The 57352-nt window shown below is 71.9% G+C and carries 50 protein-coding genes and 1 pseudogene (2 of these 51 running past the window's edge); 20 read left to right on the plus strand and 31 right to left on the minus strand.

Translation table 11 applies throughout. The annotated features are described in order from the left end of the window. Both OOK38_RS01730 and OOK38_RS01735 read right to left on the minus strand, forming a co-directional pair. Positions 1-64 carry the 5' end (the start) of an alkaline phosphatase family protein gene (locus OOK38_RS01730; protein ID WP_266763857.1) on the minus strand. 2012 nt of this gene lie to the left of the window's left edge, so only the first 64 of its 2076 coding nucleotides appear in the window; it begins with the start codon at positions 62-64; its stop codon lies off the left edge, out of view. Between the two features lie 142 nt (positions 65-206). After that, positions 207-686: a hypothetical protein gene (locus tag OOK38_RS01735; RefSeq protein ID WP_266763856.1), complete on the minus strand. Its 480-nt coding sequence runs from the start codon at positions 684-686 to the stop codon at positions 207-209. Positions 687-770: 84 nt separating this feature from the next. Between OOK38_RS01735 and OOK38_RS01740 the strand changes: the two genes are divergently transcribed. Both OOK38_RS01740 and OOK38_RS01745 read left to right on the plus strand, forming a co-directional pair. Further along, positions 771-1544 carry an MBL fold metallo-hydrolase gene (locus tag OOK38_RS01740; protein WP_266763855.1) on the plus strand — a complete coding sequence of 258 codons (774 nt, stop codon included), beginning with the start codon at positions 771-773 and terminating at the stop codon, positions 1542-1544. A gap of 65 nt (positions 1545-1609) precedes the next feature. Further along, positions 1610-2233 carry a DedA family protein gene (locus OOK38_RS01745; RefSeq protein ID WP_266765928.1) on the plus strand — a complete coding sequence of 208 codons (624 nt, stop codon included), beginning with the start codon at positions 1610-1612 and terminating at the stop codon, positions 2231-2233. 186 nt (positions 2234-2419) lie between these two features. Here OOK38_RS01745 and OOK38_RS01750 read toward each other — a convergent pair whose 3' ends face one another. From OOK38_RS01750 to OOK38_RS01765, 4 genes are all read right to left on the minus strand, one after another. After that, positions 2420-3493 carry an MBL fold metallo-hydrolase gene (locus OOK38_RS01750; RefSeq protein WP_266763854.1) on the minus strand — a complete coding sequence of 358 codons (1074 nt, stop codon included), beginning with the start codon at positions 3491-3493 and terminating at the stop codon, positions 2420-2422. After that, positions 3490-4737: an aminotransferase class I/II-fold pyridoxal phosphate-dependent enzyme gene (locus OOK38_RS01755; RefSeq protein ID WP_266763853.1), complete on the minus strand. Its 1248-nt coding sequence runs from the start codon at positions 4735-4737 to the stop codon at positions 3490-3492. The genes OOK38_RS01750 and OOK38_RS01755 overlap by 4 nt, the downstream gene beginning before the upstream one ends. A gap of 300 nt (positions 4738-5037) precedes the next feature. Further along, entirely contained in the window at positions 5038-6081 is a 1044-nt protein-coding gene (locus tag OOK38_RS01760) for a hypothetical protein (RefSeq protein WP_266763852.1), read from the minus strand. Between the two features lie 382 nt (positions 6082-6463). After that, positions 6464-7180, minus strand: a complete 717-nt coding sequence (locus tag OOK38_RS01765; protein WP_266763851.1) for an ANTAR domain-containing response regulator — start codon at positions 7178-7180, stop codon at positions 6464-6466. A 159-nt stretch (positions 7181-7339) separates the two neighbouring features. Between OOK38_RS01765 and OOK38_RS01770 the strand changes: the two genes are divergently transcribed. Beyond that, positions 7340-8503, plus strand: a complete 1164-nt coding sequence (locus OOK38_RS01770) for a PAS domain-containing protein (RefSeq protein WP_266763850.1) — start codon at positions 7340-7342, stop codon at positions 8501-8503. Positions 8504-8551: 48 nt separating this feature from the next. Here OOK38_RS01770 and OOK38_RS01775 read toward each other — a convergent pair whose 3' ends face one another. After that, positions 8552-9346, minus strand: a complete 795-nt coding sequence (locus tag OOK38_RS01775; protein ID WP_266763849.1) for an RNA polymerase sigma factor SigF — start codon at positions 9344-9346, stop codon at positions 8552-8554. Between the two features lie 330 nt (positions 9347-9676). Here OOK38_RS01775 and OOK38_RS01780 point away from each other — a divergent pair. Next, a pseudogene (locus OOK38_RS01780) lies at positions 9677-10066 on the plus strand (DUF2795 domain-containing protein). Between the two features lie 227 nt (positions 10067-10293). Here OOK38_RS01780 and OOK38_RS01785 read toward each other — a convergent pair. The 3 genes from OOK38_RS01785 to OOK38_RS01795 form a co-directional block, all read right to left on the minus strand. Continuing rightward, positions 10294-10887 (minus strand): TIGR03086 family metal-binding protein, encoded by a 594-nt coding sequence (locus OOK38_RS01785; RefSeq protein WP_266763848.1) that lies wholly within the window; start codon positions 10885-10887, stop codon positions 10294-10296. Further along, a complete protein-coding gene (locus tag OOK38_RS01790) occupies positions 10884-11126 on the minus strand; it encodes a DUF6158 family protein (protein ID WP_266763847.1) in 243 nt (80 codons plus the stop codon). The genes OOK38_RS01785 and OOK38_RS01790 overlap by 4 nt, the downstream gene beginning before the upstream one ends. A gap of 766 nt (positions 11127-11892) precedes the next feature. Further along, the gene (locus OOK38_RS01795) at positions 11893-13512 is read right to left on the minus strand and encodes an ABC-F family ATP-binding cassette domain-containing protein (RefSeq protein WP_266763846.1); all 1620 of its coding nucleotides are present in this window, start codon (positions 13510-13512) and stop codon (positions 11893-11895) included. A 104-nt stretch (positions 13513-13616) separates the two neighbouring features. On the opposite strand from OOK38_RS01795, the gene OOK38_RS01800 reads away from it, so the two are divergent. Continuing rightward, positions 13617-15116, plus strand: coding sequence for a bifunctional phosphatase PAP2/diacylglycerol kinase family protein (locus OOK38_RS01800; RefSeq protein ID WP_266763845.1), 1500 nt, complete (start codon positions 13617-13619; stop codon positions 15114-15116). Between the two features lie 224 nt (positions 15117-15340). Next, on the plus strand, positions 15341-16162 hold the full coding sequence (locus OOK38_RS01805) for a class I SAM-dependent methyltransferase (protein ID WP_266763844.1): 822 nt from the start codon (positions 15341-15343) through the stop codon (positions 16160-16162). Positions 16163-16306: 144 nt separating this feature from the next. Here the strand turns inward: OOK38_RS01805 and OOK38_RS01810 are convergent, their stop codons facing one another. Then, positions 16307-17032 (minus strand): GvpL/GvpF family gas vesicle protein, encoded by a 726-nt coding sequence (locus OOK38_RS01810; RefSeq protein WP_266763843.1) that lies wholly within the window; start codon positions 17030-17032, stop codon positions 16307-16309. On the opposite strand from OOK38_RS01810, the gene OOK38_RS01815 reads away from it, so the two are divergent. Further along, positions 17031-17267, plus strand: coding sequence for a hypothetical protein (locus tag OOK38_RS01815; protein ID WP_266763842.1), 237 nt, complete (start codon positions 17031-17033; stop codon positions 17265-17267). The genes OOK38_RS01810 and OOK38_RS01815 overlap by 2 nt on opposite strands. Before the next feature lie 84 nt (positions 17268-17351). On the opposite strand, the gene OOK38_RS01820 is transcribed toward OOK38_RS01815, so the two are convergent. From OOK38_RS01820 to OOK38_RS01830, 3 genes are all read right to left on the minus strand, one after another. Beyond that, a complete protein-coding gene (locus tag OOK38_RS01820) occupies positions 17352-19199 on the minus strand; it encodes a transketolase (protein ID WP_266763841.1) in 1848 nt (615 codons plus the stop codon). After that, positions 19196-20689, minus strand: a complete 1494-nt coding sequence (locus OOK38_RS01825) for an NAD(P)/FAD-dependent oxidoreductase (protein WP_266763840.1) — start codon at positions 20687-20689, stop codon at positions 19196-19198. Before OOK38_RS01825 ends, OOK38_RS01820 begins: the two co-directional genes overlap by 4 nt. Before the next feature lie 198 nt (positions 20690-20887). Then, positions 20888-21388 (minus strand): phage holin family protein, encoded by a 501-nt coding sequence (locus OOK38_RS01830; protein WP_266763839.1) that lies wholly within the window; start codon positions 21386-21388, stop codon positions 20888-20890. Positions 21389-21527: 139 nt separating this feature from the next. Between OOK38_RS01830 and OOK38_RS01835 the strand changes: the two genes are divergently transcribed. Then, positions 21528-21875 (plus strand): VOC family protein, encoded by a 348-nt coding sequence (locus OOK38_RS01835; protein ID WP_266763838.1) that lies wholly within the window; start codon positions 21528-21530, stop codon positions 21873-21875. An 86-nt stretch (positions 21876-21961) separates the two neighbouring features. Here OOK38_RS01835 and OOK38_RS01840 read toward each other — a convergent pair whose 3' ends face one another. The 12 genes from OOK38_RS01840 to OOK38_RS01895 all read right to left on the minus strand — a co-directional run bounded on the left by OOK38_RS01840 (position 21962) and on the right by OOK38_RS01895 (position 37853). Next, on the minus strand, positions 21962-23938 hold the full coding sequence (locus tag OOK38_RS01840) for a DUF5107 domain-containing protein (protein ID WP_266848054.1): 1977 nt from the start codon (positions 23936-23938) through the stop codon (positions 21962-21964). 51 nt (positions 23939-23989) lie between these two features. Then, positions 23990-24886: an arginase family protein gene (locus tag OOK38_RS01845; RefSeq protein WP_266848056.1), complete on the minus strand. Its 897-nt coding sequence runs from the start codon at positions 24884-24886 to the stop codon at positions 23990-23992. A gap of 102 nt (positions 24887-24988) precedes the next feature. Next, complete coding sequence (locus tag OOK38_RS01850) at positions 24989-25537, minus strand: GNAT family N-acetyltransferase (protein WP_266763835.1); 549 nt, start codon at positions 25535-25537, stop codon at positions 24989-24991. 23 nt (positions 25538-25560) lie between these two features. Next, complete coding sequence (locus OOK38_RS01855) at positions 25561-25812, minus strand: DUF1049 domain-containing protein (protein WP_266848058.1); 252 nt, start codon at positions 25810-25812, stop codon at positions 25561-25563. Positions 25813-26034: 222 nt separating this feature from the next. Next, complete coding sequence (locus tag OOK38_RS01860) at positions 26035-26961, minus strand: LD-carboxypeptidase (RefSeq protein ID WP_266765927.1); 927 nt, start codon at positions 26959-26961, stop codon at positions 26035-26037. 121 nt (positions 26962-27082) lie between these two features. Next, positions 27083-29056, minus strand: a complete 1974-nt coding sequence (locus OOK38_RS01865; RefSeq protein WP_266763833.1) for an LpqB family beta-propeller domain-containing protein — start codon at positions 29054-29056, stop codon at positions 27083-27085. A gap of 10 nt (positions 29057-29066) precedes the next feature. Further along, complete coding sequence (locus OOK38_RS01870; protein WP_266763832.1) at positions 29067-30371, minus strand: M20/M25/M40 family metallo-hydrolase; 1305 nt, start codon at positions 30369-30371, stop codon at positions 29067-29069. Next, positions 30364-31197, minus strand: coding sequence for a M55 family metallopeptidase (locus OOK38_RS01875; RefSeq protein ID WP_266763831.1), 834 nt, complete (start codon positions 31195-31197; stop codon positions 30364-30366). Before OOK38_RS01875 ends, OOK38_RS01870 begins: the two co-directional genes overlap by 8 nt. A 75-nt stretch (positions 31198-31272) precedes the next feature. Next, entirely contained in the window at positions 31273-31998 is a 726-nt protein-coding gene (locus OOK38_RS01880; RefSeq protein ID WP_266763830.1) for a class I SAM-dependent methyltransferase, read from the minus strand. A 172-nt stretch (positions 31999-32170) separates the two neighbouring features. Continuing rightward, complete coding sequence (locus tag OOK38_RS01885; RefSeq protein WP_266763829.1) at positions 32171-34618, minus strand: SpoIIE family protein phosphatase; 2448 nt, start codon at positions 34616-34618, stop codon at positions 32171-32173. A 193-nt stretch (positions 34619-34811) separates the two neighbouring features. Further along, positions 34812-37202: an MFS transporter gene (locus OOK38_RS01890; protein WP_266763828.1), complete on the minus strand. Its 2391-nt coding sequence runs from the start codon at positions 37200-37202 to the stop codon at positions 34812-34814. Between the two features lie 207 nt (positions 37203-37409). After that, complete coding sequence (locus OOK38_RS01895) at positions 37410-37853, minus strand: SRPBCC family protein (RefSeq protein WP_266763827.1); 444 nt, start codon at positions 37851-37853, stop codon at positions 37410-37412. A 183-nt stretch (positions 37854-38036) separates the two neighbouring features. Between OOK38_RS01895 and OOK38_RS01900 the strand changes: the two genes are divergently transcribed. The 3 genes from OOK38_RS01900 (at position 38037) to OOK38_RS01910 (ending at position 41543) form a co-directional block, all read left to right on the plus strand. Continuing rightward, on the plus strand, positions 38037-39086 hold the full coding sequence (locus OOK38_RS01900; protein WP_266763826.1) for an Rv2578c family radical SAM protein: 1050 nt from the start codon (positions 38037-38039) through the stop codon (positions 39084-39086). A gap of 209 nt (positions 39087-39295) precedes the next feature. Then, on the plus strand, positions 39296-40879 hold the full coding sequence (locus OOK38_RS01905) for an alpha/beta hydrolase (protein ID WP_266763825.1): 1584 nt from the start codon (positions 39296-39298) through the stop codon (positions 40877-40879). 127 nt (positions 40880-41006) lie between these two features. Further along, the gene (locus OOK38_RS01910; protein ID WP_266763824.1) at positions 41007-41543 is read left to right on the plus strand and encodes a GNAT family N-acetyltransferase; all 537 of its coding nucleotides are present in this window, start codon (positions 41007-41009) and stop codon (positions 41541-41543) included. A gap of 208 nt (positions 41544-41751) precedes the next feature. Here the strand turns inward: OOK38_RS01910 and OOK38_RS01915 are convergent, their stop codons facing one another. Continuing rightward, positions 41752-42333 carry an adenylosuccinate lyase gene (locus OOK38_RS01915; RefSeq protein ID WP_266763823.1) on the minus strand — a complete coding sequence of 194 codons (582 nt, stop codon included), beginning with the start codon at positions 42331-42333 and terminating at the stop codon, positions 41752-41754. Positions 42334-42702: 369 nt separating this feature from the next. Here OOK38_RS01915 and OOK38_RS01920 point away from each other — a divergent pair, with 369 nt between their 5' ends. From OOK38_RS01920 to pssA, 9 genes are all read left to right on the plus strand, one after another. Beyond that, positions 42703-44508: a 3-hydroxyacyl-CoA dehydrogenase family protein gene (locus OOK38_RS01920; RefSeq protein ID WP_266763822.1), complete on the plus strand. Its 1806-nt coding sequence runs from the start codon at positions 42703-42705 to the stop codon at positions 44506-44508. A gap of 136 nt (positions 44509-44644) precedes the next feature. Then, the gene (locus tag OOK38_RS01925) at positions 44645-45457 is read left to right on the plus strand and encodes a TetR family transcriptional regulator (protein WP_266763821.1); all 813 of its coding nucleotides are present in this window, start codon (positions 44645-44647) and stop codon (positions 45455-45457) included. Positions 45458-45909: 452 nt separating this feature from the next. Then, complete coding sequence (gene ccrA, locus OOK38_RS01930) at positions 45910-47247, plus strand: crotonyl-CoA carboxylase/reductase (RefSeq protein WP_266763820.1); 1338 nt, start codon at positions 45910-45912, stop codon at positions 47245-47247. A gap of 9 nt (positions 47248-47256) precedes the next feature. Beyond that, positions 47257-49305 carry a protein meaA gene (locus OOK38_RS01935; RefSeq protein ID WP_266763819.1) on the plus strand — a complete coding sequence of 683 codons (2049 nt, stop codon included), beginning with the start codon at positions 47257-47259 and terminating at the stop codon, positions 49303-49305. Continuing rightward, on the plus strand, positions 49302-50267 hold the full coding sequence (locus tag OOK38_RS01940) for a CoA ester lyase (protein ID WP_266763818.1): 966 nt from the start codon (positions 49302-49304) through the stop codon (positions 50265-50267). Before OOK38_RS01935 ends, OOK38_RS01940 begins: the two co-directional genes overlap by 4 nt. Positions 50268-50272: 5 nt before the next feature. Continuing rightward, positions 50273-50800: a MaoC family dehydratase gene (locus tag OOK38_RS01945; protein ID WP_261705053.1), complete on the plus strand. Its 528-nt coding sequence runs from the start codon at positions 50273-50275 to the stop codon at positions 50798-50800. Positions 50801-50802: 2 nt separating this feature from the next. Further along, complete coding sequence (locus OOK38_RS01950; protein WP_266763817.1) at positions 50803-52008, plus strand: acyl-CoA dehydrogenase family protein; 1206 nt, start codon at positions 50803-50805, stop codon at positions 52006-52008. A 170-nt stretch (positions 52009-52178) separates the two neighbouring features. Next, entirely contained in the window at positions 52179-52826 is a 648-nt protein-coding gene (locus OOK38_RS01955) for a phosphatidylserine decarboxylase (RefSeq protein ID WP_266763816.1), read from the plus strand. A 22-nt stretch (positions 52827-52848) separates the two neighbouring features. Beyond that, complete coding sequence (gene pssA, locus OOK38_RS01960) at positions 52849-53667, plus strand: CDP-diacylglycerol--serine O-phosphatidyltransferase (RefSeq protein WP_266765926.1); 819 nt, start codon at positions 52849-52851, stop codon at positions 53665-53667. Between the two features lie 67 nt (positions 53668-53734). Here pssA and OOK38_RS01965 read toward each other — a convergent pair whose 3' ends face one another. The 4 genes in view from OOK38_RS01965 to OOK38_RS01980 are tightly spaced (at most 55 nt apart) and all read right to left on the minus strand, a layout consistent with a single transcriptional unit that may run on beyond the window. Further along, positions 53735-54997, minus strand: a complete 1263-nt coding sequence (locus tag OOK38_RS01965; RefSeq protein WP_266763815.1) for an ABC transporter substrate-binding protein — start codon at positions 54995-54997, stop codon at positions 53735-53737. After that, complete coding sequence (locus OOK38_RS01970) at positions 54994-56064, minus strand: branched-chain amino acid ABC transporter permease (RefSeq protein ID WP_266765925.1); 1071 nt, start codon at positions 56062-56064, stop codon at positions 54994-54996. The genes OOK38_RS01965 and OOK38_RS01970 overlap by 4 nt, the downstream gene beginning before the upstream one ends. A 55-nt stretch (positions 56065-56119) precedes the next feature. After that, positions 56120-57010, minus strand: a complete 891-nt coding sequence (locus tag OOK38_RS01975; protein WP_266763814.1) for a branched-chain amino acid ABC transporter permease — start codon at positions 57008-57010, stop codon at positions 56120-56122. Continuing rightward, positions 57007-57352, minus strand: the 3' end of a protein-coding gene (locus OOK38_RS01980) for an ABC transporter ATP-binding protein (protein WP_266765924.1). 440 nt of this gene lie beyond the right edge of the window; 346 of the gene's 786 nt are visible here — the last part of the coding sequence; its start codon lies off the right edge, out of view — the gene reads right to left on this strand; the stop codon is at positions 57007-57009. The genes OOK38_RS01975 and OOK38_RS01980 overlap by 4 nt, the downstream gene beginning before the upstream one ends.

Genomic DNA, 57352 nt, shown 5'->3' on the forward strand with positions numbered 1-57352 from the left:
CGGCCCACACCGTGATGCTCCGGCCCACCGCGCTGGCGACCCGTCGCCAACGTCCTCCGTCCACGCCCAGCCCACCTCACGTCCCGGCCCGCCCGGTCCGCGCGGCCTGCTCCCACCCTGTCACAACGGCCGGACAGGCCAGGATGTCCCCGGAAGTCCCATGGAAGTCCGCCGGGAGCCCCTCATGGAGTCCCCGGGGCGAGAGGTCAGCGGCCGTCGTATCCGGCCGTCGGCATCGACAGCCGGCGGTGGACCCGGGCCTTCATCTGGGCGTCGTACGACGGTTCGGCACTGCCCACCGTCTCGACGCGCACGCCGCGGCGCACGCACTCGGCGGTGAACTCCTCGACCGAGGCGAGGGCGCGCTCCAGCACCCGGCGGCTGGGCGCGACGAACAGATCCACGAGGCCGGCCTCGACGTCCGCCCACAGGCTGCGGTGGTCCGGGCGCAGACCGCGTACGAGGAGTTCCCGGGTGACGACATAGCCGCGCTCGGCGGCCCAGCGGGCACACATCGCGTGCTGGCTGCGGGAGTCGACGAGGAAGGGGTCCTCGTCGAGTTCCTCCAGGGGGGTCAGGCTCGCGATCGCCGTGACGCGGAGCGACGGGGGGCGCGACGCCTGGCCGCTCCGCTCGTACGAGCGCTTGAGGGCGTGCGTGCCGGAGGCAGCGCGTGCGTCTCCCATGGCGTCCCCCTCACCTCCGGGTTTCGCCGCCGACCCTACTCCTGCCCGTAGGCTCGGGGGGAGTCGCGCGAAGGAGGCAAAGAGGTGCCGGTGGAGATCACCTGGTGGGGGCACGCCACCTGCACGCTGGAGGACTCCGGGACACGCGTGCTCACCGATCCGCTCTTCGCGCGCCGGCTCGCGCATCTGCGGCGCAGGCGCGGGGCGCCGCCCCCTCCCCCGGCGGCGGTCGCCGACGTGGCGCTCGTCTCCCATCTGCACGCCGACCATCTGCACCTGCCGTCGCTGGCGAAGCTGGCTCCGGGCACCCGGCTGCTCGTGCCGCGGGGCGCCGCGCGTTCGGTTCCCGGGCTGCGGCGGCTGGACCACCTGCGGCTCACCGAGGTCGCGCCCGGCGATCGCACCCAGGTCGGTGACCTGGTCGTCCGCACGGTGTCGGCACGCCACGACGGACGGCGGCTGCCGGTCGGACCGCACCGTTCCCCCGCCGTGGGGTACGTGGTGGAGGGCGAGGCGCGGACGTACTTCGCCGGGGACACGGGGCTGTTCGCGTCGATGGCCGAGGAAGTCGGTGCGGTCGACGTGGCCCTGCTGCCGGTGGGCGGCTGGGGGCCGTATCTCGGGGAGGGGCATCTCGACGCGGGACGTGCCGCAGAGGCGCTGGCCGCGTTGCTGCCGCGCAGCGCTGTGCCGGTGCACTACGGCACGTTCTGGCCCATCGGGATGGATGCCGTGCGCCCCCATGAATTCCATGCGCCGGGTGCGGAGTTCGTGCGCCTGGCGGCCGAGCGTGCGCCCCGGGTGACGGTGCACCTGCTGGAGCACGGCGAGAGCGTGCGTCCGGAGGCCGCTCGGTGATGGCCTGGCCCGCCGCGGGAGCCGTGGCTCCCTCTCTCCTGCCGGTCAAGGGCACCGCCCCGGCGCTGTTCCTGTCCGCCACGGCCACGACCGTGCCGCCGGAGTCCACCCAGCAGGCGATCGGGTATCCGTCCCTGTTCCTGCTGGTGCTGATCGGCGCGCTGGTACCGGTGGTGCCGACGGGCGCGCTGGTGAGTTCGGCGGCGGTGGTTGCCTTCCACCAGGCGGCGCCCCTCGCGCTGCTGATGGTGTTCCTGGTGTCCTCGGTGGCGGCTTTCATCGGCGACATGTCGCTCTACTGGCTCGGCCGGCGCGGCATGGGCTCGAAGAACGGATCGCGCTGGCTGGAGGCGATCCGGGTGCGTGCCCCCGAGGACCGGCTCGCCCGGGCTCAGGAGAAGCTCGCCGACCACGGCATCGCCGTCCTCGTCCTGTCCCGTCTCGTGCCGGCGGGCCGCATCCCGGTCATGCTGGCCTGTCTGATGGCGAAGATGCCGCTGCGCACCTTCGCCCGCGGGGATGCTCCGGCGTGTCTCGCCTGGGCGGCCACCTACCAGATCATCGGCATCCTCGGCGGCTCCCTCTTCAGTGAGCCGTGGGAGGGCGTGGTGGCGGCGGTGGCGCTGACCCTCGCGATCAGCGCGGCGCCGAGTGTGTGGCGCAGGATCCGCCGGACGACACCCTCGTAGGGACGCGGTCGCCTCACCCCGGGCTCAGGGGCGCGACGACTCCCCTCAGGGACGCGACGACCGCTCCGCGAGGGGACGGAGGGGACGGGATGCCCACGCCGCGAAGGGACGGGGCGCCCGCTCCGCGAGGGACGGGATGCCCGTGCCACAAGGGGACGGGATGCCCACGCCCGCGAGGAGACATGGTCACTCCAGTACCCGCGAACCCCCCACCGCCAGATCCCACAGGTCCTCCCGTGCCAGTCCCGCCCGCTCCCAGGCGGCCCGCACCCGCCGCAGGGGCTCGAGGACCGGTTCCGCCGAGAGCACGAAGGTGCCCCAGTGCATCGGCGCCATCCGCCGCGCGTTCAGGTCGACGGTCGCCCGCACCGCCTCTTCCGGGTCGCAGTGCACATCGCTCAGCCACCACCGGGGGTCGTACGCGCCGATCGGCAGGAGGGCGAGGTCGATCCCCGGGTGGCGCTGCCCGATGCGGGAGAACCAGTGGCCGTATCCGGTGTCGCCCGCGAAGTACACGCGCTGCCCCTCGGGCGCCGTGAGGACCCAGCCGCCCCACAGGGTGCGGCAGGTGTCGGTGAGGCTGCGCTTGGACCAGTGGTGGGCGGGGACGAAGTCGAAGCGGACGCCGCCCAGTTCGGCCGCCTCCCACCAGTCCAGCTCGGTGACCCGGGTGAACCGGCGCCGCCTGAACCAGCGTCCGAGTCCGGCGGGCACGAACACCGGTGTGTCGCGCGGGAGTCGGCGCAGGGTCGGTGCGTCCAGATGGTCGTAGTGGTTGTGGCTGATGACGACCGCGTCGACACGCGGCAGCGTGCTCCAGGCCACGCCGACCGGGGTGATCCGGGCCGGGGTGCCGATGATCCTGCGGGACCAGACCGGGTCGGTGAGGACGGTGAGCCCGCCGATCCGGATCACCCAACTCGCGTGCCCCGCCCAGGAGACGGCGACGGTGCGGACGTCCACGCGGGGCAGCGGTCCCGGCTCGAAGGGCAGCAACGGGATGTCGGCGAGCCCCTCGGCGCCGGGCCGCAGGGCGCCCTCGCGGGCGAACCGCGCGAAGGCCCGCAGCCCCGGCAGGGGCGCCGTCAGCCGGTCCACGAAGGACCGGGGCCAGCTACGCCGCTCGCCGAGCGGGCGGGGCTCGGCGAGGGGAGGAGGAGGAAGGACGGCGGGGTGCCCCGGCGCCGGGGCGAGCGGGGGCACGGGATCGTCGGTGTCCTGTGCCGTGGCGCTCGTGGTCGACTCGGACTGCTGCGTCATCGAGGAGACTCCCATCGCTGAGCGTCGTCGCGGAGATCGTCGAAGACCGACCCCAACCGGGTCAACGCGCTGTGTACATGCGGCAGTTCCAGTGGCGCCGGGGAGGCGAGGGATTCCTCCCGCTCCTCGTCCGTGGAACCGAGCAGCGGCCCGGTGCCGAGGCGGACGCGGAGCGCGGCGAGGTCGTCGCCGAAGCGGTGTCCGCCCGGCGCGGGCATGCCGAGCCGGGCGGAGAGGAAGTCCTCCAGGTCCTGGGCGTCGCCGACGCCGTGCGCGACGAGGGCGGTGCGGAGCGGGCCGAGGTCGACGTACAGGTGTCTCCCGATCTGCGGGGGCCGCGCGACGGCACCGGAGCCGGTCACCGCGCGGTGGGCGGCTTCGGCCACGCGCGCGTGCAGGCGTACGGCGGCGGTGAGCCGGCCGGTGATCCCGGCGGGCTCGCCGAGCGCGTACGCGGCAGCCGCGGCGACCGGTTCGGCGACGCGCGCGCCGAGCACGGTGAGCACATCGAGGACGCGGGAGCGCAGCAGGGCACCGGACTCGTTGCCGGGGAAGCGGGCGACGGCGGCCGGCCAGCCCTGCGGCAGGAAGGGGCCCGCGAGGTCCGTGATCACGGTGACGTCGTCGGGGAGCATCTCGGCGGGGCTGAGCAGCACCGTGTCGTGCGGCCGGTGCAGGGTGTCGCGCCAGGTCTCGTCGCTGACGATGTGCAGACCCTCGCCCGCGGCGGCCTCCACGGTCTCGTGCACGACCTCGGGCGGTGCGACGGTGGCGGTGGGGTCGTCGGCCACGGACAGCAGGAGCAGACGCGGGTCGCCGCCCTCCGCCCGGACTCTGCGGACGGTCTCCAGAAGGGCGTACGGATCGGGGACGCCGCCGCACTCCGCGGGCGTCGCCACATGGAACACGGATCTGCCCAGCAGGCGTGCCTGAGGCGCCCACCACGCGGCGCACGGTCGGGGCACGAGGACGTCGCCGCCGAGCGCTCCGGTCAGGGCCAGCAGCAGCGCGGGGGCTCCTGGGGCGGCCACCACCCGGTCGGCCGCGGCGGACAGTCCGCGCCGGGTCCAGTAGCCGCGGGCTGCGTCGAGGAGCGGGGGGCCGCCGCCGAAGATCTCGGCGTCGGAGCGGTCCGCCGCGGCGGCCAGTACGGAGCGGAGTTCCGCCAGGACGGGCAGGCCCTGGTCGGGCAGCGGCGGCCCGTACCGGACCGGTCCGTGGCCTTCCGGGGCCGTCCGCCGCATACCTGCCTCCGCACCGTGCGTACTGCCGTGCCCTGTTCCGGAGCCTGCCTGTCCGTACGGTTCCGGGTACTTCCGTCCCCTTGTACAGCCCACCTCGCGCGGCTGGCCCTCCCGCGCCGTCGACCTCTCAGTGACCAGAGGCATACCGTCCCACGAGTGCTCTCGTGAGCGCTCCGGGAATTGCTCCGGGAATTGCTCCGGGGATTGCTCCGGGGATTGCTCCGGGGATTGCTCCGGGGATCGTGCCCGTCACGTCGTCATCCGTCGCACTCCCGATCGTCACGGTGTCGCCCCGCCGCTCTACCCGTGCCGCTGGCGGAGCCGGAGGACGGCCGCGCCCACGGCCCCGGCGATCAGCACACCGCCGGCGACCAGAGCCGGCACGGAATCGGTGAAGACGCCGCCCTCACCGGCTTCCACACCGCGCTGGACGGTGGGGGGACGCTCGCCGGTACCGGCGTCCGTGCCGGCGTCGGTGCCGGTCCCGCTGTCGGTGCCGTGCGTCGCCGTGGCGCCCCGGGCCACGGAGTAAGAGGCGGTCCACTGTTTCCCGTGACCGCCCGGCGGCGCGGGACAGACACCTTCCACGTCCCATCGCGACGCGCCCCCGGCATCCGGGGTGAGCTTGTCCGGGCCCACCGTGCCGGGACCGACCGTCTCCGGGCCCACAGCGTCGGGACCCACCGTGTCAGGGCCCACAGCGTCGGGGCCCACCGTGTCAGGGCCCACAGCGCCGGGGCCCACGTCGTCCGGGCCCACCGTCTCGGACCCCACGGCATCGGGGGCCATCGGATCGGGGACTCCGGGGTCGGGGACCACCGGATCGGGAACGGCCGGGTCTCCGGCCGGGGGAGCCTGTGCGGCGGCGTCGGGCGCGAGCGTGTCCGGGCTTCCGGGGGCCGGGCTCGCCGCTCCCCCGCGCACGGTGCCGGGATTCTTGGCGTCGGAGGAAGCCGCCGTGCCGGGGCCCATGTCATCGGAACCGCGCCCCGCGTCGGACCCCGTCCCGGCGGAGTCGCCGGCCGTGTCGGGAGCTTCGCCCGACCCGGCCGACGGGATGCGGGCCGTGCCGCGATAGGCGGCGCCCGCGGCGCTCGCGTCGGCGCCCTCGACGCGATGCAGTTGGACCTTGCCGTTCTCGAAGCCCTGGGAACTGGCGTCGATGAAGTCGGGCAGGGTTCCCCCGATCGCGTCACAGGTGACCGTGATGGTGAGCGTGCCGCCGGGTTCGACGGAGCCCGGGCTGACCTCCGCGGCCGGATCCGCCGACGCTGCCGACGCGGCGGCGCCCAGGGCTGCGCCGGCCAGGGCGGTGGCGTACAGGACACGGGCGGTACGGCGCATCAGCGGGGCTCCTTCGGCGGGCTGCGGTCCGAGAGCCACGGCCGTCGCGTCCCTCGGGCCCATCAGAGCCCGCCGGGCCGCCGGGCGCGAACGGCCGGGCACCATTCGCGGGAAACAGGGGCCCGAGCGGGTGACATCGCTGCGGGGCGGCGGCCGCTCCCGGGGGCGGCATCCGGCGCCTCCCCCGGTACGAAGCCCGCCGCCGAGTCCGTACGACACCCACCGCTCACCAGGTACGACGACTACCGTCGCCGGGCCCGTACGACAGCTGCCGCCGCCGCTCCGCTGGATGCGGCGCGCCGCCTCTTCCCCTCCCTCGCCCCGCTCCCCTCCCTCGCCCCGCTCCCCTCATTCGCCCGCTCCTCTCATTCGGCCGCTCCTCTCATTCGGCCGGCGGGACCAACTCCCTCTCCAGTCCGTGCCCCCGCTTGTCCACGACGGCCGCGGCGACGTCGGACAGCTTGCGGTTGGTGCCCTGGGAGATCCGGCGCAGGACCGCGAAGGCCCGGTCCGCGTCGCACCCCAGGGCGTGCATCACCATGCCGCACGCCTGGTCGATGACGGGCCGGGAGCGCAGCGCGGCGCCCAGCTGGTCGAGTTCGGTGAGCGCGGCGCGATAGGAGCGGTCGCGGACCATGCAGGTCGCCGCATGGTCGCCGAGCACGCGGGCGGCTCCGTGCGAGGCCCCTTCGAGGGCGCCGGGCCGGAAGCTGTAGAGGCTGAGCGTGACCGTCAGCCCGGCGCGGCGAAAGGGAATGGTCACGCTGGAGCGCACGCCCGCGTCGAGGGCCATGGCCCGGTACCCGGGCCAGCGCTCCTCGGACAGCAGGTCCGCCGAGTCGACGGGTTCACCGCGTTCCAGAGCGGCCGGGATCGGCCCGTCGCCGGAGCGCAGTTGCACCGAGACGAGTCCGGCGAGGTCGGGGTGGGTCACCGCGGCGGGCCGTTCGGTGCCGCCCTGGGACACCAGACTGCTCGCGCCGCAGCAGTCGGTGACGCAGCGCGTGGCCTGTTCGGCGAGTTCCGAGAGCCTTCTCCCGGGGAGGGCCGACTCGGGTGACTCCGTTCCCAGATGGCCGAGTTGATCGGTTTCCGGCATGACTCACTCCTCCTCCCTCCCCCGCCTTCCCGCCCATCTGCGCCGAAAACGAGCGCTCTCGCCCGGACCGGACCGGAGTACCCCACCTGCCCCGGAACACGTCCTGCGGGTCGCACCCCCGCCACCCCCGGCGGGCCTCGGCCGGGTTACGTTCATCGCATGGCGCTGACGGACGAATTCGGTGAAGAACTCGCGGATTTCGTGCGCCGCGTCTCGGAGTTGAAGGCGGCGCGTTCCGTGCCCGCCCGGGAACTGCCGACGGTCCTCGAGGCGGCGATCTTCGAACTCGACCATGTCGCCGAGCAGTTGTGGCCCGCGTTCCAGCGGATGTCCGACGCCGGTCCCTCCGGGATCGACTCCGTGGACCGGCAGGAGCAGCAGCTCCTGAAGGCACTCTTCCAACGGGTTCCGGTGCCGGTCGTGCTGGTGGACCGCGAGACCGTGGTGCGCCGGATGAACTTCGCGGCGACCTCGTTCACCGGTCTCCGGGCCGGTTACGCCACCGGCCGGCCGCTGACCGGGTTCCTGGCGCACGCCGACCGGGCCGCGTTCCGCTCGCAGGCGGCGGCGGTGGCGCGCGGCGAGGGCGACCGCGGGCTCACCGTGCGTCTCCAGCAGGAGCCGTCGGTGCCCGTGCGGGCGACGCTCACCGCGCTGCGGCCCAGCGGGGAGCCGCGGACCGCCGTACTGGTGGTGCTCCAGCCGGTGGACGAGGGAAGCCCGTCGGATTCCCCGGGGCACTCGGGAGACTCGGGGCCAGGTACACCGGGGCGGGCGGTGCCGAGTCTCTCCGCGACCACCCGGCACGCGGAGCTGATGGACTTGGTGGACGCCATGACCACGGCGCTGCTCGGCCGTCCGGACGGGGACCGTTCAGCGGTGCTGGACCGGGCGGCAGGGGTGCTGCACGGGCGGTTCGCGGACTGGGTGGTGGCCGACGCCGGGGCCGGACCCGGGCGGCTGTCCCGGACGGCCGTGCTCGGCCCGCCCGGGTGCGGCGAGGAGGTGGCGGCCGTGGCCGCGCAGGATCCCGCCGCGTGCCCCCTCGTCGCCGAGGCGGTACGCGGCGGGTCGCCGGCCCTGCGGGTACGTCCGGACGACCCGGACGCCTTCGGACACGACGCCTCGGGCGCCCCGGTCCTCGTCCGCGCCGACGTGACGTCCTTGCTGTGTGTGCCACTGCTGTCCGGCGCGTCCGGTTCCGTACGCGGGGTGGTGACGCTGTTCAGGAGCGGCGGCCGGCTCGCCTTCTCGATGGCCGAGGCGCAGGCGATGGACCTGATGTCCCGTCACATCGCCCTGAGGCTCTCATGGTCGGACTGATCCGGCGGGCGTCCGGGTGACCACCCGGTCGGGCCGATCGGCCGCCCCTCAGGCCGCGTCGCGCATGATCTGGTCGCGCAGCCGGGTGCAGCAGCGGCTGATGAGGCGGGAGACGTGCATCTGGGAGATGCCCAGCTCGTCGGCGATCCGGCTCTGGGTCATGTCACTGAAGAACCGCATGTAGAGAATGGCGCGTTCCCGCTCGGGCAGTGCCTGAAGCCGGGGTTTGACGGCCTCGCGGTCGATGACGGTGTCGAGGGCCGGATCGGGCGAACCGAGAGCGTCGCTGAGGGAGTATCCGTCGTCGCTGCCCGGCAGTTCGGCGTCCAGGGAGAGCGCGGTGAAGCTCTCCAGGGCCTCGAGGCCCGCGAGGACGTCCTCCTCGCTCATCCGGGCGTGCTCGGCGATCTCGGCGACGGTGGGCCGGCGGCCCGGAATGGTCTGCGACAGGTCCTGGTTCGCGAACCGGACCCGGTTGCGCAGGTCCTGGACCCGGCGCGGCACGTGCAGGGTCCACATGTGGTCACGGAAGTGGCGCTTGATCTCGCCGGTGATCGTCGGCACCGCGTAGCTCTCGAAGGCGTTGCCGAGCTCGGGGTCGTAGCGGTCGACGGCCTTGACCAGACCGAGCGCCGCGACCTGACGAAGATCCTCAGGGCTCTCGCCGCGGTTGCGGAACCGCCCCGCGAGCCGTTCGGCCATCGGCAGCCAGGACTCGACGATCTCCTCACGGAGTGCGTCGCGCTGCTGGCCCGGGGGGAGCTTGGCGAGCCTGCGGAATGCCTCCACGGTGTCGGGGGCGTCGTCGTGCGGATGGTGCGTCGCGCTCGCTTGAGTTCGCATGGTGCGTCGCAACTCCCTTGATGGTGCCTGGTGATGGACAGTCATCGTGGGAGCGCACCCGAGCGCCGGACGGGTACACCCGTGGCGCGGAAAGCCGCTCCCACGGACGTGCCTCCTGTCCGAAGCACTGCAACTGCGTCTGCCCCGCGCCATGCGGGACAAACACCGCCCGATTCTTCCTGAACCCGGGGCGCCCCTCCTCCCGGGGCAGGGATCGGTCCCTCCCGGGCCGGTCTCTCCGCGACCCGGCTCCACCCGACCGACGAGCGGACGTGTCGGGCCGGGGCCGTCGGGTACGCGATCACCACCTCGAACCTCTGGAGGGATTTCATGCAGCGAGGCAGTGACCGGTTGAGCGTTCACCGGGACGAGGAGATGAAGCACGAACTGCGCGATTTCCTCAGGTCAGGGCACCCCACCCGGACCGAGGAGTGGCACGACCCGGAGCCGGCCGCCGACGACGATCCGGTGATCGCGGGAGGCCCGGTGGTGCCGAACGGAGCCTAGAGCTCCCTGGCGACGCTGCGCCTGGAGCTGGCGCGGTTCCTGGGCCGTACCTCGTTCCCCGCGGGACCCCGTGAGCTGATCGGTGTCCTGCGCGAGAAGAACGCCCCCGACGGCCTGACCGCGTCCCTGGAGCGGCTGCCGAGCACGGCGCGCTACGGCACGGCGCACGAACTGGCGGAGGCGGTCGTGGGAGCGGGGACTCCCAATCCCTAGAAACACCGGGGACGCTGGGACACCGGGGACACCGGAGGCGTACGCGCGCGGTGAGACCCGGAGACGCCGGTGACGTCACCGGCAGAGGGCCGTCACCGAGGACGACGGCCCTCTCACGGTAGGGACGGCCCGCCCACGGAAGGTGCGCGGTCGGCCGCGTGCCCCGCGTCCGCGGACGGCCTGCTGGAGTGGGCTCGACGCGCCGAGTGCGCGGCGCGTGCGTGCCCTCAGGGGCGCCGTCCGACCAGGCAGAGCAGTTTCGTCTGGACGTCGGCGCCGGGCGGCGGCTCCTCCGGGGCCGCGAAGAGCCCGCTCTTCTCCAGCTCCGCCGCGTGCGGGGTGACCTCGCGGACCGCGAAGGTCAGCAGGTCGCCGGGGAGTTGTTCGTCGGCGCCGATGGCACGCGACAGGTCCCAGGTGTGGACGGTGAGGTCGGTGACCAGCTGCGCGCAGTAGTCGGCCGCCTGCATGTCGCCGAACGAGAGATGGACCGTACGGTCGAGCGCGCCCGGCTCCGCGAACACGGCGCGGGAGGCGTCCGCCACGGTGTCCCAGGCGGCGACCGGGTCGGGGCCGAGCAGGTCGCCCGCCAAGGCGCCGCCGACCGAGTCGACGGTGCCGCCGTCCCGGACCAGCGCGGGCACCCACGCCTGCTCGGAGACGAGATGGCCGACCAGGTCGCGCACGCTCCAGGCGGTGCACGGCGTGGGGGCGTCCCACTGGTCGTCGCGGACGGCGTGGACGCGGCGGCCGAAGAGGTCCAGGGCCTCCGCCTGCCGGCTCAGGATCGGATTCGGCTCGGCCGGATACGGGTCGGTCATGCCGGCGGCACCCCCGCGGGTCCGCGGTCCCGGGCCCCCTCGCGGGTACGGCCCGCCGAGACGGGCCGACGCGGGTGACGGCGCAGATACTCGCCCTCCAGCTGGGCCATGCGCACGTTGTGGGTGTGCAGCGCGTCGTTCGAACCGTGCAGCAGCGTGTCGTGGCGGGTGCGGTGGATGGCCTCCAGCTCTTTCATCAGCTGCTGGTCGTCCAGCCGGTCCGGGTCGACTCCGATCATGGTGCTACCCCGCTCGTCGTGGCCGTCGGTGCGGTCCGGGCACCCGCCCGGGCAAGCCCTGCCCCGAGCGGCGTCCGTGAGAGCCATGGATTGAGACCTACTCCCACCACTCTACGAACATCCGGGGTGCCAGGCCTCCCCGGGACGCCCAGGGTGCCTGGGGTGCCGGGGGAAGCCCGGGGTGCCCAGGGAGGCCCGGGGTGCCCGGCGGAAGGCGGAGGTGCTCGGGATGCCGGCGAAGCCCGGGCTTGCGGGCCCGGCTTCGACGGAGCGGGCGGGTCCGGCCTCACCAGGACGCGCCCGGCCTCCGGCACCGCACAGCGACCTCCGGCCGAGACCGGTGACACGAGGTGCTCGGCGAAGCCCGGGCTTGCGGGCCCGGCTTCGACGGAACGGGCGGGTCCGGCCTCACCAGGACGCGCCCGGCCTCCGGCACCGCACAGCGACCTCCCGCCGAGACCGGTGACACGAGGTGCCGGGGAGACCCGGGCTTGCGGGCCCGGCTTCGACGGAGCGGGCGGGTCCGGCCTCACCAGGACGCGCCCGGCCTCCGGCACCGCACAGCGACCCGGCCGAGGCCCGTGGCCCCAGGTGCCCTGGGAAGCCCGGGGTGCCGGGGAAGCCCGGGACGAGCGGACTGCCGGGAGGCAGGGGACCGGCGGGCCCGGTTCGACGGAGTGGGCGGGTTCGGCCTCACCAGGGCGGGACCGGCTTCCTGCACCGCGCAGCGGCCCCCGGGCCCAGGCCGCGAGTCCGGCGCCGCGGTCTACCTGGCCCGCTCCACGCGGCGCTCGTCCCAGACCGGCTCCTGCGTCTCCCGGACGCGGCCGTCCGAGCCGAAGACCAGGTAGCGGTCGAAGGAGCGGGCGAACCAGCGGTCGTGGGTGACCGACAGGACCGTCCCTTCGTACGCCTCGAGGCCTTCCTGAAGAGCCTCGGCGGACTCCAGGTCGAGGTTGTCGGTCGGCTCGTCAAGCAGCAGGGCCGTCGAGCCCTCCAGCTCCAGGAGCAGGATCTGGAAACGCGCCTGCTGGCCGCCCGACAGCCTCTCGAAGCGCTGCTCGGCCTGGGCGGTCAGCTCGTAGCGGCGCAGCCTGGACATGGCGGCTCCGCGGTCCTGCGAGTGCTCGGTCCACAGGATGTCGAGGAGCGTGCGGCCCTCCAGCTCCGGGTGGGCGTGCGTCTGCGCGAAGTGCCCGGCCACCACGCGGGCGCCGAGCTTCCACTCGCCGGTGTGCGCGACGTCGCCGCCCGCGAGCAGCCGCAGGAAGTGCGACTTTCCCGAGCCGTTCGAGCCGAGGACGGCGACGCGCTCGCCGTAGAAGATCTCCAGGTCGAACGGTTTCATCAAGCCGGTGAGCTCAAGCCCCTTGCAGGTCACCGCCCTCACCCCGGTCCGTCCGCCGTGCAGCCGCATCCTGATGTCCTGCTCGCGCGGCGGCTCCGGAGGCGGTCCGGCCTCCTCGAACTTGCGCAGCCGGGTCTGCGCCGCCGCGTAACGGGACGCCATCTCATGGCTGACGGCGGCCGCCTGACGGAGGTTCAGCACCAGCTTCTTGAGCTGCGCGTGCTTCTCGTCCCAGCGCCTGCGCAGCTCCTCGAAGCGCGCGAACCGCTCTCGCCTGGCCTCGTGATAGGTCGCGAAACCGGCGCCGTGCACCCAGGCGTCCGCGCCGGCCGGGCCGGGCTCGACACTGACGATCTTCTGGGCGGCACGGGCGAGGAGTTCGCGGTCGTGGGAGACGAACAGGACGGTCTTGCGGGTCTCCTTGAGCCGCTCCTCCAGCCAGCGCTTGCCGGGCACGTCGAGATAGTTGTCCGGCTCGTCGAGCAGCAGCACCTCGTCGGTGCCGCGCAGCAACGCCTCCAGCACCAGGCGCTTCTGCTCACCTCCGGACAGGGTCCTGACCAGGCGCCACTGGGCCTTCTCGTAGGGGATGCCGAGGGCGGCCGTCGTGCACATGTCCCAGAGGGTCTCGGCCTCGTATCCGCGGACCTCGGCCCAGTCGGACAGCGCCTGCGCGTAGCGGAGCTGTGACGCCTCGTCGTCCACGGTCATCATGGCGTGCTCGGCGGCGTCCACGGCCTTCGCCGCCTCGCGGATCCGGGGCGGGGCCACGGAGACGAGCAGCTCCCGCACGGTCGTCTCGTCGCGCACGGACCCCACGAACTGCCGCATCACGCCGAGCCCGCCGCCCACGTTGACGGTCCCCCCGTGGGGCTTGAGCTCCCCCGAGATCAGCCGCAGCAGCGTCGTCTTCCCGGCGCCGTTGGGCCCCACCAGGGCCACGACGGCCCCTTCCCCCACCCGAAACGACACATCGCCGAGCAGCGCCCTCCCATCGGGAAGGTAGTACTCAAGGTGTGCGGCTTCGAGATGTCCCATGGGCAGGCATTCTCCGGGGAGCGGCGGTGAGGGGCAAACGCGTATCCGACCAGGGACCCGGCACGAGGGCGAGGAACCGGCGGATCCGGGGTAGACGGACCCGCATGACCCCGACCCCAGACGTCGACCTCACCGCCCTCGTACCGGGCCGCCATGCCCTTCGGGACCGCCTCCTGGCAGTGGACTGCCGGGTCTTCGAGGCGGTCGCGGCGCGGCACTGGCCGGGCGGCGACCCGGTGCTGCCGCGGCTGAGCCGCAGCGCGAACCACGGTGTCCTGTGGTTCGCCACCGCCGCCGCCGTCGCGGCGAGCCGCACTCCGCGGGCCCGCCGGGCCGCCGCCCGGGGCGTCGCCTCGCTCGCCCTCGCCTCGGCCACCATCAACACGCTCGGCAAGCGCTCGGTACGCCGCACCCGCCCCGGACTGGACCCGGTGCCCGCCATCCGGCAGCTGAAGCGGCAGCCGATCACCACGTCGTTCCCGTCGGGGCACGCCGCCTCCGCCGCCGCGTTCGCGACGGGTGTGGCACTGGAGTCCCGCGGCTGGGGCGCGGCCGTCGCTCCGCTCGCGGCGGCGGTCGCACTGTCCCGCGTCTACACCGGCGTCCACTTCCCGAGCGACGTGCTGGCCGGTGCGGCCCTCGGCGTCGGCGCCGCCTACGCCGTGCGGGGACTGGTGCCGACCCGGGACCAGGTGACTCCGGCCGGCCGGCCGCGCGTGGACGCGCCCGCGCTGCCCGAGGGCGAGGGCCTGGTCGTCGTGGCCAACACGGGCTCGGGCAGCGCGGAGCGGGTCGGCGCGCTGGCCGCCGCGCTGCCCCGCGCGGAGGTGGTGGAGTGCGATCCCTCCGCCATACGGGAGGAGCTGGAGAAGGCGGCGAGCCGTGCCCGGGTGCTGGGCGTGTGCGGGGGCGACGGCACGGTGAACACCGCGGCCGAGGTCGCTCTGCGCCACGGCGTCCCCCTCGCCGTCCTGCCGGGCGGCACCCTCAACCACTTCGCCCACGACCTCGGGGTCGAGGGCGAACGCGATCTGGTCCGCGCGCTCCAGGAGGGCGAGGCGGTCCAGGTGGACGTGGGCCGGTTCACGTCCGGCGACCAGGAGGGCATCTTCCTCAACACCTGCAGCCTGGGCATCTACCCGGAGCTGGTGCGCGAGCGGGAGAACTGGTCCAAGGTGATCGGCAGCTGGCCCGCCGGTGTGCTCGGCGCCCTGCGCGTGCTGCGCGCCGACCATCACCCGCTGCGGGCCGAACTCGGCGGCCGCACGCACCCGTTGTGGCTGCTGTTCGCCGGCAACGGCACCTACCACCGGATGGGCCTGGCGCCCGCCCGCCGCTTCGACCTCGCGGACGGGCGGCTGGACGTACGGGTCGTGCACGGTGGCCGCCATCCCGCGATGCGTCTGCTGGCCGCGGCCTTCGCGGGCCCGCTGACGCGCTCTCCCGCCCACGCTGCCGTGCGGGTGGGGCATCTGCGCATCGACGGTGTCGCGCCGGGCACGCTTCTCGCCTACGACGGTGAAGTCACCGAGGTCAGCGGCGAGGTGACGCTGCGCAAGAGCCCCGAGGCGCTGACCGTCTACCGCCCGCTTCCCGCGCACTGAGGCCGGTCCCGCGCACGCTCGCCGTTCCCTCGCGCACTCGGGCGACGGTCCGGTTCCGTGACCCCATCGGCATGCCTCGGCCCGCGCAACACCCCATCCAGGACTGTCCACATGGCAAGATACGGGTCTCATTATTCGACATGCCCGCGTACGGTGATGCCATCGCCTCGCGGAGTCGGCAGACGCCCGAGCGAGGCCCCGTAGGACGAGAAGGGGAAACGGTCATGTCGAAGCCGCAGGAGACCGCCGTCTACACGCACGGCCACCACGAGTCGGTGCTGCGCTCGCACACCTGGCGCACCGCCGCCAACTCGGCGGCCTACCTGCTCGACTCGCTGAAGCCGCACATGAAGATCCTCGACATCGGCTGCGGGCCGGGCACCATCACCGCCGACCTGGCGGAACGGGTGCCGGACGGGCAGGTCACCGGCGTCGATCACGCGCCCGGCATCCTGGACCAGGCCCGCCGGGTGGCGGCCGAACGCGGCCTGCGCAACGTCGACTTCGCGGTGGCCGACGTCCACGCGCTGGAGTATCCGGACGACACGTTCTGCGTGGTGCACGCCCACCAGGTGCTCCAGCACGTGGGCGATCCGGTGCAGGCGCTGCGCGAGATGCGCCGGGTCACCAAGCCGGGCGGTTTCATCGCGGTCCGCGAGTCGGACTACTCGGCCATGACCTGGTACCCGGAGGTACCGGGCATGGACGACTGGCTGGACCTCTACCTGCGGGTCGCCCGCGCCAACGGGGGCGAGCCCGACGCGGGCCGGCGTCTCAAATCGTGGGCGCTGGCCGCCGGCATCCGGGACATCGCGGCCACGTCGAGCACCTGGACCTTCGCCACCGAGAGCGAGCGGGAGTGGTGGAGCGGCCTGTGGGCGGACCGCACGGTGGCCTCGGCCTACGCGGAGCGCGCCACCGAAGCGGGGCACGCGACCGCGGAGGAACTGCGGGCGGTGTCGGACGCCTGGCGGCAGTGGGGGCGGCAGGAGGACGCCTGGTTCTCCGTGCTGCACGGAGAGATCCTCTGCCGAAAGGAAGCCTGACCGGCAGAATCCCTGACGGCCCGCGATCCAGCGACGGCTCTGGATCTCGGGCCGCGGTGCGTACGGCTCGGGCGGCGAGGGATACGGTCAGGGCGCGTTCGGGGCGGGGGGACGGTCAGGGCGCGTTCGGGGCGGCGGGGACGGTCAGGGCGCCTTCCTCGCGAAGTCCGTGACGCCCGTGAAACCCGTGAGGCCCGTGGAACCCGTGAAGGAGTACGCCGCCCACGGTCCCGTGAGCACCACGCGCACCCCCGGTTCCTCGCGCAGGCTTCCGTTCACCCGCTCCACGAATTCCTCCGATCCCGCGCGCGGCACCAGATAGGCGGCATCGAGCACATTGACGTCCGCCGTCTGAGGAGAGGCCGGATTCTGCGGGGTGCGCACCAGGGATTCGTCGGCGCACCGGGAAAGGGCACCGTGCAATCGGTGCGTGAATTCATCCGCGCGTTCCCCTGTTCCACTGGAAGGCCCGGCGGTTTCGGCGTACACCTTCACGCCCCATTCCACCCGCCCGTCGAGCCGGTCGAGGGCCCGCAGGAACTCCTCCTCGCGTTCCTCCATCATCACGCGTACGCCGCTGTCGTCCCGGAGCACGGTGGCGAGCCGGAGCGGCAGCGGGCTGGTGACGGCGGTGAGCGCGTCGATGACGCCCTGGTGGGCGCGGGCCGTCGCCTCCAGCCACTCCACGTCCTCCAGCCGGCGACGCAGCGGCTCCGCCGCGAATTCCCGCTCCGGGACCGAGCCGACCACGGCGATCAGGTCGCCGTGGCGCAGCAGCTTGGGCGGGACGCCCGCGACCCCGGCCAGTTCGGCCGACAGCGCCGCCGGGAAGGGGCGGCAGATCGCGTAGACATAGCGCAGAGTGGTCATGAGGTCTCCTCCCGCGGGTCCACGCGGCTCCGGCCCCCACGAGCCGGTCACGCAACTCCCGTTCCTGCTGGGCGAGTCGGGCATGTCGAGCACCCGTCGAAGCGGCGGGGCCGCCCGCCCGTCCACCGGGGGGCGGCGAGCGGCCCGCACCGCCGTCGGCTGGACGCGAGAGACGGCCCCCACCACCGTCGGCGAGGTGCGACGCCCGGCCCGGACCGTCGGCGGCAAGGTGTGAACGCCGGCCCGCGTCCCCGTGGGCGGAACGCGGGAGCCGGCCCGCACCGACCGCTCACTGACCATGGTGCCCACTGGTCTCCGGTCAGCGCACCACGGCCGTCTCCACCAGCAGCCGGGCCGCCGCCGCGATCGACTCGGCGTCGATGCCCGCCGCGTGCAGCTGCTCGGCCGGGCTCGCGGAGCCCGGCATCGTACGGACGGCGAGGCGCACCAGGCGGGGCACGGGGCGGCCGTCCGTGAAGGCGTCGAGCACCGCGTCCCCGAGACCGCCCTCCTCCCGGTGGTCCTCGACGGTGACCAGGCAGCCGGTCTCCTCGGCGGCCTCGCGCAGGGTCGCGCGGTCCACGGGCTTCACGGAGTAGAGGTCGATCACGCGGGCCTGGATGCCCTCGCGGTCGAGTGCCTCGGCGGCGGCCAGCGCCTCATGGACGGTGACGCCCGCGGCGACGAGCGTCAGCCGGTCCGCGGCGGAGGCGCGCAGCACCTTGCTGCCGCCGACCGGGAACTCCTCGGTGGCGCTGTAGATGACGGGGCTGTCACCGCGCGAGGTGCGCAGATAGCGGATGCCCTCCAGGTCCGCCATCGTGGCGACGAGCTTCGCGGTCTGGTGGGCGTCGCACGGGTACAGCACGGTCGAGCCGTACACGGCCCGGAACATCGCCAGATCCTCCAGGCCCATCTGCGAGGGCCCGTCCTGGCCGATGGAGACACCCGCGTGCGAGCCGACGAGGTTGATGCCGGAGCCGCTGATGGAGGCCATCCGGACGAAGTCGTGGGCACGGGTGAGGAAGGCCGCGAACGTCGAGGCGTACGGTACCCAGCCCCGTGCGGCCATCCCGACGGCGGCGGCGACCAGTTGCTGCTCGGCGATGTAGCACTCGAAGAAGCGGTCGGGGTGCTTCTTGGCGAAGAACTCGGCGCGCGTCGAGTCGCTGACCTCGCCGTCCAGGACGACGATGTCGCCGCGGGCGTCGCCGAGCGCGGCGAGGGCCTGCCCGTAGGCGTCCCGGGTGGCGACCTCGTCGCCGGTCTCGTACCGCGGCAGGTCGAGATGTCCGGACCGTACGGCGTGCAACACCCGTGCGGCGGGGGGCTGGTGGACCTCCACATGGTGGTCGCGCACCCCGCCGAGCTCGGCGATCGCCTGAGCGGCGTCGGGCAGCGGCTTGCCGTGCAGCCCCTCACGGTCCTGGACCGATGCCACGCCCTTGCCCTTCAGGGTGCGGGCGAGGATCGCGGTGGGCTGTCCGCCGGTGGACTCCGCCTCGGCGAAGGCACGGTCGATCGCGTCCACGTCGTGGCCGTCGATCTCGACGGTGTGCCAGCCGAACGCCCGGAACCGGCGCGCGTACGCGTCCAGGTCGTGCCCGTGCCGGGTCGGCCCGCGCTGCCCCAGGCGATTGACGTCGACGATCACGGCGAGGTTGTCGAGGTGCTCGTACCCGGCGTGCTCGGCGGCCTCCCACACGGAGCCCTCGGCCAGTTCGCTGTCACCGCACAGCACCCAGATCCGGTATCCGGTGCGGTCGAGCCGCTTGCCCGCCAGCGCGACGCCGACACCGACGGGCAGTCCCTGGCCGAGCGATCCGGTGGCGGTCTCGACCCAGGGCAGCCGCCGGGGCGTCGGATGCCCTTCGAGCCGGCTGCCCGCCTTGCGGAAGCTGAGCAGCTCGGCCTCGCTCACGGCGCCGGCCGCCTTGTACGCGGAGTACAGCAGGGGTGAGGCGTGCCCCTTGGAGAGGATGAGGCGGTCGTTGCCGGGGTGCTGGGGGCGTTCGAAGTCGTAGCGCAGATGCTTGGCCAGCAGGACCGCCATCAGGTCGGCGGCGGACATCGACGACGTCGGATGTCCGGAGCCGGCGGCGTCGGCGGCCCGCACGCTGTCGACGCGCAATTGCTGGGCCAGATCGATGAGTTGACGGGTGTTCATGATGCTCCTTCCGAACGGCTGACGGCTCCTGGACGACTCGGACGTCCACGGTCCGCGCCCGACGCGTCCCCGGCGTCTCCTGTGTCCAGTGCGTCCCCCGCGTCCGAAGCGCCGGGAACCGCGGATACTTCAGGGGCTCCAGGCGCTCCAGGTACTTCAGGCGCCCCGGGTGTCTCGGGCGCTCCGGGCACCCTCGCCAACTCGGGCGAGGCGGTGTCGAGCGGCACCGACCACGAGCGGACCAGGCCCAACTGCACGGCCTGGCGCGGCAGTACGGCGTCCAGAAGCCAGTCGGCCGCGACACGGACACGGTTGGCGGGCATGGCGGCCAGGTGGTAGCCGCGGGTGACGGCTGCGGCCGCCGGCCCCGCCAGCGGGATGCCCAGCGGATTCGCGGCGGCCTTGACTCCCCCGAGATCGACGGTGAAGCCCAGGTCGCGATGGCGGTAGGCGCGCCGCTCGCCGATGCCGAGCGAGGCGGCGACGTTGCGGGCGGCGACCCTCCCCTGGCGCCAGGCATGCTGCGCCGTCATCGGCGTGTAGTGGCCGGGCTTCTCCAGATCGGGCACCGCCGCCGCGTCCCCGCAGGCGAACACCTCCGCATGGCTCGGTACCTGGAGATGCGGATCGACGAGGAGCCGCCCCTTCTCGAGGGGCCGCCCGAGTCCCTCGACCAGCGGATCGGGCCGTACTCCCACGCACCACACCAGCGTCCGGGTCTCGACGAACTCCCCGTCGCTGAGCCGCACTCCATCGGGGGTGGCCTCTTCGACCGACGTCCCGGTACGTACGTCGACACCGCGCCGCCGCAGTACGCGGTCGGCGGTGCGCGAGAGTCGTTCGTCCAGCTCGGGCAGCACGCGCGGGGCGACGTCGAGCAGCATCCAGCGCGGTGGCGCTCCTTCGCGCAGCGACTGCTTGCGCACCAGCGCGTCGGTGAACAGCTTTCCCTGGGCGGCGACTTCGGTCCCGGTGTAGCCGGCTCCGACGACCACGAAGGTGCGGCGCGCGGCGCGGCTCTTCGGATCGTCCGACGCGGCGCCGAGCTCGATCTGCCGGGTCACGTGGTCCCGTAGATACAGCGCTTCGGGCAGCCCTCGGAAACCGTGCGCGTGCTCGGCGACACCGGGTACGGGCAGCAGTTTGTTCACACTGCCGACGGCGAGGACGAGACGGTCGTACGTCAGTGTGCCGCTGTCGCCCTCCGGGCCGGTGTAGCGCACGGTGCGCGCGTCGAGGTCGATCCCCTCGGGCCGCGCCTCGCCGAGCACGAGGCGTACGTGGGGCAGCGTGCCGGAGAGCGAGACGGTGACACGGCGTGGCTCCAGGACACCGACGGCGACCTGGGGCAGCAGCGGCACATACAGGAAGTAGTCGGTCGGGTTCAGCAGAGTGATGTCGGCCTGGTGCCGGACCAGCCGCGACAGGGCGCGGGCGGTCCGGTACCCGGCGAAGCCGGCGCCGACGATCAGAATGCGGGGTCGACTCACGGTGCTCCTCTGGCGATGTCGCTCCTACGGGCTTTCCGCGTCCCCCTGACCGAGGGGCCCAAACACGGGCACCCCCGGCGTTTCGCGACCTCACCGGGCTCCGGCGCCTGACATGGCTCGGCGCCGGCACCCCGGGCCATGGGGCTGTCGACCTCATGACCCGACTCGGCACCGGCGCCGTTCATCGCGGGAGCGGGGTCATCGCGCCCGGCGGATCCACACCTCCGGGTCGTCGGACAGACCCGAGCCTGTGCCCGTGCCGGGGACCTCGGGTGTCCCGGACGGGATCGGCGGGTACAGCACGCCCATGCCACCGGGCGGGGAGGCGGGCGGGCCGCCGCCGATGACCCGGCCGGGCGGGGTGAGCTCGTCCGCGTGCTCGGTCGTCGGCCGGGGCGCGGCCGGCCGGGCCATGCCCCGCAACGCGTACGCGGCGGTCCCGAGCACCGCCGCGGCGATCAGGGCGGCCGCCCAGCCGGGCAGGACGGACGCGAGCGCCAGACCGAGGGCGAGGACCAGGGCGGCGCCGGCGTACAGCGCGGCGGCGCCCGAGGCGGCGTACAGGGCGGCGGTCCGGCGCTGTTTGCCTGTCTGCTCGCGCAGTTCGTCCCGGATGGTCTCGCGGGCCACCATGGTGAGCTCGTCGACGAGCTCCTTGTCCAGATGCTCCAGATGTTCCAGGTGCTCGATGCGCTTCATGGTCTGCGGGTACCCGGCGGATCGGCCGGGTAACGAGAAGGCCCCGGCCCCCGTCCCGTTCGGACCGACTCGCACCGGGGCGGCGACGATCGCCCGAAACGATCTCCTCCTCCGCCCGCCCCCAACTAGGCTCGTCCGTATGGAGATTCTGGGAGCCACGCTGCGCGTCTGCGTCGACGACCTGGAGACTGCGGTCCCCTTCTACGAACGGCTCGCGGGCGGCAGAGCCCTCCGCTTCGAGCGCGGCGGGGTGTCGGTCGCCGCGATCGGCTGCTTCCTGCTGATGAGCGGGCCCGAGTCCGAACTCGATGTGCTGCGCAAGGTCGCGGCGACCATCGCCGTCAAGGACGTCGAGGAGACCGGTCGGGTCCTCGCCGACCTAGGTGCACGCGTGGTCGCGGGCCCGGTGGAGACACCCGGCGGCCGCAATCTGATCGCCGTGCACCCGGACGGGTCGGTGTACGAGTACGCGGACCGCCGCGTCTGAACCGCGCCGGGTCCGGGGGCTCCGCCGTGCGGCGGAGCACCCGGGATCATGGCCCCGGCGGACTCGGGCCGTGGACGGCGGCGGACTCAGGTGGCGGACGGCGGACGCATGCGGAAGTCGTAGCGCGCGGGCAGCGGCTCGTCGCTGAGCCGGGACCACAGACGCCCGATGGTCTCCGCGCCCTCCCGCAGGTCGGCGACCTCGAAGCCCGCGTCGAAGACCGCCCGCGCGTCCTCGCGACGGCCCTCGGCGAGCAGCAGTTCGGCCTCGACGAGGCGGAACCGGCCGCGGTCCCGGGTTGCCGGGCGCAGCCGTTCCCACACGGCACGCGCGTCCGCGGGCCGGCCGGCCGTCAGCTGCGCCTCCATGGCCTCGCGGCCGAGCGCGGCGGTCGCCGCGGTCCACCGTTCCCCGTCGTCGCGCCGCTCCCGGCACAGGTCGTCGAACGCCTCGGCATAGCGGTCGGCGGCGCGCTCGTGGTTGCCGGCCTCCTGGTCGGCGACGGCGAGGCAGCGCAGCAACGGCCAGAGAGACGGGGCGAGTTCGAGCGCGCGCTCCCAACTGCGCACGGCCTGGGCGAGATCACCGGCGTGCCACTGGGCCACTCCGAGGTGGTACTCGGCGATCGGTACGGCCGGGGCCGTCTCCAGCATGTCGCGCCAGTGCGACGCCACCAGGGTCTCGCCGGGCGGTCCGACCCGCCGGGGCTCCGGGAACGCGCCGGACCGCAGCAGTTCCCGCCACGGCGCCTGGTCGTCGCCGAGCGTGCTCTCGTCGAAGGGCGTACCGGGCAACTTGTGGGCGGCGCGGAGTACTTCGAGCGCTCCCCAGCCGGATCCGACGGCGAGCACCTCGCCGGGATCCGTGTCGGCGTGCGGCAGCCAGGCGGCGTACGCGGCGTCGACCGCGTCCCGGGAGAGCGCGCTCTCCAGCCTGCCCTCGACGTCCGCCCGCGCGGCCTCCCAGTCCGGCCCGTGCGCCGTCTCCGCGCTCACGGACAACGGACCGTACGCCTCCAGCCAGGAGACCTCGCTCTCGGCTTCGAGCCGCACATGTTCGAGCTGCGTGCGGGCGAGCCCCGCCTGTATCTCGCAGTACCCGCCGGTTCCCGGCTCGGTGAGCCACTCCTGCCAGCGCCGCCCTCCGGGCCCCGAGCCCCAGACGAACAGCTTGCGCCCGCGCAGGGCATCGGTCGACGTCTGGACCAGTCCCTCGCCCGAGTCGTCGACCGCGGCGATCCAGCGGCGCCGCCCGTCGGGCACCTCGTAGAAGTAGTCGGCGGGGAACGTGCTGTTCAGCGGATACGTCCGGTCGATCCCGTCGTACGTCGGCACGGGCACCCGGCGCAGCCGTCGCTCGTAGCCGAAGTGCCACGCTTCCTGAGCCGGGGCGAGCACCCTGCGCTCCTCGGGGACCGCGATGTTGGACCACCAGTACAGCGGGGCGGGCTTCTCGTGGGGATTGCGGACGCGCACGCCGACGTACAGGAAGTCGGAGCCGTCCGGCAGCCACAGGTCGACCTGGAAGGGGAGGTCGCGCAGCCTTTCCCATTCCCACAGGCGCAGCATCTCGCCGCCGTCGGGGGCGGGAACGCGGGCCGCGTGGACGGGTGAGCACGACAGGGTGGTGTGCCCGGTGGCGCCGATGTTCCACTCGATGCCGCCGGAGAACCAGGCGCCGTTGAGGGCGAAGCAGGCCGGCTGGAGCACCGGGTTGCTGTAGAGGAGTTCCGTCGCGGTCGGTTTGTGGAAGAGCGAGACGATACGGCCGCCGAAGCCGGGCAGCACGATGGCGCGCAGCCGGTCGTTCTCGATCACGATGGTGTCGAGTTCGCAGTCCGGGCGTTCCCGTTCGTAGCCGTCCCGGATGCGTTCCGGCAGCACGCTGCGCAGGGGCTCGTACCCGATCTGCCGCGCCATGTCGCGCGGCAGGCCGACGCGGTCGCGGTCGTCGATGGTGTGCATCTCGTCGAGGGGCCGCAGGGGCGGCAGCGGGTTGTTCGGGCCCAACTCCGCCGCCGGGAGGTTCAGTACGTCACGTCGGATCGTCGTCACGATGACCATGGAACATGGTCATCGGCCTGCTGACCAGGGTCTCCGCTCGTCAGAATCGGGTCAGGATTCCGCAAAGGCGCCGACGATCAGGTCCGCGAGGAGCGCGCCCGCGGTCCCCTCGGGGTCCAGGTCGGGGTCGTAGATCGTGACGTTGAGGCCGACGCAGTGCGGCGAGCGGACCAACGGGCCCAGCAGCGCGAGGAGTTCGTCCGGCAGCAGGCCGTCGGGGTCCGGGCTGTCCACGGCGGGCATCACGGCCGGATCGAGCGAGTCGGCGTCGAGGTGCACCCAGAAGCCGTCCAGGTGCGGGAGTTCGAGGGTGCCCAGGGTGGCCCGGGCGATCGTGTCCGCGCCCCAGGTGCGCAGCTCGCCGACGGTCGTCGTGGGGATCTTCAGCGCGGCGAGTTCGTCGCGATCTGTGTCGTAGTCACGGATGCCGAAGAGCCGTAGGTCCTCGTCGCGCAGATAGGGCTTGAGCCCTTCGATGTCGGACAGGTCGTCCTGGCCACGGCCGGTGGCGATCGCGAGTTCCTCGCCACCGGCCGCCCCGATGCGGTCGGAGTTCCCGGCGTGCCGGAAGTCGGCCGAACCGTCGATGGCGGCCAGCCCGAACCGACCGATGCGGCGCAGCGCGAGGGACGCGCCGAGCTGGATGGAGCAGTCGCCGCCGAGGACGACGGGGAGGTCACCGGCGCGGACATGACGTTCGACGCGATCGGCGAGCGCACGGGTGTACGTGGCGATGGCCGCCGCGTTGAAGACGCCGTCGCCTTCCTGCCAGTCCCCCCGGTCGTAGCGAGGCGGCACGACGACGCCCCCCTCCAGCGCGCCGAGCCTCTGCACGATCCGCTGTTCGCGGAGCGCGCCGGCCAGTTTGTAGCAGCCGGGGACGGTGCCGGGCGCGGGCGGGCGCAGGCCGAGGTTGGAGGGAGCGTCCAGCACGACGATGTTCCGCATGGAGGCATCCTCACCCGGGCGGACCACCTCGGGGAAGGGTGCCGCGGGAGGCCGGGGCCCGAGGGAGACGCCCCCACGGGATGGGGACGGACCGCCCGGTCGTCAGCGGGGCGCGACCATCTCCGCGGTGATCGCCCAGCGCTCGTGGTCCCGCCAGGCGCCGTCGATGTGGATGAAGTCCGGCGAGAAGCCTTCGAGCCGGAAGCCGCAGCGCCGGGCGAGCGCGATCGACCCCGTGTTGCCGGGCTGCGCGTTGATCTCCAGCCGGTGCAGCCCCATCCGCCCGAAGGCGTACCGCACAACGAGGTCGAGCGCCTCGGTCATCAGCCCGCGTCCGGCGGCATGCGCGAAGGCGCCGTAGCCGAGGGCTCCGCACAGGAAGCCGCCCTCGACGATGTTGTTGATGTTGATGAAACCGGCGATTCCCCCGCCGTCCCGTTCACAGACGAGGAACCCGGCCTTGGTCGGGTCCTCGATGAGCCGCCCCGCGTAGACGGCGTAGGCGTCGACGCTGCCCGGAGGGAAGAGCCACGGCTGGTGCAGGCTCTTGCTCTCCCTGGCCCGTGCGGTGAACTCCGCACCGTCCTCCTGGGTGAAGTGCCGTATGCCCACGCGAGGGCCTTCGGCGAGATAACCGGCGTTCTCAGGCATCCCGTCACCTTACGTGAGCGCCTTCAGCGCCTGCGCCTCATGGCGTACGCACCGCACAGCGCCCCGATCAGTCCGGTGGCGAGCAGCGCCATCCACAGGGGCATGGTCACCTCGGGGACGAGCAGCCGGATCTTGGTGTTCCGGGTGTTCTCGAAGACGAAGATCAGAGCAAGGACGGCCAGCAGGGCGACGGTGACCCTGGCCGGCGTCAGCAGCCCTTCGCGGGGGCCCTTGCCGCCGCTCTCACCGACGCTCTCGGAGGTCTTCGGACTCATGCGCCCAGCATGATCCGGAAGGCGCCGGTACGCGCGACGGGGGCATCCTCCCGGGTGACTGCCCGCCGGGACGTCCGGCCGCACGGACCGGCGACCGGCGCGCGGTCACGTCCGACCGGTGCCCCCGCCACGACGGCAGTCCCGAGCTGGGCGCGGCCACGACGGCAGTCCCGAGCTGGGCGCGACCGCGACCTCAGGCCGGCGCGGGCCGCGACCGCGGCGTCAGGCGAGCGCGGGCTCGTCCAGTGTCAGGGTCCCCGCGTCCGCGTCGAGTTCGGCCCGGAGACCGAACGGCATCGTCAGCGCCCCCTCGGCGTGCCCGAACCCGAAGTGCTCGACGACCGGCACACCGAGCCCACCGAGCCGGTCGGCGAACACGGCGCGCAGCCCCTCGTACGGTCCGCAGTCCACCCACGAGCCGAGCGCGACCCCGGCCACCCCGTCGAGCCAGCCGGCGCGCAGCAGTTGCGTCAGGATCCGGTCCAGCCGGTAGGCCTCCTCGCCGATGTCCTCGATCAGGAGCAGTCCGCCCCGGGCGGACGTACGGGCGTGCGGTGTGCCGAGGTCCGCGGCCAGCAGACTCACGCAGCCGCCGAGGGTGACACCACGGGCCTTCCCGGGCACCAGCGCGACGGCTTCGCCGGAGGCGATGGTCCGTACCGACTCGGGTTCGAGGAGAGTCGCCCGCAGATGGTCCTGCGCCCGGGTGTTCTTCAGGAAGTCGACGGCCGCGACCATCGGCCCGTGCAGCGTCGCGAGCCCCACCCGCGTCGCGAACGCCTCGTGCAGTGCGGTGATGTCGCTGAACCCGAGGAAGACCTTGGGGCCGGCCGCCCGGACGGCGTCCCAGTCGAGCAGGTCGACCATGCGCTGAGCGCCGTATCCACCGCGGGCGCACAGCACGGCGGCCACGTCCGGGTCGCACCAGGCCGCCTGGAAGTCGGCGGCCCGGTCGGCGTCCGTCCCCGCCAGGTAGTCGAACTCGCCGTGCCGGTCCAGGACGTGGGGGGCCACGACCGGGTCGAGGTCCCAGCCGCGGAGGATGTCGAGGCCGGCCTCCAGCCGTTCCTCGGGGATGGGCCCGCTGGGCGCGACGACGGCGACCCGGGCCCCCGGGGCGAGCCGCGCGGGCCGGGTCAGGGGGGTGATCGGTGCGGTCGTTCGGGTCACTCGTACTGCTCCCGTTCCTGGTGGTTCTTCCGGTCGCTCTCGTCTCGCGCCCGGGTTCCTGAAGGGCTCCGCCCGGTCCGGTCCCCGGCGGGCGGCGGCTTCATTTGGACAGCTCCAGCTTGGGGATCCCGGGCGGGTTCAGCCCGAAGACCTGCGCGTACAGGGAGAGTTCGGACTCCAGGGCCCGCACCATCGTCTCGGCGCGCCGGAAGCCGTGTCCCTCCCCCTCGAAGGCGATGTAGGCGTGCGGGACCTGGCGGTCCTGCTCCTGCAGCACGGCCAGGAAGCGTTCGCACTGCACGGGCGGACAGACGGCGTCGTCGAGTCCCTGGAGCAGCAGGAAGGGCGCGGTGATTCCGTCGGCGTGCGTGGAGGGCGACCGCTCCAGATACCGGCCCGGCACCTCGGCGATCGGGCCGACCAGCGACTCCAGGTACTGCGACTCGAAGTCGTGGGTCTCGCCCGAGGCCCATTCGCTCAGGTCGAGGACGGGGTAGAGGATCGTGCCGCAGGCGTAGACGTCGGTGGTGGCCAGCGAGGCGGCGGTGGTCCAGCCGCCCGCGCTGCCGCCGCGGATCGCGAGCCGGCGCCGGTCGGCGGTGCCCTCGTCGGCGAGCGCGAGCGCCACGGCCGCGCAGTCCTCGACGTCGACGACCCCCCACTGTTCGCGCAGCCGGTTGCGGTACTCCCGTCCGTGGCCGCTCGATCCGCCGTAGTTGACCTCGGCCACGCCGATGCCGCGCGAGGTGAAGTAGGCGATCTCCAGGTCGAGGACGAGGGGCGACCGGCCGGTGGGGCCGCCGTGCACCCATACGACGTACGGCGGGAGTTCGTCGCCGCGCGCGACGTGGTCGGGGTGGTGCGGCGGGTAGATGTGCGCGTGGATCTCGCGTCCGTCGGGGCCGGTGAAGGCGCGGATCTGGGGCTCCGGGTAGTACGCGGGGTCGACCGGGTCGTCGTGCGCGGCGCCGATCACCCGGGCCCGTCCGGTGCTGGCGTCCAGCTCGACGACCTCGTGGGCGCTGCGGGGGCTGGCTCCGACACCCACGACCCTGCTGCCGTGCACCGCGAGCGTCGGCGCGAACTCGGTCCAGGGGCCGGCCGTGTCGACGAGCTCGCCGGTCTCCGGGTCGAGCATCCCGAGCGCGGTGGCGCCCCGTCCGTGCACGACGGCGACCAGGCCGGTCTCCAGGGGCGCGAACCAGCGGTATCCGACCTTCCAGAGCGGGCCGCCGAACTCCTCCTCGCGCGGACAGACGGCGATCGCCTCGCCGTCCGCGCCGAGACGGTGGAGATTCCACCAGCCGGTGCGGTCGCTGACGTAGAGCAGGCTTCCGTCGGCCGCCCAGTCGGCCTGGACGACGGACTCCTCCGGGCCGCCCGCGACGGGCCGCGGGTGGGAGAAGGTGCCGTCCTCGGTGACGTCCGCGAGGATCACCTCGGTGCCGTCCCAGGGCATCCGCGGGTGGTCCCAGGCGAGCCAGGCCGCCTGCCGGCCGTCGGGCGAGAGCCGGGGTCCGGTGACGAACCGGTGCCGTCCGTCGGACAGTTCCCGCACGGCGTCCCGGTCGTACGCCGCCGTTCCGTCCAGCGGTACCGCGACGACGGCCCGGCGCAGGTCGGTGGGGCCCTCCCCGGTGAACTCCTCCATGACACACCACACTTCGCCCCGCTCCACCCGGATCTGCGGGTCCACCCAGCGCAGTCCGCCGCCCACCGGCGAGATGGGGGTCAACGGGAGCGGTTCACCGCCGGGTTCGCAGTGGTAGAGGCGCTGGTCGGCGAAGTTCACGAACACGAACAGCGGGCCTTCGGGGCGCATGACTCCCGCCCAGGGGTGACCGCCGTACTCGATGACGCGACTGCGCACGTTCCAGGGGGCCGGGAGCAGCGGCTCCTCGGTGCCGTCCGCCTTCCGCCGGACCAGCGTGCGCCGTCCGCCCTCGGTCGGCCGCGGCTCGGTCCACCAGGCCTCGTCGCCGACGAAACCGACGAACTCGGGATGTCCGTCGTGCGCGGCGGCGAGCGCCGCGTCGATCGGCGAGGGCCATGAACCGTATGACAGGGTCTGCATCTCGTCCCCCCTAGGCCGTGCGCAGAAAGCGGTCGAGAACGCGGACGCCGAAGTGGAGTGCCTCGACCGGTACGCGCTCGTCGACTCCGTGGAACAGTGCCTGGTAGTCGAAGCCCTCCGGGAGCTTCAGCGGTGCGAAGCCGTATCCGGTGATGCCGAGCCGGGAGAACTGCTTGGCGTCCGTGCCGCCCGACATGCAGTACGGGACCACATGGCCCTCGGGTGCGAACTCCTCCACGGCCGCCCGCATCCGCGCGTACGTCGGCGAGTCCAGGGGTGCCTGGAGGGCCACCTCGCGGTGGTGGAACTCCCACTCCACGTCGGGCCCGGTGAGCCGGTCCATCGTCGTGCGGAACTCGTCCTCGCCGCCGGGCAGATAGCGGCCGTCCACGTACGCGACGGCCTCTCCCGGAATCACGTTGACCTTGTAACCGGCGCTCAGCATGGTCGGGTTGGCGCTGTTGCGGACCGTCGGTTCGACGAGCGCGGCGGCCGGGCCGAGCTTGCGCAGGAGGGCGTCCACGTCGTCCAGGCCGCCGTCCACGCCGTACAGGGCGGCGAGTTCGGTCAGGGCGGCCCGCACGGTCGGGGTGATGCGCAGTGGCCACTCGTGGGCGCCGATCCGGGTGACCGCGGCGGCGAGGCGGGTCACCGCGTTGCTCCGGTTCACCTTGGAGCCGTGGCCCGCCCGGCCCCGGGCGGTGAGCTTGAGCCAGCCGGTGCCGCGCTCTCCCGCGGCGATCGGATACAGCTGCCGGCCGCTGCCGTCGTGGAAGGTGAACGCCCCCGACTCGCTGATGCCCTCGGTGCAGCCCTCGAAGAGTCCGGGGTGCTCGTCGGCGAGGAAGCCCGAGCCGTCCTCGGCGCTCGCCTCCTCGTCGGCGGTGAAGGCGATCACCAGGTCACGCCGGGGCCGCACCCCCTCGCGCGCCCAGGCTCGGACGACGGCGAGGATCATCGCGTCCATGTTCTTCATGTCGACCGCGCCCCGTCCCCAGACGACGCCGTCGCGGATCTCCCCGGAGAACGGGTGGACGCTCCAGTCCTCGGCCTGCGCGGGCACCACGTCCAGGTGACCGTGGACGAGCAGCGCGTCGGCGGACGGGTCGGTGCCCTCCAGGCGGGCGACGACGTTCGTCCGTCCCTCGGTGCGCTCCAGGAGTGTCGGTTCGAGGCCCGCCTCGGCCAGCCGCGCGGCGGCGTACTCGGCGGCCGGGCGCTCCCGGCAGTCTCCGCCGCCCCGGTTGGTGGTGTCGATCCGGATGAGGTCGGAGGTGAACCGAACGACCTCGTCGAGTGCCCGTGCGTCAGCCATACTGCTCCTCCACCGCGGCCGAGACGATCGTGGTGACCGCCTTGAAGGTCCGAATCCCCTCGTACATGGTGTCGCTGGTGTACGCGATCTTCCGCTCACCGACGCGGCCGGCACCCGGCACGACGGTGGCGGCCATCGCCAGGTGCTCGGCGTCGAACTCCAGAGCGATGGTGAACGGGCCGGCGACGACCGGCTCGTGCCGCACCGCGAGCGCCGCCGCCTCCTTGGCCGCGGCCCGGATGTCCGCGGCGGTCCTGGCCGGTGTGCGGCACACGGCCGCGTACCGCGAGACATGGTCCTTCACGGCGACCTTCAGCGCCTCGGGCGCGTATCCGAGGGCGTCCTCGCACGCCACGTCGTCACCGGTGACCAGCACGACCGGCACGCCGTACTCGGCGACGACGCGGGCGTTGAGCAGGCCCTCGCTGGCCCGCACGTCGTTGATCCACACGCCGGTGATGGAGTTCGCGAGGTAGGTGTGCGCGAGGACGCCCTCCATGCCCGCACCCGCGTGGTAGCCGACGAACGCGATGCCGTCCACGTCGTCGTGCTGCACGCCCTCGACCATGGAGAGCGACTTGTGCCGCCCGGTGAGCATCTCCGCTCTCTCGTCGAGCCTCTCCAGCAACAGGTTCCGCATGGTCCAGTGGGCTTCGTTGATGAGCACCTCGTCGGCGCCGCCGTCGAAGAAGCCGAGCACCGCGGCGTTCACGTCCGAGGTGAACATCGCGCGGCACCGCTCCCACTGCGGAGTCCCCGGCAGCACGTCGGCCGGCCAGGTCACACCCGTGGCGCCTTCCATGTCGGCGCTGATGAGGATCTTCATGCCCGAAACCGTACGCGCTTCGGCCCGGGCCCGGCAGAGCCTGTGGACAACTCTCACCGGTCCAGACCGCTGGTGTCACCCGGAGCGGCCCGCCACCAGCCATTTCGACGGAAGTTCGATACGCGTGCCGTCGGGCAGGTGCTCGGTCGTGACGAGCGGGAGATCGCCGCTCGCGAGGACCGTGAGGCCCGCCGCGCGCAGGTACTCGGGAACCGCCGCGTCCGCGACCTCGCCCGGGGCGATGCCGTGCCGGAACACCGGGGCCAGCTTGGCCGGAGGACCGTCCGGGCCCTGGGCCAGCCCCCGCAGGAGTGCGCCTGCGGCCTCGGCGAGCTCGACCAGGAAGACCCGGCCGCGCTCCCCCGCCAGAGTGGCCAGACCGTCCGCCAGCGGCTGCCGGTCGTCCGGCTCGGCCTGGTGGAGCACACCCCGCATATAGACGTTGGCGTCGCCCAGCTCGGCGTGCAGTGCCTCGGCCTCGGTCTTGTCCGCCGCGTCGAGCAGCCGGTACCGGGCCCGGCCCGCCGGGTCGGCGCTCTGGGCGAGGTCCAGCGCCGCCGGCGCGAGGTCGGTGCCGACGACGTGCGGGAATCGGTCGGCGAGGAAGCGGGTCTGGGTGCCGTTGCCGCAGCCGAGGTCCACGAGGGGCAGGTCGCGGGCCGCCAAGTGCGGTTCGAAGAGGCCGAGATGGACCCCGGCCGTGAGCGCGGGCTCGGCGTCCCAGAAGACCTCCCCCTGCTCTGCGGGGGCCTCGCACCAGAAGCCCTCCCAGGCTCCCCTGTACCGACTGCTCACGCTCATGCCCGCTCCCGGGGTCGCGACCGCGCCCGCCGGGACCTGGCGGGCCTGATCGGTCTATCGCGCCCGGCGCGCGGCGACAAGCGGGCGGCGCGTTCCTTCACGGCTCATTCGAAGCCCGTACGCCCTCGCACGCCGAGCCCGCCTATTGCCGTGCGGGCGGCACGCGAACGGATCAGCCTCGCGGGAGTGTCAGTTCGAACCACACGGTCTTGCCCGCACCGGTCCGGCTGGCGCCCCACTCACGGGACAGCGCGCTGACGAGTCGCAGGCCGCGTCCGAACTCGTCGCCGGGACCCACGCTCAGCAGTATCGGGAGGGTCTGGTCGTCGTCGTCCACCTCGCACAGCAGGGTGTCGCCGCGAACGAGCCGCAGCTCGATCCCGCGGCTGTGCGCGTGCCGTACGGCGTTGGTGACGAGCTCGCCGACCATCAGTTCGGCGTTGTCGGCGAGCCCGGTCAGGTCCCACGCACGCAGCTGTTCGCGGACCACGGCACGCGCCCGGCCGGCCTCGATCGGGTCGAGCGCGAGGCGCCATACGGCGACGTCCTCGGGTTCGATTCCGTTGAGCCGGGCCATCAGCAGCGCGACATCGTCCTTGCGCCCGCCGCGCGTGTTGAGCGCGCGGATGATGGTGTCGCAGGCCTGGTCCATGGAGGCGGCCGGGTGGGCGGCGGATTCGCAGAGGGTGGCGAGGCCGACACCGATGTCCTCGCCGCGCACCTCGACGAGCCCGTCGGTGCACATCACGAGCCGGTCGCCGGACGCCACCGGCACGCGGACCGCCTCGAAGGGAACCCCGCCGACGCCGATGGGCGCGCCGGTCGGCAGTTCGAGCAGTTCGCTGCGGCCGTCCTCGGCGCGGACCAGGACCGGCGGGATGTGGCCCGCGTTGGCGATGTGCAGCTCGCCGGCGATCGGGTCGTAGACGGCGTACAGACAGGTCGCGAGATAGTTGTCGCCGAGGCGCTGGGCCAGGTCGTCGAGGTTGCGTAACAGCTGGGCGGGCGGCAGGTCGAGCGCGGCCATCGTCTGCACGGCGGTGCGCAACTGGCCCATCATCGCGGCGGAGTTGAGGCCGTGCCCCATGACGTCGCCGACGACCAGGGCGGTGCGCGAGCCGGGCAGCTTCACCGAGTCGAACCAGTCGCCGCCGACCCGTCCGAGGAGCGTACCCGGCAGATAGCGGGTGGCGATGTCGCAGCCGGCCATGCGGGGCGCGATGGTCGGCAGCATGCTGTCCTGGAGGGTCTCCGCGACGCTCTCCTGGTAGGTGTACATGCGCGCGTTGTCCAGCACCAGACCGGCTCGGGCGGCCAGTTCGGCGCCGGTGACGCGGTCCATGTCGTTGAACTCGGCGCGCTCCGGGTGACGCAGCAGGATCATGAACCCGAGCACCACATTGCGGGCCTTCAGCGGCACGACCAGCATCGAGCGGTTGGTGATGAGCGGCCTGATGTCGCGCTTCTCGAACTGCGCGGCGATCATGTGCCCCATCTGCTCGCTGATACGCGGCACGAGGACGGGCTCACCGGTGGTCATGCACTGGAAGAACGGCGTGTGCGCCGGGAACGGCATGGCCTCGCCGACCGGCACGACGTCGTCCCAGCGGCCCGGCTCGTCCGTGTGCTCCAGGGCGACCCGGTGCCACATGGTGGTGGTGTCGGGCACGCCGTCGGGGAAGCCCTCGCCGGCGACGACCTGCTCACGCAGGTAGGTCCCCGCCACGTCGGTGAAGCGCGGCACGACGGCCCGGCTGACCTCCAGGATGGTCTGCGACAGGTCGAGGGAGGTTCCGATGCGCCCGCTGACCTCGTTCAGGAACTCCAGGCGCTCGCGCACCGCGACGTACTCGAGGTCCTCGACCTCGTCCGAGACGCCCTGCGCCATGGGCACGCCGGAGGCAGCCGCCCGGGCCGCCCGCTCACGGCGCGCCTTGCGTTCGGCACGCCGGGGCACGCCCCAGTCCGGGGTGACGGGCACCCGGTCGTTCTGGCTGAACTCCAGGACGGGATAGCCCAGTTCCAGAACCTGCGAGACGATGCGGGCGCTCTCGCCGACGCTCATGCTGGGCAGGATCTCGGGGAGCCGGCGGGCCAGCTCCTCGGCGCCGGGGAAGTCGGTGTGCAGCGCGAAGCCGGGCGCGATGCGCTCGAAGGAGACGTCGTCGTCCTCGCGGCGCAGGGCGGCGGCGTCGGCGGCGAGCACGAGCAGCCGCTCCCGGCCGGGACCCACCAGCGGGTAGGCCCACCACAGGACGTCGATCCGGTCGGGACCCGCCGCGGTGAGCCGGGCGCGTCCGGCGGCCGGGTAGGAGAGCCTCCCGTCCAGGGACGATTCCAGGCCGGGTCCGAGGCCGTCGTAGGCCGCGTAGCTCCCGAAGGGGGCCGCGTCATCGGGAAGCGCGCCGGAGACGGGGAGCAGGTCGGCGACGGGGTGTCCCAGCGCTTCCTCCTTGGGGGCGCCGAACAGGCGCCGCGCGCCGCTGCTCCAGTGCGAGACGAGCTGGTCGCGGTCCACGACCACGACAGCCAGCGGGATGCGACCGGCGGCGGCGTGCTCCGCCGCGCCGTCCCCAGCTCCGCGGCCGGGAGCTGCGCCGACTTCGGTGCCACGGTCCATGGCCCAGGCCCTCTCTCCCCACGGCTCCGCAAGATCTGTGCCGCCTCCACTACCGTACGGCGGCGGCCTGTCGCGATGTGTGGCAATAGGGGAATTGACCTCCGCGGGGGCGGCTCCGGCGCGCGGCGCGCCCCTCGACGCCCGGTGGCTCCGGGTCGCCCGGTCCGCGCGCCGGGCCGTGCCTGACCTGGTCTCAGTCCTCGTGCCCCAGTTCCAGGTCCCGTTCCGTCCGGCCGCCGCCCGTGACCTGGAGCACGGTGGCCACCGGCGGATAGCCCGCCGCGATGACGGTGTACTCGCCGGACGCCAGATCGACGAACCGGAACGTTCCGTCAGGGCCGGTGGTGAGGGTGTCCACGACATTGCCGGCGGCGTCCAGGAGCGTCACGCGCGCGTCCTCGACGGGCCGTCCGCCGACCGCCCGGACGGTGCCGCGCAGCACGGCGCCACCGGCGAGTTCGACGTCCTGGCGGGTCTCCCGGGCCGCCTGGACGGTCACCGGGAGCGCGGCCGGACGGAAGGCGGGCGCACCGGCGGCGAGGGTGTAGTCCCCGGCCACCAGTTCCGTGATGACGTAGCCGCCGTCGCGACCGCTGCGGGTGGTGGCCACCACTTCGCCGTGCACATTGGTGAGGGTGACGGCGGCCTCCCGCACCGGGGTGCCGTCGGCGGTCAGCACGCTGCCGGTGAGGCGCCCCGCGCCGCCCAGCACGACGTCGAGGTCCACCGGCCGTTCGCCGACGGTCACCGAGACGGCCTGCGGCTGGTGCCCGCCGGCCGCGGCGATCAGCACGTACGAGCCCGCGCCGGGCGTCGACAGCGCGTACCGGCCGTCCTCGGCGCTGGCGCCCCGCCCGATCTGCTGTCCCCCGACGTCGATGAGGGTGAGCGCGGCGCGCGCCACGGCGGTGCCGTCGGGGTGCTGCACCGTGCCGCAGACGGGGATTCCGGCGGCGTACCCCGAACGGGCGGGCGGGATCCGGTCGTTCAGCCGCGCGGCCTCCGGGTCGGCGGTGGGAGAGTTCTGGGACACCAGCGGTTTCTCCTTGAGGAAGAAGGCGATGAACAGGCCGAGGACGAGGACCGGTACGAGGTAGAGGAAGATCCGCGGCATGGCGTCCGCGTAGGCGCCGATGTACCGGTCGCGCAGGGCGGCGGGCATCGCGTGGACGAGCTGCGGGGTGATGGACTCGGAGTCCGGGGTCGCGGCGCCCGCGCGCGCGGGGACGCCGTCGGCGAGCGCGTCGGCCAGCCGGTCGGCGAAGAGCGTGCCGAAGACGGCGGCCCCGACGCTGCCGCCGATCTGCCGGAAGTAGGTGTTGGCGCTGGTCGCGGTGCCGAGGTCGGCCGGGCGCACGGAGTTCTGCACGGCGAGCACCAGGACCGGCATCACCATGCCGATGCCCACGCCGAGGACCGCCATCCAGACGCTGTAGTGCAGCCGGGGGGTGCCGGCGTCGAGATGGGACAGCAGCCACATGCCCACGACCGAGAGGGCGCTGCCGATGACCGGGTACGGCTTGTAGCGGCCGGTACGGCTGATGAGCTGCCCGGAGACGATGGAGGCGGCGACGATGCCGCCCATCATGGGAAGCATCAGGAGCCCGGACTCCGTGGCGCCGGCGCCGTCGACCATCTGCAGGAAGGTCGGGAGGTAGCCGGCGGCTCCGAAGAGCGCGACTCCGACGACCAGGCCGACCAGCGCGGTGACGTTGAAGACGCCGTCCCTGAACAGCCTTAGAGGGATGAGCGGTTCGGCCGCGAAGCGCTCGGCGACGACGAAGAGCGCCGTCGCGGCGACGGCACCCGCCGCGAGTCCCAGGACGACCCGCGAGCCCCAGGCGTACTCGGTGCCTCCCCAACTGGTCAGCAGGATCAGGCAGGTCGACGCGGTGGCGAGGAGCAGCACTCCGAGGACGTCGACCCGCCCTCTGACGGCGGGCTTCGGCAGCTTCAGCACGACGGTGACGACGGCCAGCGTGAGCAGGCCGAAGGGCACGTTGATGTAGAAGCACCACCGCCAGGACAGGTGGTCCGTGAAGTAGCCGCCCAGCAAGGGTCCCGCCACAGAGGCGAGACCGAACGCGGCACCGATCAGCCCCATGAACCGGCCGCGCTGCCGCGGCGGCACGATGTCCGCGATGATCGCCTGGACACCGATCATGAGGCCGCCCGCCCCGACGCCCTGGACGGCGCGGAAGGCGATCAGCTGGTCCATGGTCCGCGCCCGTCCGGCCAGCGCGGACCCGACGACGAAGACGACGATGGCGAACTGGAAGACGCCCTTGCGTCCGAAGAGGTCGCCGAACTTGCCGTAGACCGGGAGTCCGACGGTGGAGGTGAGCAGATAGGCGGTGATCGCCCAGGACATCTTGTCGAGGCCGTGCAGCTCTCCGACGATCTTCGGGAGCGCGGTGGCCACGATCATCTGCTCGAGTGCGGCGAGAAGCAGGGCCGTCATGAGACCGAAGAACACCAACCGCACCTGGCGCGGGGCCAGTCCGGCGGGTTCCACGGCCACCGGGGCGGCCGCGGGCGGGGGTACGACGGCCGGTTCGTCCTGCACCAGAGTGATCCCGCCCACGTACCGCTCCCCTCGTCGCGCCCACCGCACAATTCCCGCTAATCGCGACAACTGCGAGCAAGCACGACGAGTTACGGCGTCCTGTCCCGCGACAGGGAGATCCACTCGAAACGGTGAGAGCGCAACACGCCTTCAGGGACGGCCTCTTGGCGAACGGCTTCCGGGCCCGCCGCCCGGTCGGCGAGGGTCACTTCCCGGCTTGCGGGGCTACTTCTCGGTCTCCTTGGCGAGGTTGGCGAGCAGCGCGTCGTAGATGCGGCCGAGGCCCTTGGGCGCGAAGGTCCGCTCGAAGAAGCCGCCGATGCCGCCCGCGCCGTTCCAGACGCTGGTGACGACGACGCGGGACTTCCCCTCGCCGGCCGGGGTCACGCGCCACGTGGTGACCATGGAGGAGTTGCGGTCCTTCTCGACGAGCTCGCCGTCGGTGGGCTCGCTCACCTCGAGCAGGCAGTCGCGGACGCGCTTGCTGGTGGCCTGGAGCTTCCAGTGGACGAGGGTGCCCTCGCCGTCGCCGCCCTCGCGCACCTCGTACTCGCTGAAGTGCTCGGGCAGCACCTTCGCACGCGTGCCGTTGTAGTCGGCCAGGGCGTCGAACACCGCCTCCGCGTCCGCCGCGATGACCCGCTCCGTCGTGGCCTCGACCTGCGCCATGGCACTTCCTCCAGCACTTGGTTCCTCGGGGGTGTGCGGTCAGCCAACCACCCGGCGCCCCGGCCGCCCAAATCGGGGTGCCCGGCGGTGCGGGCGGCACCGGCGGGGCGCCACGGGAAACCAGGTCGCACGATCAAGGGAACATGTGTTCTATTCTCTGTCCAGTGCTACCTAGGAGGCGCCATGCGCTGGGAGAACCTGACAGCGGTCCCCGCCGGGGACCCCGCCCGGGACGCCGCGCTGTTCGGAGCGGACGCGGTGACGACACGGACCTTCGACACTCCGGAGTTCCGCGGGATCACGTTCCACGAGATCAGGGCGCGGTCGATCGTGAACCGGGTGCCGGGGGCCTCCCGCATGCCGTTCGAGTGGACGGTCAACCCCTACCGGGGCTGCACACACGCGTGCGTCTACTGTTTCGCCCGCAAGACGCACAGCTATCTGGACCTCGACACCGGACTCGACTTCGACTCGCAGATCGTGGTGAAGGTCAACGCGCCGGAGCTGCTGCGCCGCCAGCTCGCCTCGCGCCGCTGGCACGGGGAGCACATCGCGATGGGCACCAACGTCGACTGCTACCAGCGCGCCGAGGGCCGGTACGGGCTCATGCCGGGCATCATCGCGGCCCTGCGCGACCACGCGAACCCCTTCTCGATCCTGACGAAGGGCACGCTCATCCTGCGCGACCTCGACCTCCTGAAGCAGGCGTCCGAGGTCACCGACGTCGGGATCTCGGTCTCCGTGGGCTTCACCGACACCGAGCTGTGGCGCACCGTGGAGCCGGGCACACCGGCCCCCGAGCGCCGCCTGGACGTCGTGCGGACGCTGACGGACCACGGGATCGGCTGCGGCGTCCTGATGGCCCCCGTGATCCCCTTCCTGGGCGACCACCCCGCCCAACTGCGCGCCACCGTACGGGCCGTCGCGGCCTCCGGAGCCACCTCGGTGACCCCGCTGGTCCTGCATCTGCGGCCCGGCGCCCGCGAGTGGTTCATGGCCTGGCTGGAGCACCACCACCCCCACCTCGTACCGCGTTACCGGCGGCTGTACGCGGAGGGCGCCTACGCCCCGAAGTGGTACCAGCGCCGGATCACCCGTCAGGTCCACGAGCTGGCGCAGGAGTACGGCATCGGTCCCACGCGCGCGGGAATGGCGCGCCGCATGACCGCCCCCGAGCCGGCGGCGCCCCCGGCACCACCGGTGCCCGGGCCGACTCAGCTGACGCTGCTCTGACGGGCTGTCACAGCGGCTTGTCGCACGCCTTTGCGATGCCGTCCGGTCCCTGAGGTCTCCCGGGAGCGCTTCGAGCGGCATCCGAGCGCATCCCGCGATCCAATCGGGTCGAGTCTTGCCAGAACGCGTTCCTCCGGGGCCCCTCTCCGGGACGATACGGCGAAGGCCGTGGCGTGCACGGCTCAAAATCCTCCGTCCTGGGAGGCCTTGTGAAGAAACGCGCAGCTGCTCTGTGCGGAGCGGCCGCCGTGCTGGCCGGGATGATCACGTCGGTCCCCGCCGACGCGAGCGCCGGCTCCGCGACCGCACCGCGCACCACCCAGACCCCGAAGCTCAGCTGGAAGAAGTGCGGTACCAGCAACTACCCGACGCTGCAGTGCGCGTCCCTGAAGGTGCCGCTGGACCACGCGAACCCCTACAGCGAGCGGATCAGCATCGCCCTGTCCCGCGTCCCGCACACCGCGAAGAAGTACCAGGGACCGCTGCTGGTGAACCCGGGCGGCCCCGGCGGCAGCGGGCTCACGCTGGCCGGGTTCGTCGCCTCCACGCTGCCCAAGGCCGTGGCGGCGCAGTACGACGTCATCGGCTTCGACCCGCGAGGCGTCGGCAGGAGCAAGCCCTCGCTGGACTGCAAGCCGGGGCACTTCAAGCCCGTCCGTCCGGACTCCGTACCGAGCACCCGGGCCATCGAGAAGGCCAACCTAGCCCGCGCCAAGGCCTTCGCCAAGGCGTGCGGCACGAAGTACGCGGACCTGCTGCCGTACCTCGACACGGGGAGCGCGGTCCGGGACATGGACGCGATCCGCGCCGCTCTCGGCGCCAAGAGGATCAACTACTTCGGTTACTCGTACGGCACCTACCTGGGGGCCGTCTACGCCAAGTTCTTCCCGAACCGGGTCCGCCGGCTCGTCCTCGACTCCATCGTCGACCCCACCGGCGTCTGGTACGACGACAACATCAGCCAGGACTACGCCTTCAACGACCGTCACCTGGCGTTCCTGGCCTGGGTCGCCAAGAACGACGCCGCCTACAAGCTCGGCACCGATCCGGCCAAGGTCGAGGCCAAGTGGTACGCGATGCGCGCGGCGCTCGCCAAGAATCCCGCGCAGAAGAAGGTGGGCGCCTCCGAACTGGAGGACACCTTCATCCCCGGCGGCTACTACAACGGCTACTGGCCCTACCTCGCCCAGGCGTTCGCGTCCTATGTGAACAGCAAGGACTCTGACCCGCTCGTCGAGGCGTACGACAACTTCGCCGCCGTCGACGCCGCGGGCGACAACGGCTACAGCATCTACACGTCCGTGCAGTGCCGTGACGCGTCCTGGCCGCGCGACTGGCACCAGTGGCGCGAGGACAACTGGGCGGTGTACGACAAGGCGCCGTTCATGGCCTGGAACAACGCCTGGTACAACGCTCCGTGCGCGTTCTGGCCCACGGACTCGCTCCGGCCGGTGGACATCTCCAACCGCCACCTGCCGCCGACGCTCCTCTTCCAGGCGACCAACGACGCCGCCACCCCGTACGAGGGCGGTGTCACCGTCCATCACGAGCTGCGCGGCTCCAGCCTGGTGGTCGAGCAGGGCGGAGGGAACCACGGCATCACGCTGAGCGGCAACGCCTGCCTGGACAAGTACCTGGCGACGTATCTGACCAACGGCAAGGTGCCGCACGGCGATGGCGAGGTCGACGCGGTGTGCGAGGCACTGCCCGATCCGAAGCCGCTGAGCAAGAAGGCGGCGACCGGCCCCTCACGGGGTTCGGCGCTGCACGGACTGCTCGGCTACCGGGGCTGAACCGCCCCTGAGCCAGGCCCGTCGGGGGCGTTGTCGGACCCATGGCCCATCATGGACCCATGATGGAGCCGACGCGCAGGTCCGCCCCCGACGGGGTCGCCCCCGCCGCCCTTACGGTGGTCCGCCCGTGAGCGGGCTCCGGGTCCGCGAGATGACCCTGGCCGACTGTCCGCGCGTGGCCGAGATCCGTGTGCGCGGCTGGCAGAGCGCGTACAAGGGCCTGATACCCCAGGCGTACCTGGACAGGCTCAGCGTGACCGAGGACGCGGCCCGGCGCCGCCGGAACTTCGAACAGGGCGACGGCACCATCGTGAACCTGGTCGCGGAGCGGGACGGCGAGGTGGTCGGCTGGGCCTGCCACGGGCCGTACCGGGACGGCGAAGCCGACGCCCGGGACGTCGAGTTGTACGCGATCTACGTGCATCCGGACCTGGCCGGCCAGGGGATCGGGCGTGCGCTGCTGCGGGAGTCCGCGGCCCGCTCCGCGGCGACCGGACACGAGCGCATGCTCCTGTGGGTCCTCGAGGAGAACACCCCGGCCCGCAGTTTCTACGAGCGGTCCGGATTCGGCCCCGACGGCGCCGAGGAGCCCTTCGAGGCGGACGGTGTCGCGGTGCCCGAGGTGCGCTACGCACGCGTGCTGACCGACGCCGGGCTCGACTGACGGACCGCAGGGGCGTGGACCGGCGCCGGCACCCGCCGACAGACACGAGCGGACGTACGGGCGGATACGCCTGCCCCCTCCCCAGGATGGCCGCGCTCCCCCTATCCCCCCTCGCCCCCCACGAGCAGATCGCCGACGGCGTCCGACGCGGGCTGCGGCGCGCATGAGCGGGCCGCCCGGCGGATCGGGCCGACTCGGGCGCCCGGTCTCACCGGACCTCTTCCTTGGGCAGCCGGGCCAGCGCGTGGACCGCTGCCTCCGCGAGCGCAGGGTGGGCCAGCGCCTCGTTCAGCACCGTTCTCGCGCGGCCGTCCCCCAGAATGCCCAGGCCTTCCGCGCAGGCGAGGGCGACCTTGCGGTGGGGGTCGTGCGGGCGGAGTCTGCGTTCCAGGGTGGTGATCAGCGCGGGTACGGCCTCCGGGGCGCGCAGTTCGACCAGGAGCCGTACGGGCTGGAGCGCGTAGGCGACCCGCAGTTCGTTCGTGGCGAGTGCCGCCGCGGCGCGGGCCGTGCGCGGGTCGCCGAGCCGGGCCAGGGCGTGGGCGGCGGACGCGCAGCGTTGCGGATCGCGGTGGTTGAGGAGCAGGACGAGCGTCTCGAAGGCCCGCCGGTCCCCGGCCGTGCCGAGCCGGAAGGCGACCAACTCCCGGGCCCAGAGCGGTTGTCCGGGCTCGGTGAGCGCCGCCGCGAGCACGTCGGGGTCCTCGGTCGCCGCAAGCCGTTCGTAGGCCGCCGAGGCTCCGGCCTCGGTCCGTAAACGCTCCGTGAGTGATCGCAACGCTTCGTCCATGGGCCGAGCCTATGCAAGCCCGTGAGGTGCGGGGACGTACATCACAAAGTCAGGGGCTGGCGCGCTCGTTACTGGCGGGTTAAGCTCAGACGAGCGAGTTACCCACTCGCATCCAACTCACGGTGGCCTGGTGACGCAGCCACCGCGAGAGCAGTCGGTTCGGTACCTCAGGTACCGCAGTACGACATGGCTCCGGGACAGGGCCGGTCGGCTTTCACCGCCCATGGGCGCCCGTTCGACGGCGCTCCGGGACGGCACCGGGCGTGTGCGCTCGTCAGCCCGGCAACACCCGCAACCTTCGCACTGTGTGCGCCCGTCGGCGTACCCGCGTGCGCTCCTCAGTCGTCACCCTCTTCCAGGAGTCCCGCGATGGCCACTCCCCTGTCCGACACCCCTCTGTCCCCGCTCAAGACCGTCGCCGTCGTCGGCCTCGGCACCATGGGCACCGGCATCGCCGAAGTCCTGGCCCGGGCCGGCCGCGACGTGATCGGCATCGACATCAGCGAAGCCGCGGCCGCCCAGGCCGTGGCCACCCTCGAAGCCTCCACCGCCCGCGCCGTGCGCCGCGAGCACCTCAGCGAGCAGGAGCGCACGGACGCCCTCGCCCGCTTCCGCACCTTCACCGACCTCGCGGCCGCCGCCACCGCCGACCTCGTGATCGAGGTGACGCCGGAGTCGTACGAGATCAAGCAGCAGGTCTTCCGGGCCCTCGACACCATCGTGCGACCCCAGGCGATCCTGGCGACGGGGACCAACGCCCTGTCCGTGACGCGCCTCGCCGCCGACTCGGCCCACCCCGAGCGCGTGCTCGGCCTGCACTTCTTCAACCCGGCGCCCGCGATGAAGCTCGTCGAGGTCGTCTCCTCGGTGCTGACCGCGCCGGGGGCCGTCGCCGCGGTCACCGACCTGGCGATCGAACTCGGCAAGGAGCCCGTCGCGGTCGGCGACCGCCCCGGTTTCGTCGCCGACGGACTGCTCTTCGGCTACCTCAACCAGGCGGCCGCGATGTACGAGGCGAAGTACGCCTCCCGCGAGGACATCGACGCGGCGATGAAGCTCGGCTGCGGGCTGCCCATGGGCCCGCTCGCGCTGCTCGACCTGATCGGCGTGGACACCGCGCGGACGGTCCTGGAGGCGATGTACTCCGAGTCGCACGACCGGCTGCACGCCCCCGCGCCCATCCTCAAGCAGCTCAGCGAGGCGGGCCTGACGGGGCGCAAGTCCGGCCGCGGCTTCTACTCGTACGAGGTCCCGGGCAGCGACGCCGTCGTGCGGGACGCGCTGACGCCGCTGGAAGGCGCCGCCCTGGCAACGGGCCGCACCGTCCGCTCGGTGGGTGTCGCGGGCTCCGGCACGATGGCGTCCGGTATCGCGGAGGTCTTCGCGAAGGCCGGGTACGAGGTCGTCCTCGCGGCCCGTACCGAGGAGAAGGCGCAGACCGCGAAGGCCCGTATCGGCAAGTCGCTCTCGCGCTCCGTCGACAAGGGCCGGATGACGGCCGAGGCGGCGGCGCGGACCCTGGAGCTGATCACGCCGACCGGCAGCTACGACGACTTCGCCGAGGTCGATCTGGCCCTGGAGGCGGTCGCCGAGGACCTGGAGATCAAGCAGCAGCTGTTCGGCACCTTCGACAAGGTCTGCAAGCCCGGCGCGATCCTCGCCACCACCACCTCCTCGCTGCCCGTCGTCGCCTGTGCCCGCGCCACCTCGCGCCCGCAGGACGTGATCGGCATGCACTTCTTCAACCCGGCCCCGGCGATGAAGCTCGTCGAGGTCGTGCGGACCGTGCTGACCGCGGACGACGTGCACGCCACCGTGCGCGAGGTCTGCGCGAAGATCCGCAAGCACCCGGTGGACTGCGGTGACCGCGCCGGCTTCATCGTGAACGCGCTGCTGTTCCCGTACCTGAACAACGCGATCAAGATGGTGCAGGAGCACTACGCCACGCTCGACGACATCGACGCGGCGATGAAGCTGGGCGGCGGCTACCCGATGGGCCCCTTCGAGCTGCTCGACGTGGTCGGGCTCGACGTCTCGCTGGCCATCGAGAAGGTCCTGCACCGGGAGTTCCGCGACCCGGGCCTGGCCCCCGCGCCGCTCCTCGAGCACCTGGTGGCCGCGGGCTGCCTCGGCCGCAAGACGGGCCGCGGCTTCCGCGAATATGCCCGCCGCTGAGCATCCGGGCGACTGGTTCGCAGCCGACGCCGACTGGGGCGGACTGCTCGACCCCGCCGGAAACCCCCCGCCCTTCCCGGGCGGGGGGATCCCCGGACATGCGCGCTCTCCTGCGCACATGCAGTACGTTCGGGTCATGCCCCAGCCCGCCAAGTCCTCACGTACACCAGCCACGCCCGACGCGCCGGAGAGTGCCGCCGGAAGCCGCGCGGCGGCCCAACGGCTCAAGATGCGCCGGGAGCTGGCGGCAGCGGCCATGGAACTGTTCGCGGCCAAGGGGTACGAGGCGACCACCGTCGACGAGATCGCGGCCCAGGCCGGGGTGGCCCGCCGCACGTTCTTCCGCCACTTCCGCTCCAAGGAAGAGGCGATCTTCCCCGATCACGACGACACCCTGATCCGGGCGGAGGCGGTGCTCAACGCGGCGCCCGCGCACGAGCATCCGCTCGACACGGTGTGCCGCGGCATCAAGGAAGTCATGAAGATGTACGCGGCCCAGCCGGAGATCTCCGTCTCGCGCTACAAGCTGACGCGTGAGGTGCCGACGCTGCGCGAGGCCGAGATCGCCTCGGTCGCCCGCTACGAGCGGCTCTTCACCCGCTACCTCCTCGGCCACTTCGACGAGCACGCGCACGACGACGACGCCAATGACGATCCGCTGCTCGCGGAGGTCGCCGCGTCGGCCGTGGTCACGGCCCACAACCACGTCCTGCGGCGATGGCTGCGGGCCGGCGGCCAGGGCGACGTGGAGACGCAGCTGGACCACGCCTTCGCCATCGTCCGCAAGACGTTCGGCACGGGAATCGGCGCGGGACGGGAGACCGCGCCACGACCGGCACCGGCCTCGTCCTTCACCGAGGGGGACGTGCTGGTGACCGTGGCCCGTGTGGACGCGCCCCTGGACCAGGTGATGCGCACCATCGAGCAGGCGCTCAAGGAACGGTCGTAGCCACCCCGTCGCCCACGACGGACGGACCTCTCACCCCACCATCGACAGCACCGCTCGTCCGCACCGGCCGGACGGGTTGACCAATCGCCGGACGGGCTCGTTTTGAGCGCGTCCGGCGTTTTTGCGCCCTGATCTGATCGATCATCGCTCACGTGTTACGTAAAGATTTCACCTGAGCGCAACTTCTGGCACTCCGTGCCTTGTCAGGTGACACGGCGTGCCATACGTTGAATGTGTCCGGGCGGCCGGCGTGCAGAGACCTTTCGTACGCCGGCTGTCCCCGCAAGCACCATGGCCTGCGCGCCCGGACGCCTGCGTCACAGGCAACCTCCTGCGCCAACCACAGCGCTGCCACAGCACCACCTCCGCCGAACCGACGGCACACCCCTCATCAGCAGCACCGACGTAACCCTCAGCGTCTCCCTCAGACGCGCATCGCCGGAGGCAACACCGTGAAGGAAATCCTGGACGCGATTCAGTCGCAGACGGCCACGTCCGCCGACTTCGCCGCACTTCCGCTCCCCGAGTCCTACCGCGCGATCACCGTGCACAAGGACGAGGCGGAGATGTTCGCCGGGCTCAGCAGCCGCGACAAGGACCCCCGCAAGTCGATCCACCTGGACGACGTGCCGGTGCCGGAGCTCGGCCCGGGCGAGGCCCTGGTGGCCGTCATGGCCTCCTCCGTGAACTACAACTCGGTCTGGACGTCGATCTTCGAGCCGGTGTCGACCTTCGGCTTCCTGGAGCGCTACGGGCGGCTCAGCGAGCTCAGCAAGCGCCATGACCTGCCGTACCACATCATCGGCTCGGACCTCGCGGGCGTCGTCCTGCGCACCGGCCCGGGAGTGAACTCCTGGAAGCCCGGCGACGAGGTCGTCGCGCACTGTCTGTCCGTCGAGCTGGAGTCCTCCGACGGGCACAACGACACGATGCTCGACCCCGAGCAGCGCATCTGGGGCTTCGAGACCAACTTCGGCGGCCTCGCCGAGATCGCGCTCGTCAAGTCCAACCAGCTGATGCCGAAGCCGGACCACCTGAGCTGGGAGGAGGCCGCCGCTCCCGGACTGGTGAACTCCACCGCGTACCGGCAGCTGGTCTCCCGCAACGGCGCCGGCATGAAGCAGGGCGACAACGTGCTGATCTGGGGCGCGAGCGGCGGACTCGGCTCGTACGCCACGCAGTTCGCACTCGCCGGCGGCGCCAACCCGATCTGCGTCGTCTCCAGCGAGCAGAAGGCGGACATCTGCCGGAAGATGGGTGCCGAGGCGATCATCGACCGCAGCGCCGAGGGCTACCAGTTCTGGAAGGACGAGCACAACCAGGACCCCAAGGAGTGGAAGCGCTTCGGCAAGCGCATCCGCGAGCTCACCGGCGGCGAAGACGTGGACATCGTCTTCGAGCACCCGGGCCGCGAGACCTTCGGCGCCTCGGTGTACGTCACCCGCAAGGGCGGCACCATCGTCACCTGTGCCTCGACCTCCGGCTACAACCACGAGTACGACAACCGCTACCTGTGGATGTCGCTGAAGCGGATCATCGGCTCGCACTTCGCGAACTACCGCGAGGCCTGGGAGGCCAACCGCCTCGTCGCCAAGGGCAAGATCCACCCCACGCTCTCCAAGGTCTACTCCCTGGAGGACACCGGGCAGGCCGCCTACGACGTGCACCGCAACCTCCACCAGGGCAAGGTCGGCGTGCTCGCGCTGGCGCCCCAGGAGGGCCTGGGCGTGCGCGACGAGGAGAAGCGCGCCCAGCACATCGACGCCATCAACCGCTTCCGGAACGTCTGAGGTCCACCCATGACAGAGCGTCAGACCACAGAGGTGCACAGGGAGAAGGACCGGCCGTGGCTCATGCGCACGTACGCCGGCCACTCCACGGCCGAGGCGTCCAACGAGTTGTACCGGCGCAACCTCGCCAAGGGGCAGACGGGTCTCTCCGTGGCCTTCGACCTGCCGACGCAGACCGGCTACGACCCCGACCACATCCTCGCCCGCGGCGAGGTCGGCCGGGTCGGCGTGCCGGTCTCGCACCTCGGTGACATGCGCCGGCTGTTCCAGGACATCCCCCTGGAGCAGATGAACACCTCGATGACCATCAACGCCACCGCCATGTGGATGCTGGCGCTCTATCAGGTCGTCGCCGAGGAGCAGGGTGCCGACATCACCAAGCTCCAGGGGACGACCCAGAACGACATCGTGAAGGAGTACCTCTCGCGGGGGACGCACGTCTTCCCGCCGGTGCCCTCCCTCCGTCTCACGACGGACATGATCACGTACACGGTCAACCACATCCCCAAGTGGAACCCGATCAACATCTGCAGCTACCACCTGCAGGAGGCGGGCGCCACGCCGGTCCAGGAGATCGCGTACGCGATGTCCACCGCGATCGCCGTCCTGGACGCGGTGTTCGCGTCCGGGCAGATCGCCGAGGACCGCAAGGGCGACGTCGTGGCCCGTATCTCCTTCTTCGTGAACGCGGGCGTCCGCTTCATCGAGGAGATGTGCAAGATGCGGGCGTTCGGGCGGATCTGGGACAAGATCACGCGCGAGCGGTACGGCATCGAGAACCCCAAGCAGCGGCGCTTCAGGTACGGCGTCCAGGTCAACTCCCTCGGTCTGACCGAGGCCCAGCCGGAGAACAACGTCCAGCGGATCGTGCTCGAGATGCTGGCCGTGACCCTCTCCAAGGACGCTCGCGCGCGTGCCGTCCAACTGCCCGCCTGGAACGAGGCGTTGGGCCTTCCTCGCCCGTGGGACCAGCAGTGGTCGCTGCGCATCCAGCAGGTACTGGCGCACGAGAGCGACCTGCTGGAGTACGAGGACATCTTCGAGGGCTCGCACGTCGTCGAGGCGAAGGTGGCGGCCCTCGTCGAGGAGTCGCTGGCCGAGATCGACCGGATCGAGCAGATGGGCGGCGCGATGGCCGCCGTCGAGTCCGGCTATCTGAAGTCGCAGCTCGTCTCCTCGCACGCCGAACGCCGGGGCCGTATCGAGTCCGGCAAGGAGAAGATCGTCGGCGTCAACATCTACGAGTCGACCGAGCCCAACCCGCTCACGGCCGACCTGGACGCGGCGATCCAGACCGTCGACCCCGCGGTCGAGGCCCGGGTGATCTCCGCGCTGGGGACCTGGCGCGACACGCGCTACCAGCCGCCCTTCAACCACCCGCGCCCGTGCAAGGCGCTGGAACGGCTGAAGGAGGCCGCGAAGGGCACCGGCAACCTCATGGAGGCCACCCTGGAGTGCGCCCGCGCCGGTGTCACCACCGGCGAGTGGGCCGGGGCCCTGCGCGAGGTGTTCGGCGAGTTCCGCGCCCCGACCGGTGTCTCGTCCGCGCCCGTCGCGGTCACCGCCGAGGAGGGCACCGGGCTCGCCCTGGTGCGCCGCAAGGTGGAGCTGACCGCGAAGGACATGAACGTCGGCAAGCTCCGCTTCCTGGTGGGCAAGCCGGGCCTGGACGGCCACTCCAACGGCGCCGAGCAGATCGCCGTGCGGGCACGTGACGCCGGCTTCGAGGTGGTCTACCAGGGCATCCGGCTCACGCCGGAGCAGATCGTGGACGCGGCCGTGGCCGAGGACGTGCACGCGGTGGGCCTGTCCATCCTGTCCGGCTCGCACGCCCAGCTGGTGCCGGACGTCCTGGAGAAGCTGCGCACGGCCGGCGCGGGCGACATTCCGGTGATCGCGGGCGGGATCATCCCGAACGCCGACGCCGAACAGCTGCGGGCCGCAGGAGTGGCCGCGGTCTTCACCCCGAAGGACTTCGACATCACCGGAATCATCGGCCGTATCGTCGACGAGATCCGGAAAGCGAACAAGCTCGACCCCCTGGAGGTCCCCGCATGACCACGCCCGTCAACCGTCTGCGTCCGCGACGCTCCTGCCTCGCCGTGCCGGGCAGCAACCCCCGCTTCCTGGAGAAGGCCCAGGGGCTCCCCGCGGACCAGGTCTTCCTCGACCTGGAGGACGCGTGCGCGCCGCTGGCCAAGCCCGAGGCCCGGCACACCATCGTCAAGTTCCTCAACGAGGGTGACTGGACCGGCAAGACGCGGGTCGTGCGCGTCAACGACTGGACGACCGAGTGGACGTACCGCGATGTCGTCACGGTCGTCGAGGGCGCGGGGCAGAACCTCGACTGCATCATGCTGCCGAAGGTCCAGACCGCCCAGCAGGTCGTAGCCCTTGACCTGCTGCTGACGCAGATCGAGAAGACGATGGGCTTCGAGGTCGGCAAGATCGGCATCGAGGCGCAGATCGAGAACGCCCAGGGCCTGAACAACGTCAACGAGATCGCCACCGCCTCCCAGCGCGTGGAGACGATCATCTTCGGCCCGGCCGACTTCATGGCGTCGATCAACATGAAGTCGCTGGTCGTGGGCGAGCAGCCGCCCGGTTACCCGGCGGACGCCTACCACTACATCCTCATGAAGATCCTGATGGCCGCGCGCGCCAACAACCTCCAGGCGATCGACGGTCCCTACCTCCAGATCCGCAACATCGACGGCTACCGCGCGGTCGCCCAGCGCGCCGCGGCCCTCGGCTTCGACGGCAAGTGGGTGCTGCACCCGGGTCAGGTGGAGGCCTCCAACGAGATCTTCTCCCCCTCGCAGGAGGACTTCGACCACGCCGAGCTGATCCTGGACGCGTACGACTACTACACGTCCGAGGCGGGCGGCAAGAAGGGCTCCGCGATGCTCGGCGACGAGATGATCGACGAGGCCAGCCGCAAGATGGCGCTCGTCATCTCGGGCAAGGGCCGGGCCGCCGGCATGCAGCGCACGTCCAAGTTCGAAGCCCCGGAGGCCTGAGCACCATGCAGTTCGGACGCACCTACGAAGAGTTCGAGGTCGGGGCGGTCTACAAGCACTGGCCCGGGAAGACGGTCACGGAGTACGACGACCACCTCTTCTGTCTGCTGACCATGAACCACCACCCGCTCCACATGGACAGCAACTATGCGGAGAAGACGACCGATTTCGGTAAGAACGTCGTCGTGGGGAACTACATCTACTCGCTGCTCCTCGGCATGTCCGTGCCGGACGTCTCGGGCAAGGCGATCGCCAACCTGGAGGTCGAGTCGCTGAAGCACGTGGCGCCGACCTTCCACGGCGACACGATCTACGGCGAGACCACGGTCCTCGACAAGACGCCCTCCCGGTCCAAGTCGGACCGCGGGATCGTCTACGTCGAGACCAAGGGCTACAAGCAGGACGGCACGCTGGTCTGCGTGTTCCGCCGCAAGGTGATGGTCCCCACCGAGACGTACATCAAGGAGCGCGGCGGCGAGCAGCCCGGCCGGCCCGAACTCACCGCCCCCGCGGAGAAGAAGACGGAGAAGTAGTCATGGCGCGACTCGCCCAGACCGCCGGTCTGACCGACGTCCAGAGGGAGATCCTCTCCACCGTCCGCGACTTCGTGGACAAGGAGATCATCCCGGTCGCGACCGAGCTGGAGCACCGCGACGAGTACCCGCAAGAAATCGTCGACGGCCTCAAGGAGCTGGGTCTCTTCGGGCTGATGATCCCCGAGGAGTACGGCGGCCTGGGCGAGTCCCTCCTGACGTACGCGCTGTGCGTCGAGGAGATCGCCCGCGGCTGGATGTCGGTCTCCGGCATCATCAACACCCACTTCATCGTGGCGTACATGCTCAAGCAGCACGGCACGCAGGAACAGAAGGACCACTTCCTGCCCCGCATGGCGCTCGGCGAGGTGCGCGGCGCCTTCTCGATGTCGGAGCCGGCGCTCGGCTCCGATGTGTCGGCGATCACATCGAAGGCGGTCAAGGACGGCGACGAGTACGTCCTGAACGGCCAGAAGATGTGGCTGACGAACGGCGGATCATCGAATCTGGTGGCCGTTCTCGTCCGAAGTGACGAAGGACACCCCGAGGGCACGGCGCCCCACAAGTCGATGACGACCTTCCTGGTGGAGAAGGAGCCCGGCTTCGGAGAGGTCCGCCCCGGCCTCACCATTCCCGGGAAGATCGACAAGATGGGTTACAAGGGCGTCGACACGACCGAACTCATCATGGACGGACTGCGCATTCCGGAAAATCGGGTACTCGGCGGCACCACGGGCCGAGGGTTTTACCAAATGATGGACGGAGTCGAGGTCGGCCGCGTCAATGTCGCGGCTCGTGGCTGCGGCGTCGCTCAGCGTGCATTTGAGCTCGGCGTCTCCTATGCCCAGCAACGTCACACTTTCGGCAAGCCGATCGCCCAGCACCAGGCGATCCAGTTCAAGCTGGCCGAGATGGCTACCAAGGTCGAGGCCGCCCATGCAATGATGGTGAACGCAGCACGCAAAAAGGACTCCGGGGAACGAAACGACCTCGAAGCAGGGATGGCGAAGTACCTCGCCTCCGAATACTGCAAGGAGGTCGTCGAAGATGCGTTCCGGATCCACGGCGGCTACGGCTTCTCCAAGGAGTACGAGATCGAGCGCCTCTACCGTGAGGCGCCGATGCTGTTGATCGGCGAAGGTACCGCCGAGATCCAGAAAATGATCATCGGGCGCCGACTGCTCGAAGAGTATCGACTCCAGGGCTAGATGTCCGGGTTCGGGGTGTTTTCTTCGCGAAGAAGATCACACCCCGTCAACACTCTTCAGCCGTCGACTCCGCTTCCTGGCTTGCCCAGTTGCGGTCTGCGACCGGTACGATCGCGTGAAAGCCGCCGTCCCCCGTTCGAGCGCGGCATCATCCGCTACGAAGGTCATCCATGCCCCACAGCCAAACCTCTGCACCTCGCGGCCGGGTCCGCCTCGCGCGCGGAGCATCGCCGTGGCTTCTCCCGACCGTTGCCACCGCAGCACTCAGCCTGGCCCGTTCGCGCCGTTCCGGCGCGGCCAAGGCCGTGGCCGTACCCGCCACCGCGCTCGCGGCCGGGATGCTGTGGTTCTTCCGCGACCCCGAGCGTGAGATCGCCCAGGGCCGTGTCATCTCGCCCGCCGACGGTGTGGTGCAGAGCATCATGCCGTGGAAGGACGGACGCACCCGCGTCGCGATCTTCATGAGCCCGCTCAACGTCCACGTCAACCGCGCGCCTCTCTCCGGCACGGTGACGTCGGTCGAGCACATCCCGGGTGGGTTCGTTCCGGCGTTCAACAAGGAGAGCGAGAACAACGAACGCGTCGTCTGGCACTTCGACACCGAGCTCGGTGACATCGAGATGATCCAGATCGCCGGCGCGGTCGCCCGCCGCATCGTCCCCTACATCCCTCAGGGCACGAAGGTCGAGCAGGGTGACCGGATCGGCCTGATCCGCTTCGGTTCGCGTGTGGACATCTATCTCCCCGAGGGTGTCGAGGTCGACGTGGAGGTCGGTCAGAAGACCGTGGCTGGGGTGACTCGAATTGACCGTGATTGATCCCGAGACACAGGCCGGCTGGGTGCCGGAGGCCGACGAGGCGGACGACGAGGAGGAGATGCCCCTCTCGCTCCGCCTCTCGATAGCGGACACGCTCACCCTCGGTAACGCCACATGCGGCTTCATGGCGGTGTACTTCACCACCACCGGCATCCTGATCCCGCACCTCACGGGCAGCGACGAGTCGGGCATGGCCCGTCACTCCGCCGCGACGGCCGTGATCCTCATGCTCTGCGCCGCGGTCTTCGACCTGTTCGACGGCCTGGTGGCCCGCAAGCTGCGCTCCTCCCCCATGGGCGCCGAGCTGGACAACCTGTCCGACCTGATCAGCTTCGGCCTGGCACCGGCGTACTTCGTCCTGGTGTACGGCATGGTCGCGGACGACGCGTACCAGAAGGTGGCGGCGGTCGGAGCGATCGTGGTGCTGCTGGCCGTGGTGCTGAGGCTCGCGAGATTCTCCTGCGTCACGGTGAAGGACGGCACGTTCCAGGGCATGCCGAGCCCCTTCGGCGCGCTGACGGTGGTCTCCATCGTGCTGCTCGAGCTGCCGTTCGCCGCCACGCTCATGGCGATCATCGGCACCGCCTGGCTGATGGTGAGCCGGGTCGAGTACCCCAAGCCGCGGGGTCGCCTCGCGGTCGCGATGCTCTCCTGGATCGTGCTCTCGATGGGTCTCCTGGCGGCGTGGGCGTTCGACGCCCCGGGCGGCCAGCTGCTCCTCCAGACCGGCTGTGCGCTGCAGCTCGTCATGGGCGCGGTGATCCCGCTGTTCGCCACGGCCCGCCGGGTGAACAACTTCCGGGGCAACCGGCGTGAGGCACGAGCCGCGCAGCTCCCGTAACACCCTGTACGCAGCGGAAGGGCCCCGAACCACACGGTTCGGGGCCCTTCCTCGTGAGCGGGGGATGTCAGCCGCCGGGTGTGTACCCCTGGGCGACGGACGAGGCCTCGGCCTCACGGACGACCTTCATCCCGCCCACCGCGTTCTTGGCGGGCTGCAGAATGACGCTCTCCTTCGAGGACGCGGCCTTCGGGTCGGTGAAGTCCTGGGTGATGCCGAACCCCGGGTCGAACGCGTCGATGGTCAGCAGGGCCTTGTCCACGCCCTCGCGGGTGAGGTCCTTGGCCGCGCAGGCCTTCTTCAGCGCCTCGCCGAACGCCGACGCGGCCGTCCAGCCGGCCACCACACCGTTGTCCAGCGAGTCCTTCGGATAGGCGGCCTTGTAGTCCGCGACCAGCTTCTTCGCCTCCGGGGTGTCCGCCCCGATCGGCAGCGAGGGCGAGGCCACGTAGTAGTTCGCCTCCAGGGCCGGGGCGGCCGCGGTGGCGAGGAGCTGCGGGGCGAACGCCGAGTTGTTGCCGATGATCGGCACATTGAACTTGCCGGCCGCCGCGACCCCGACGAGCGAGGCCGCCTGCCGCGGTCCCGCACTGATCACGACGGCCTTCACCCCGGCCTTCTTCAGCGCGACGACCTGGCCGGTCATGTCGTTGTCCGTCGGCTTGATCTTCTGCTCGACGACCTTGAGCCCGGCCTGCTTCGCGATGTACCGGGAGCCCGTCAGGGCGTTCTCGCCGTAGTCCCCCTCGAAGTACACATGGCCGATCTTGTCGCCCTTCTTGAGGCCCTTCTCCTTCATCAGGAAGTCGATCGCGTTGATCGTCTCGATGTCGTACGTGGAGCCGATGACCCGGATGTAGGGGCTGCCCAGCAGGGTGGCCGACCAGGCCTGCGGCATGACCAGCCCCTTGTCCTGGCCGTCGATGCGCTTCTTGACGGCGGCGACGAAGGGCGAGCCGATGAACTGGGTGAAGCCCAGCACCTTCGGCGCCAGCTCCGTGTAGCCGGAGACGGCCTTCTGCGGGTCGTAGCCGTGGTCGCGGACCGTGAGCGCCAGCTTGTAGCCGCAGACGCCGCCGGCGGCGTTGGTCTGCTTCACATAGAGCTGCTGGGCCTGGGTGACACTCTTGCCGAGCGTCGCGTAGACGCCCGTCATGTCGGTGAGCACCCCGAGCCCGATCGTCTTGCCCGAGATCCCTTCGCCGGTCTTCACCCCGCCGGCCGCCTGCTTGCCGTCACCGTCGTCCTTGGCCTTGGAGCTGCAGCCGGCCAGCACGAGCAGGGCTGCCAGCGCCCCCGCGGCCAGCCTCGCCGTGTGTGTCGTTCTCATCGTTCCTCCCCTGGAGTGGCCCCGGGACGGGGTTTGACGCGAAGCCGGGCGGCCACCCTGACCAGGCCGCCCGGAAGAAAGAGCACCACCGCCACGACGGCGGCGCCGTACAGGTACCGGGCCGCCTCGCCGGGCGCGATCCCGCCCGTGCCCGGGTCGGAGACCAGGGGCAGCGCGTCGCTGTAGCGGGTCAGCAGCTGCGGCAGCAGCGAGACGAAGACGGCCCCCACCACCGCCCCGGCGACCGAACCGAGCCCGCCGATGACGATCATGGCGAGGTATTCGAGCGAGAGCGTGATCCCGAAGTAGTCGGGCACCGTGCGCTGGAAGACCAGAGCGAGCAGCACCCCCGCCAGGCCCGCGTACATCGAGGACAGGACGAAGACGGCGGCGCGGAGGCGGGCGACGGGTACGCCGATCACCCCGGCCGCGATCTGGTGGTCCCGGATCGCGTTCATGGCCCGGCCGGGTCGCCCGCGCAGCACCCCGCGGGCGAAGAGCCCGCAGCCGAGGAGCAGCACCAGACCCGCGTACCAGAGCTTCTCGGCCGAGCCGAACGGCACCGCGGCCACGACGAGCTCACGGTCGTCGAACGTGAGGCCGAAGAGGCTCAGCGGCGGTACGTCGCGGCCGTTGAAGCCACCCGTCACGTCCCGGGCGTTGAACAGGACGTGCTGTCCGATGAAGATCAGGGCGAGCGTGGCGATGCCGAGGTAGGCGCCGCGCAGTCGCCCGGCGATCGGGCTGAACACACCGCCGGCGATTCCGGAGAGGGCCACGGCGAGCACGGCCGCGAGCCAGGTCGGCAGTCCCAGACCGGTCAGTCCGTCGCCCCCGTCGGCCGCGAACACGCAGTAGCCGTACGCACCGACCGCGAGGAAGAAGGCGTGCCCCATGGAGAGCTGCCCGGTCGCGCCGGTGAGGAGGTTGAGGCCGATCCCGCCGATCGCCGCGGCCATCGCGAACAGACCGGCCTGGAGCCAGAAGCGGTCGAGGTAGAACGGCAGCGCCAGCAGCAGGACGGCTCCGGCGGCCCACAGGACGGTCCGGGTGCCGGGCAGCCGGATGGTGCGGTGGCGAGCGGTCCTGGGCGCGCTGCCCGCCTCGTCGCGGGTGAGGACCTCAGACACGGGCGAGCTCCTTCGTACCGAACAGCCCGGCGGGCCGGATGAGCAGGATCGCGACCATGACCACATAGGGCGCGAGATCACCGAGGCCGCGCCCTAGGAACGTGAGGTCGCTCTGGTAGCCGGTGGCCAGGGATTCGGTGACCCCGACGAGGAGACCGCCGACCAGCGCGCCGGTCGTCGAGTCGAGGCCGCCGAGGATCGCCGCGGGGAACGCCTTGAGCGCGGCCAGCGAGGTGGCGCGTTCGAGACCGGGTGTCGGGAAGACGGTCAGGAACAGCGCCGCGACGGCCGCGAGGCCGCCCGCGACCGCCCAGGCTCCGAGGGACACCCGGCCGAGCCGGACCCCCATCAGGGCCGCGGTCTCCGGGCTCTCCGCGGCGGCGCGCATCGCGACGCCCCAGGACGTGTAGCGGAAGGCCAGCAGGAAGGCCGTGATGAGCAGGGCCGCCGCGACGAACGCGGCGATCCGGGTGTGGGCGATGGAGACCGGCCCGACGGTGAGGACGGCGTTGCCCCAGGGGTCGCCCAGCGCCAGCACGTCCGTGCCGATCCGGCGGGTCAGCTCGGTGGTGAGCAGGATGTCGACGCCGATGGTGACGATGGCGAGGACGCTCTGGTCGGAGCCCCGGTAGCGCCGCATCACCAGGAACTCCACGGCTGCCCCCACCAGCGCGGCGCCCGCGACACCGGCGAGCAGGGCGGGCCAGAAGCCGATGTCGTCGTGGAGGGTGGCGGTGACATAGCCGCCCGCGAGCAGCAGGGAGGCGTGCGCGAAGTTGACGACCTCGGTGGCCCGGAAGATGACGACGAAGCCCAGCGCGATGAGGGCGTAGACGGAGCCCATGGACAGGCCGTTGAGCAGGAGTTCGACGAAGGTGCTCATGACTCGGTCTCCTCTGGCTCGGCGCGCTCGCCCAGATAGGCCCGCACCACCGCCGGATCGTTCTGTACGTCTCCTGGGGTGCCGTCGGCGATACGGCGCCCGAAGTCCAGTACGGTCACCGCGTCCGCGAGCCGCATGACCACCCCCATGTCGTGTTCCACCAGCACGATCGAGATGCCGAGGCTGTCGCGGACCCCGGCGACGACCGCGGCGGTACGCCGCCGTTCGTCGGCGGTCATGCCCGCGACGGGTTCGTCCAGGAGCAGGACCCGCGGCTCCATGCACAGGGCCCGGGCGAGCTCGGCGAGCTTCTGCTGCCCGTACGGGAGCGAACCGGCGGGC

This window comes from Streptomyces sp. NBC_00568 (assembly GCF_026341855.1).
In the GTDB taxonomy this organism is placed as follows: domain Bacteria; phylum Actinomycetota; class Actinomycetes; order Streptomycetales; family Streptomycetaceae; genus Streptomyces.

Bases quoted from the DNA above. Each gene is read 5' to 3' on its own strand.
- OOK38_RS01735 (WP_266763856.1), bottom strand. From the start codon at position 686: ATGGGAGACGCACGCGCTGCCTCCGGCACGCACGCCCTCAAGCGCTCG.
- OOK38_RS01750 (WP_266763854.1), bottom strand. From the start codon at position 3,493: ATGACGCAGCAGTCCGAGTCGACCACGAGCGCCACGGCACAGGACACC.
- OOK38_RS01755 (WP_266763853.1), bottom strand. From the start codon at position 4,737: ATGCGGCGGACGGCCCCGGAAGGCCACGGACCGGTCCGGTACGGGCCG.
- OOK38_RS01760 (WP_266763852.1), bottom strand. From the start codon at position 6,081: ATGCGCCGTACCGCCCGTGTCCTGTACGCCACCGCCCTGGCCGGCGCA.
- OOK38_RS01765 (WP_266763851.1), bottom strand. From the start codon at position 7,180: ATGCCGGAAACCGATCAACTCGGCCATCTGGGAACGGAGTCACCCGAG.
- OOK38_RS01770 (WP_266763850.1), top strand. From the start codon at position 7,340: ATGGCGCTGACGGACGAATTCGGTGAAGAACTCGCGGATTTCGTGCGC.
- OOK38_RS01775 (WP_266763849.1), bottom strand. From the start codon at position 9,346: ATGCGAACTCAAGCGAGCGCGACGCACCATCCGCACGACGACGCCCCC.
- OOK38_RS01785 (WP_266763848.1), bottom strand. From the start codon at position 10,887: ATGACCGACCCGTATCCGGCCGAGCCGAATCCGATCCTGAGCCGGCAG.
- OOK38_RS01790 (WP_266763847.1), bottom strand. From the start codon at position 11,126: ATGATCGGAGTCGACCCGGACCGGCTGGACGACCAGCAGCTGATGAAA.
- OOK38_RS01795 (WP_266763846.1), bottom strand. From the start codon at position 13,512: ATGGGACATCTCGAAGCCGCACACCTTGAGTACTACCTTCCCGATGGG.
- OOK38_RS01800 (WP_266763845.1), top strand. From the start codon at position 13,617: ATGACCCCGACCCCAGACGTCGACCTCACCGCCCTCGTACCGGGCCGC.
- OOK38_RS01805 (WP_266763844.1), top strand. From the start codon at position 15,341: ATGTCGAAGCCGCAGGAGACCGCCGTCTACACGCACGGCCACCACGAG.
- OOK38_RS01815 (WP_266763842.1), top strand. From the start codon at position 17,031: ATGAGGTCTCCTCCCGCGGGTCCACGCGGCTCCGGCCCCCACGAGCCG.
- OOK38_RS01810 (WP_266763843.1), bottom strand. From the start codon at position 17,032: ATGACCACTCTGCGCTATGTCTACGCGATCTGCCGCCCCTTCCCGGCG.
- OOK38_RS01820 (WP_266763841.1), bottom strand. From the start codon at position 19,199: ATGAACACCCGTCAACTCATCGATCTGGCCCAGCAATTGCGCGTCGAC.
- OOK38_RS01830 (WP_266763839.1), bottom strand. From the start codon at position 21,388: ATGAAGCGCATCGAGCACCTGGAACATCTGGAGCATCTGGACAAGGAG.
- OOK38_RS01835 (WP_266763838.1), top strand. From the start codon at position 21,528: ATGGAGATTCTGGGAGCCACGCTGCGCGTCTGCGTCGACGACCTGGAG.
- OOK38_RS01840 (WP_266848054.1), bottom strand. From the start codon at position 23,938: ATGGTCATCGTGACGACGATCCGACGTGACGTACTGAACCTCCCGGCG.
- OOK38_RS01845 (WP_266848056.1), bottom strand. From the start codon at position 24,886: ATGCGGAACATCGTCGTGCTGGACGCTCCCTCCAACCTCGGCCTGCGC.
- OOK38_RS01850 (WP_266763835.1), bottom strand. From the start codon at position 25,537: ATGCCTGAGAACGCCGGTTATCTCGCCGAAGGCCCTCGCGTGGGCATA.
- OOK38_RS01855 (WP_266848058.1), bottom strand. From the start codon at position 25,812: ATGAGTCCGAAGACCTCCGAGAGCGTCGGTGAGAGCGGCGGCAAGGGC.
- OOK38_RS01865 (WP_266763833.1), bottom strand. From the start codon at position 29,056: ATGCAGACCCTGTCATACGGTTCATGGCCCTCGCCGATCGACGCGGCG.
- OOK38_RS01870 (WP_266763832.1), bottom strand. From the start codon at position 30,371: ATGGCTGACGCACGGGCACTCGACGAGGTCGTTCGGTTCACCTCCGAC.
- OOK38_RS01875 (WP_266763831.1), bottom strand. From the start codon at position 31,197: ATGAAGATCCTCATCAGCGCCGACATGGAAGGCGCCACGGGTGTGACC.
- OOK38_RS01880 (WP_266763830.1), bottom strand. From the start codon at position 31,998: ATGAGCGTGAGCAGTCGGTACAGGGGAGCCTGGGAGGGCTTCTGGTGC.
- OOK38_RS01885 (WP_266763829.1), bottom strand. From the start codon at position 34,618: ATGGACCGTGGCACCGAAGTCGGCGCAGCTCCCGGCCGCGGAGCTGGG.
- OOK38_RS01895 (WP_266763827.1), bottom strand. From the start codon at position 37,853: ATGGCGCAGGTCGAGGCCACGACGGAGCGGGTCATCGCGGCGGACGCG.
- OOK38_RS01900 (WP_266763826.1), top strand. From the start codon at position 38,037: ATGCGCTGGGAGAACCTGACAGCGGTCCCCGCCGGGGACCCCGCCCGG.
- OOK38_RS01915 (WP_266763823.1), bottom strand. From the start codon at position 42,333: ATGGACGAAGCGTTGCGATCACTCACGGAGCGTTTACGGACCGAGGCC.
- OOK38_RS01920 (WP_266763822.1), top strand. From the start codon at position 42,703: ATGGCCACTCCCCTGTCCGACACCCCTCTGTCCCCGCTCAAGACCGTC.
- OOK38_RS01925 (WP_266763821.1), top strand. From the start codon at position 44,645: ATGCCCCAGCCCGCCAAGTCCTCACGTACACCAGCCACGCCCGACGCG.
- OOK38_RS01935 (WP_266763819.1), top strand. From the start codon at position 47,257: ATGACAGAGCGTCAGACCACAGAGGTGCACAGGGAGAAGGACCGGCCG.
- OOK38_RS01940 (WP_266763818.1), top strand. From the start codon at position 49,302: ATGACCACGCCCGTCAACCGTCTGCGTCCGCGACGCTCCTGCCTCGCC.
- OOK38_RS01945 (WP_261705053.1), top strand. From the start codon at position 50,273: ATGCAGTTCGGACGCACCTACGAAGAGTTCGAGGTCGGGGCGGTCTAC.
- OOK38_RS01950 (WP_266763817.1), top strand. From the start codon at position 50,803: ATGGCGCGACTCGCCCAGACCGCCGGTCTGACCGACGTCCAGAGGGAG.
- OOK38_RS01955 (WP_266763816.1), top strand. From the start codon at position 52,179: ATGCCCCACAGCCAAACCTCTGCACCTCGCGGCCGGGTCCGCCTCGCG.
- OOK38_RS01965 (WP_266763815.1), bottom strand. From the start codon at position 54,997: ATGAGAACGACACACACGGCGAGGCTGGCCGCGGGGGCGCTGGCAGCC.
- OOK38_RS01975 (WP_266763814.1), bottom strand. From the start codon at position 57,010: ATGAGCACCTTCGTCGAACTCCTGCTCAACGGCCTGTCCATGGGCTCC.